The 53,956-nt window shown below is 61.0% G+C and carries 51 protein-coding genes; 21 read left to right on the plus strand and 30 right to left on the minus strand.

All coding sequences use genetic code 11. From position 1 onward, the window contains the following. Window positions 1-339 precede the first annotated feature (339 nt). A complete protein-coding gene (gene coaA, locus G5358_RS04125) occupies window positions 340-1,278 on the plus strand; it encodes a type I pantothenate kinase (RefSeq protein WP_005339877.1) in 939 nt (312 codons plus the stop codon). An 81-nt stretch (window positions 1,279-1,359) separates the two neighbouring features. On the opposite strand, the gene birA is transcribed toward coaA, so the two are convergent. Together birA and murB are read right to left on the minus strand one after the other, a co-directional pair. Beyond that, on the minus strand, window positions 1,360-2,325 hold the full coding sequence (gene birA, locus G5358_RS04130) for a bifunctional biotin--[acetyl-CoA-carboxylase] ligase/biotin operon repressor BirA (RefSeq protein WP_227341803.1): 966 nt from the start codon (window positions 2,323-2,325) through the stop codon (window positions 1,360-1,362). Then, window positions 2,322-3,359: a UDP-N-acetylmuramate dehydrogenase gene (gene murB, locus G5358_RS04135; protein WP_421323667.1), complete on the minus strand. Its 1,038-nt coding sequence runs from the start codon at window positions 3,357-3,359 to the stop codon at window positions 2,322-2,324. The genes birA and murB overlap by 4 nt, the downstream gene beginning before the upstream one ends. Before the next feature lie 127 nt (window positions 3,360-3,486). On the opposite strand from murB, the gene G5358_RS04140 reads away from it, so the two are divergent. After that, complete coding sequence (locus tag G5358_RS04140) at window positions 3,487-4,140, plus strand: potassium channel family protein (protein ID WP_005339863.1); 654 nt, start codon at window positions 3,487-3,489, stop codon at window positions 4,138-4,140. Beyond that, on the plus strand, window positions 4,137-5,492 hold the full coding sequence (locus G5358_RS04145) for a TrkH family potassium uptake protein (RefSeq protein WP_005356363.1): 1,356 nt from the start codon (window positions 4,137-4,139) through the stop codon (window positions 5,490-5,492). Before G5358_RS04140 ends, G5358_RS04145 begins: the two co-directional genes overlap by 4 nt. A 41-nt stretch (window positions 5,493-5,533) precedes the next feature. Here G5358_RS04145 and G5358_RS04150 read toward each other — a convergent pair whose 3' ends face one another. Continuing rightward, entirely contained in the window at window positions 5,534-6,364 is an 831-nt protein-coding gene (locus G5358_RS04150; RefSeq protein WP_337073308.1) for an AraC family transcriptional regulator, read from the minus strand. Between the two features lie 101 nt (window positions 6,365-6,465). Here G5358_RS04150 and G5358_RS04155 point away from each other — a divergent pair, with 101 nt between their 5' ends. Together G5358_RS04155 and G5358_RS04160 are read left to right on the plus strand one after the other, a co-directional pair. Beyond that, the gene (locus tag G5358_RS04155) at window positions 6,466-6,999 is read left to right on the plus strand and encodes a carboxymuconolactone decarboxylase family protein (RefSeq protein WP_421304139.1); all 534 of its coding nucleotides are present in this window, start codon (window positions 6,466-6,468) and stop codon (window positions 6,997-6,999) included. A 13-nt stretch (window positions 7,000-7,012) separates the two neighbouring features. Next, window positions 7,013-7,453 carry a DUF417 family protein gene (locus tag G5358_RS04160; RefSeq protein ID WP_421323668.1) on the plus strand — a complete coding sequence of 147 codons (441 nt, stop codon included), beginning with the start codon at window positions 7,013-7,015 and terminating at the stop codon, window positions 7,451-7,453. Between the two features lie 40 nt (window positions 7,454-7,493). Here G5358_RS04160 and G5358_RS04165 read toward each other — a convergent pair whose 3' ends face one another. From G5358_RS04165 to G5358_RS04175, 3 genes are all read right to left on the minus strand, one after another. Next, the gene (locus tag G5358_RS04165) at window positions 7,494-9,467 is read right to left on the minus strand and encodes a DNA topoisomerase III (RefSeq protein ID WP_421323669.1); all 1,974 of its coding nucleotides are present in this window, start codon (window positions 9,465-9,467) and stop codon (window positions 7,494-7,496) included. 67 nt (window positions 9,468-9,534) lie between these two features. Next, window positions 9,535-10,032, minus strand: a complete 498-nt coding sequence (locus G5358_RS04170) for a response regulator (RefSeq protein ID WP_005341867.1) — start codon at window positions 10,030-10,032, stop codon at window positions 9,535-9,537. A 55-nt stretch (window positions 10,033-10,087) separates the two neighbouring features. Next, entirely contained in the window at window positions 10,088-12,055 is a 1,968-nt protein-coding gene (locus G5358_RS04175; protein WP_421323671.1) for an ATP-binding protein, read from the minus strand. Window positions 12,056-12,331: 276 nt separating this feature from the next. Here G5358_RS04175 and G5358_RS04180 point away from each other — a divergent pair, with 276 nt between their 5' ends. Both G5358_RS04180 and torA read left to right on the plus strand, forming a co-directional pair. Next, window positions 12,332-13,462, plus strand: coding sequence for a NapC/NirT family cytochrome c (locus G5358_RS04180; RefSeq protein ID WP_421323672.1), 1,131 nt, complete (start codon window positions 12,332-12,334; stop codon window positions 13,460-13,462). Window positions 13,463-13,485: 23 nt separating this feature from the next. After that, a complete protein-coding gene (torA, locus tag G5358_RS04185; RefSeq protein ID WP_421323674.1) occupies window positions 13,486-15,966 on the plus strand; it encodes a trimethylamine-N-oxide reductase TorA in 2,481 nt (826 codons plus the stop codon). Between the two features lie 85 nt (window positions 15,967-16,051). Here the strand turns inward: torA and G5358_RS04190 are convergent, their stop codons facing one another. The 4 genes from G5358_RS04190 to G5358_RS04205 are packed head-to-tail and all read right to left on the minus strand — an operon-like array spanning window position 16,052 to window position 18,917. Continuing rightward, window positions 16,052-16,513: a hypothetical protein gene (locus G5358_RS04190; protein ID WP_005339830.1), complete on the minus strand. Its 462-nt coding sequence runs from the start codon at window positions 16,511-16,513 to the stop codon at window positions 16,052-16,054. Between the two features lie 41 nt (window positions 16,514-16,554). Next, window positions 16,555-17,904: a sensor histidine kinase gene (locus G5358_RS04195; protein WP_005339828.1), complete on the minus strand. Its 1,350-nt coding sequence runs from the start codon at window positions 17,902-17,904 to the stop codon at window positions 16,555-16,557. Continuing rightward, entirely contained in the window at window positions 17,901-18,557 is a 657-nt protein-coding gene (locus G5358_RS04200) for a response regulator transcription factor (protein ID WP_371178556.1), read from the minus strand. Before G5358_RS04200 ends, G5358_RS04195 begins: the two co-directional genes overlap by 4 nt. A 21-nt stretch (window positions 18,558-18,578) precedes the next feature. Then, window positions 18,579-18,917 carry a PepSY domain-containing protein gene (locus G5358_RS04205; protein WP_005339825.1) on the minus strand — a complete coding sequence of 113 codons (339 nt, stop codon included), beginning with the start codon at window positions 18,915-18,917 and terminating at the stop codon, window positions 18,579-18,581. A gap of 63 nt (window positions 18,918-18,980) precedes the next feature. On the opposite strand from G5358_RS04205, the gene G5358_RS04210 reads away from it, so the two are divergent. Beyond that, window positions 18,981-19,229 (plus strand): PepSY domain-containing protein, encoded by a 249-nt coding sequence (locus tag G5358_RS04210; RefSeq protein ID WP_013724184.1) that lies wholly within the window; start codon window positions 18,981-18,983, stop codon window positions 19,227-19,229. Here the strand turns inward: G5358_RS04210 and msrQ are convergent. After that, window positions 19,226-19,852, minus strand: a complete 627-nt coding sequence (gene msrQ / locus G5358_RS04215) for a protein-methionine-sulfoxide reductase heme-binding subunit MsrQ (RefSeq protein WP_421209075.1) — start codon at window positions 19,850-19,852, stop codon at window positions 19,226-19,228. The two genes, G5358_RS04210 and msrQ, sit on opposite strands and share 4 nt — an antisense overlap. Continuing rightward, entirely contained in the window at window positions 19,843-20,844 is a 1,002-nt protein-coding gene (msrP, locus tag G5358_RS04220; RefSeq protein ID WP_421323675.1) for a protein-methionine-sulfoxide reductase catalytic subunit MsrP, read from the minus strand. The genes msrQ and msrP overlap by 10 nt, the downstream gene beginning before the upstream one ends. 369 nt (window positions 20,845-21,213) lie before the next feature. Between msrP and G5358_RS04225 the strand changes: the two genes are divergently transcribed. Beyond that, on the plus strand, window positions 21,214-21,696 hold the full coding sequence (locus tag G5358_RS04225) for a DUF1097 domain-containing protein (protein ID WP_005339809.1): 483 nt from the start codon (window positions 21,214-21,216) through the stop codon (window positions 21,694-21,696). A 1-nt stretch (window position 21,697) separates the two neighbouring features. Here G5358_RS04225 and G5358_RS04230 read toward each other — a convergent pair whose 3' ends face one another. From G5358_RS04230 to G5358_RS04245, 4 genes are all read right to left on the minus strand, one after another. After that, window positions 21,698-22,978 carry a sigma 54-interacting transcriptional regulator gene (locus tag G5358_RS04230; RefSeq protein WP_421223022.1) on the minus strand — a complete coding sequence of 427 codons (1,281 nt, stop codon included), beginning with the start codon at window positions 22,976-22,978 and terminating at the stop codon, window positions 21,698-21,700. Further along, window positions 22,975-23,493 (minus strand): hypothetical protein, encoded by a 519-nt coding sequence (locus G5358_RS04235; RefSeq protein WP_227341794.1) that lies wholly within the window; start codon window positions 23,491-23,493, stop codon window positions 22,975-22,977. Before G5358_RS04235 ends, G5358_RS04230 begins: the two co-directional genes overlap by 4 nt. Further along, on the minus strand, window positions 23,490-24,899 hold the full coding sequence (locus tag G5358_RS04240; RefSeq protein ID WP_216954464.1) for a sensor histidine kinase: 1,410 nt from the start codon (window positions 24,897-24,899) through the stop codon (window positions 23,490-23,492). The genes G5358_RS04235 and G5358_RS04240 overlap by 4 nt, the downstream gene beginning before the upstream one ends. A 103-nt stretch (window positions 24,900-25,002) precedes the next feature. After that, entirely contained in the window at window positions 25,003-25,095 is a 93-nt protein-coding gene (locus tag G5358_RS04245) for a YnhF family membrane protein (protein ID WP_216952243.1), read from the minus strand. A 124-nt stretch (window positions 25,096-25,219) separates the two neighbouring features. Between G5358_RS04245 and G5358_RS04250 the strand changes: the two genes are divergently transcribed. Further along, a complete protein-coding gene (locus G5358_RS04250) occupies window positions 25,220-25,795 on the plus strand; it encodes a 2-amino-4-hydroxy-6-hydroxymethyldihydropteridine diphosphokinase (RefSeq protein WP_421323676.1) in 576 nt (191 codons plus the stop codon). On the opposite strand, the gene G5358_RS04255 is transcribed toward G5358_RS04250, so the two are convergent. Next, a complete protein-coding gene (locus G5358_RS04255; RefSeq protein ID WP_216952245.1) occupies window positions 25,721-26,425 on the minus strand; it encodes an SDR family oxidoreductase in 705 nt (234 codons plus the stop codon). The genes G5358_RS04250 and G5358_RS04255 overlap by 75 nt on opposite strands. Window positions 26,426-26,587: 162 nt before the next feature. On the opposite strand from G5358_RS04255, the gene G5358_RS04260 reads away from it, so the two are divergent. After that, on the plus strand, window positions 26,588-26,992 hold the full coding sequence (locus G5358_RS04260; RefSeq protein WP_216952246.1) for a CBS domain-containing protein: 405 nt from the start codon (window positions 26,588-26,590) through the stop codon (window positions 26,990-26,992). Here the strand turns inward: G5358_RS04260 and G5358_RS04265 are convergent. Beyond that, a complete protein-coding gene (locus G5358_RS04265; RefSeq protein ID WP_421323677.1) occupies window positions 26,989-27,492 on the minus strand; it encodes a DUF2301 domain-containing membrane protein in 504 nt (167 codons plus the stop codon). The two genes, G5358_RS04260 and G5358_RS04265, sit on opposite strands and share 4 nt — an antisense overlap. Window positions 27,493-27,579: 87 nt before the next feature. On the opposite strand from G5358_RS04265, the gene G5358_RS04270 reads away from it, so the two are divergent. After that, window positions 27,580-28,344 carry a substrate-binding periplasmic protein gene (locus G5358_RS04270; RefSeq protein ID WP_216952248.1) on the plus strand — a complete coding sequence of 255 codons (765 nt, stop codon included), beginning with the start codon at window positions 27,580-27,582 and terminating at the stop codon, window positions 28,342-28,344. A 62-nt stretch (window positions 28,345-28,406) separates the two neighbouring features. On the opposite strand, the gene asnC is transcribed toward G5358_RS04270, so the two are convergent. Next, window positions 28,407-28,868 (minus strand): transcriptional regulator AsnC, encoded by a 462-nt coding sequence (gene asnC, locus G5358_RS04275; RefSeq protein WP_005339783.1) that lies wholly within the window; start codon window positions 28,866-28,868, stop codon window positions 28,407-28,409. Between the two features lie 154 nt (window positions 28,869-29,022). Between asnC and asnA the strand changes: the two genes are divergently transcribed. After that, on the plus strand, window positions 29,023-30,015 hold the full coding sequence (gene asnA / locus G5358_RS04280; protein ID WP_421263259.1) for an aspartate--ammonia ligase: 993 nt from the start codon (window positions 29,023-29,025) through the stop codon (window positions 30,013-30,015). 210 nt (window positions 30,016-30,225) lie between these two features. Here asnA and G5358_RS04285 read toward each other — a convergent pair whose 3' ends face one another. The 4 genes from G5358_RS04285 to rluD all read right to left on the minus strand — a co-directional run bounded on the left by G5358_RS04285 (window position 30,226) and on the right by rluD (window position 35,818). Beyond that, complete coding sequence (locus G5358_RS04285; RefSeq protein WP_421323678.1) at window positions 30,226-31,050, minus strand: MBL fold metallo-hydrolase; 825 nt, start codon at window positions 31,048-31,050, stop codon at window positions 30,226-30,228. 60 nt (window positions 31,051-31,110) lie between these two features. Then, entirely contained in the window at window positions 31,111-33,684 is a 2,574-nt protein-coding gene (clpB, locus tag G5358_RS04290; protein WP_371154380.1) for an ATP-dependent chaperone ClpB, read from the minus strand. A gap of 202 nt (window positions 33,685-33,886) precedes the next feature. Continuing rightward, window positions 33,887-34,624, minus strand: coding sequence for a peptidoglycan editing factor PgeF (gene pgeF, locus G5358_RS04295; protein WP_421323679.1), 738 nt, complete (start codon window positions 34,622-34,624; stop codon window positions 33,887-33,889). Window positions 34,625-34,837: 213 nt separating this feature from the next. After that, window positions 34,838-35,818 (minus strand): 23S rRNA pseudouridine(1911/1915/1917) synthase RluD, encoded by a 981-nt coding sequence (rluD, locus tag G5358_RS04300; RefSeq protein ID WP_227341786.1) that lies wholly within the window; start codon window positions 35,816-35,818, stop codon window positions 34,838-34,840. A 117-nt stretch (window positions 35,819-35,935) separates the two neighbouring features. On the opposite strand from rluD, the gene G5358_RS04305 reads away from it, so the two are divergent. Beyond that, entirely contained in the window at window positions 35,936-36,691 is a 756-nt protein-coding gene (locus G5358_RS04305) for an outer membrane protein assembly factor BamD (protein ID WP_005339769.1), read from the plus strand. Window positions 36,692-36,981: 290 nt separating this feature from the next. On the opposite strand, the gene G5358_RS04310 is transcribed toward G5358_RS04305, so the two are convergent. Beyond that, window positions 36,982-38,664 (minus strand): ArnT family glycosyltransferase, encoded by a 1,683-nt coding sequence (locus G5358_RS04310; RefSeq protein WP_421323680.1) that lies wholly within the window; start codon window positions 38,662-38,664, stop codon window positions 36,982-36,984. Further along, window positions 38,651-40,018, minus strand: a complete 1,368-nt coding sequence (locus G5358_RS04315) for a UDP-glucose dehydrogenase family protein (protein ID WP_421323681.1) — start codon at window positions 40,016-40,018, stop codon at window positions 38,651-38,653. Before G5358_RS04315 ends, G5358_RS04310 begins: the two co-directional genes overlap by 14 nt. A 402-nt stretch (window positions 40,019-40,420) precedes the next feature. On the opposite strand from G5358_RS04315, the gene arnB reads away from it, so the two are divergent. The 7 genes from arnB to arnF are packed head-to-tail and all read left to right on the plus strand — an operon-like array spanning window position 40,421 to window position 47,847. Further along, a complete protein-coding gene (arnB, locus tag G5358_RS04320; RefSeq protein ID WP_421323682.1) occupies window positions 40,421-41,557 on the plus strand; it encodes a UDP-4-amino-4-deoxy-L-arabinose aminotransferase in 1,137 nt (378 codons plus the stop codon). A 6-nt stretch (window positions 41,558-41,563) separates the two neighbouring features. Beyond that, entirely contained in the window at window positions 41,564-42,544 is a 981-nt protein-coding gene (gene arnC / locus G5358_RS04325) for an undecaprenyl-phosphate 4-deoxy-4-formamido-L-arabinose transferase (protein ID WP_421250901.1), read from the plus strand. Then, window positions 42,541-44,532, plus strand: coding sequence for a bifunctional UDP-4-amino-4-deoxy-L-arabinose formyltransferase/UDP-glucuronic acid oxidase ArnA (arnA, locus tag G5358_RS04330; protein ID WP_421250902.1), 1,992 nt, complete (start codon window positions 42,541-42,543; stop codon window positions 44,530-44,532). The genes arnC and arnA overlap by 4 nt, the downstream gene beginning before the upstream one ends. Further along, on the plus strand, window positions 44,525-45,424 hold the full coding sequence (arnD, locus tag G5358_RS04335) for a 4-deoxy-4-formamido-L-arabinose-phosphoundecaprenol deformylase (RefSeq protein ID WP_421323684.1): 900 nt from the start codon (window positions 44,525-44,527) through the stop codon (window positions 45,422-45,424). Before arnA ends, arnD begins: the two co-directional genes overlap by 8 nt. A gap of 31 nt (window positions 45,425-45,455) precedes the next feature. Further along, window positions 45,456-47,099 (plus strand): lipid IV(A) 4-amino-4-deoxy-L-arabinosyltransferase, encoded by a 1,644-nt coding sequence (arnT, locus tag G5358_RS04340; RefSeq protein WP_288728582.1) that lies wholly within the window; start codon window positions 45,456-45,458, stop codon window positions 47,097-47,099. Then, window positions 47,099-47,443 (plus strand): EamA family transporter, encoded by a 345-nt coding sequence (locus tag G5358_RS04345; RefSeq protein WP_216979916.1) that lies wholly within the window; start codon window positions 47,099-47,101, stop codon window positions 47,441-47,443. The genes arnT and G5358_RS04345 overlap by 1 nt, the downstream gene beginning before the upstream one ends. Beyond that, a complete protein-coding gene (gene arnF / locus G5358_RS04350; RefSeq protein WP_421250904.1) occupies window positions 47,440-47,847 on the plus strand; it encodes a 4-amino-4-deoxy-L-arabinose-phosphoundecaprenol flippase subunit ArnF in 408 nt (135 codons plus the stop codon). Before G5358_RS04345 ends, arnF begins: the two co-directional genes overlap by 4 nt. 78 nt (window positions 47,848-47,925) lie before the next feature. On the opposite strand, the gene G5358_RS04355 is transcribed toward arnF, so the two are convergent. The 5 genes from G5358_RS04355 to G5358_RS04375 form a co-directional block, all read right to left on the minus strand. Further along, window positions 47,926-49,254 (minus strand): CoA-disulfide reductase, encoded by a 1,329-nt coding sequence (locus G5358_RS04355; protein ID WP_421250905.1) that lies wholly within the window; start codon window positions 49,252-49,254, stop codon window positions 47,926-47,928. A gap of 98 nt (window positions 49,255-49,352) precedes the next feature. Further along, window positions 49,353-50,753, minus strand: a complete 1,401-nt coding sequence (locus G5358_RS04360; RefSeq protein ID WP_005339766.1) for an L-cystine transporter — start codon at window positions 50,751-50,753, stop codon at window positions 49,353-49,355. Window positions 50,754-50,886: 133 nt separating this feature from the next. Beyond that, on the minus strand, window positions 50,887-52,173 hold the full coding sequence (locus G5358_RS04365; RefSeq protein WP_421323686.1) for a serine dehydratase subunit alpha family protein: 1,287 nt from the start codon (window positions 52,171-52,173) through the stop codon (window positions 50,887-50,889). A 278-nt stretch (window positions 52,174-52,451) separates the two neighbouring features. Then, window positions 52,452-53,231: a substrate-binding periplasmic protein gene (locus G5358_RS04370; protein WP_421250907.1), complete on the minus strand. Its 780-nt coding sequence runs from the start codon at window positions 53,229-53,231 to the stop codon at window positions 52,452-52,454. 98 nt (window positions 53,232-53,329) lie between these two features. Continuing rightward, on the minus strand, window positions 53,330-53,956 hold a 627-nt coding region (locus G5358_RS04375; RefSeq protein ID WP_421323687.1), incomplete at its 5' end, for an NAD(P)(+) transhydrogenase (Re/Si-specific) subunit beta.

The following is a 53,956-nucleotide window of genomic DNA, read 5'->3' on the forward strand; positions in this document are numbered from 1 at the left end:
GAGAAGGATTCGAACCTTCGAAGGCAGAGCCGTCAGATTTACAGTCTGATCCCTTTGGCCGCTCGGGAACCCCTCCAGACGCCAGATTGTCACAACGGTAATTCTGCTTGCACCCGTTGTGTTTATCGCTTTTGCACCGCAAATAGACGACAGACAGTCAAGCGTCGCGCATTTTATTGTAAGGTTTTGGGGGATGCAACCATTGAACCCGGCAAAATATGCTTTATTGCTGGGAAGTTTGCAAAAAAGCGGGGGCAAACAAGCCAATCCTGCTGCGTCCCTTGTCGCTCCCCCACCCTTGGTGTATGGTCGCCGTGCCCAAGAAACAGTGATGACACCATGACGACAGAGCATAACCCCTATCTGCAATTCACCCGCGAACAATGGGCGTTATTGCGCGATTCGGTCCCCCTGACCCTGACCGAACACGATCTGCAGACCCTGCGCGGGATCAACGAGAAGGTGTCATTGCGGGAAGTGGAAGAGATCTATCTGCCTCTCTCCCGCCTGCTCAATCTCTATGTCAAAGCCAAACAGCGTCGCAGCCGGGTGCTGGAGCAGTTTCTCGGCCAGTCCCGCGGCAAGGGCACTTATATTATCAGCATTGCCGGCAGCGTGGCGGGGGGCAAAAGCACCACGGCCCGTATTCTGCAGGCCCTGTTGGAGCGCTGGCCGGAACATCCACGGGTGGAGCTGGTCACCACCGACGGCTTCCTCTATCCCAACAAGGTACTGGAAGAGCGCGGCCTGATGCGCCGCAAGGGGTTCCCGGAATCCTACGACATCCGCCATCTGGTGGAGTTTGTCGCCAACATCCGCGCTGGTCACGAGAAGGTCGAAGCGCCGGTTTACTCCCACCTTATCTACGACATCATTCCCGATGAGAAGAAGGTGGTGGAGCAGCCGGACATCCTGATCCTGGAAGGGCTCAATGTGCTGCAAAGCGGCATGGATTACCCTCAGGAGCCCCATCGGGTCTTCGTGTCGGACTTCGTCGACTTCTCCATCTATGTGGATGCCGATGCCGAACTGCTGCGCACCTGGTATATCGAACGCTTCCTGAAATTCCGCAGCGGCGCCTTCTCGGATCCCGACTCCTACTTCCATAACTACGCCAAGCTGGCGGAGAGTGAGGCGACCCAGATCGCCAGCAACATCTGGCAAGATATCAACTATCTGAATTTGCAAGAAAATATCTTGCCAACGCGTGAGCGAGCCAACCTGATCATGACCAAGGGCCATGAGCACGCCATCGAGCAGATCAAACTGCGCAAATGATGACGGCGGTTGCCGGATAACGAAGAGGGGGCCCGCGGGCCCCCTCTTCTTGTTTGGCATCATGAGCGGCCTTGCTGACCCTCAGTCGCCCCGGCGCAGGGAGAGCTCGCCCCCCAGATAGTATTTGATCCCTTCACCTGTCTCCAGTCGCAGGGCGCCGCGATCGTCGATGCCACGAGCGATGCCGCGGATCTCCTGATCCCCCATCAGCAGGCGCACAGGGCGACCGGCAAAGTGATCGAGCCGGTTCCACTCATCGACAAAGCTTGCCAGCCCCTGCTGCTCAAAGGTGTGCAGCGCCCGCTGCAGATGGACGATCATCCGGGCCGCCAACTGATTGCGATCCACCAGTTCCGGATTGATGTGACGCAGCTCAGCCCAGGCCTGATCAATCTTCTCACCTTCGCGGGCAGGCATCGCCAGATTGAGACCGATGCCAATCACCAGATGACAACTGGCGCCGGCGCTACCGCTCATCTCTACCAGAATGCCCGCCAGCTTGCGGCCCTGATAGTAGAGGTCGTTCGGCCACTTGAGCTCGACCCCCTGATAACCAAGGGACTCCAGCGCTTCAACCACTGCCACGCCGACCGCCAGACTCAGCCCCATGGCCGCCGCCATGCCTTGCTCGAGTCGCCAGTACATGCTGAGGATCAGCTGGCAACCAAACGGCGAAATCCAGGGTTTGCCACGACGACCGCGCCCGGCGGTCTGACACTCGGCCAGACAGCTCTCGCCAGAGCGCAGCTCATTGACCCGATCCAGCAGGTGTTGATTGGTCGAGCCAATGACCGGAAAACAGTGTACCGGTGCCATCGGGGCCAGTGCCTGCAAGGTAGCCTGATCATAGAGCGCCATCGGCACCGCCAGCCGGTAGCCCTTGCCGGTCAGGCTAAAGAGATCCAGCCCCAGCTCCTTGAGCGCCGCCATGTGTTTGCTCACCGCCGCCCGGCTGATGCCGAGCTGCTCACCCAGCTGTTCGCCGGAGTGAAACTGGCCGTCGCTAAGCAGAGTGATCAGGGTCTGTCTGATGGGAGTAAGGGTCATGAGAGCACCTCGTCGAGCCAGGTTTCACCATGCGTACCCATAAAACGCACCTCGTGCTCCAGCACCACGCCAAACGTCTGCTCCACGCTGTCACGGACATGAGCCGCCAGCGCGATCAGCTCCATGGCACTGGCGCCCCCCAGATTGACCAGCACCAGCGCCTGCTCCTGATGAACGGCGGCACGGCCAATGGCGAAACCTTTCAGACCGCATTGATCGATGAGCCAGCCCGCCGCCAGCTTGGCCTGCCCTTCTCCGGCCGGATAGCAGGGCATCTGCGGGTAGCGCGACTTGAGCGACTCCGCCAGCGCGGCAGGCACCACCGGATTCTTGAAGAAGCTGCCCGCATTGCCGAGCACCGCAGGATCCGGCAGCTTGGCCATGCGGGTGGCACAGACGGTATCGAAGATGGCCTGCGCCGAAGGCGCGTCACCGAGCGCAGCCAGTGGGCCATAGCCCTGCACCGGTTGCCACGCCTTGGGCAGTTTGAGCCCGACGGCGGTGATCAGGTGGGAATCCTGATACTCGTGTTTGAAGATGCTGTCGCGATAACCGAAGCGGCACTCTGCCGCCGCGATCCGTTCAATCTCGCCACTCTGCCAGTTGAACGCCTCGACATAGGCGCAGAAGTCGGCCAGCTCAACGCCATAGGCACCGATGTTCTGCACCGGCGCGGCACCGACCGTACCGGGAATGAGCGCCAGATTCTCTAGCCCGAACCAGCCCTGTTGCAAGGTATGGCGCACCAGCTGATGCCAATCTTCACCGGCCGCCACATGGAGCAACCAGTGATCGCCACCATCTTCAGCGGTAATCCCCTTGAGCCGGTTGAGCACCACCAGACCGAGAAAATCGGTGGTGAAGAGCATATTGCTGCCGCCGCCCAGATTGAGGCGAGGCAACTGGTTGAGTTGTGGATCAGCACGCAGGGTCGCCAGATCGGCAACCTGCTCCACCTCTGCCAGCCAGAGGCAGTACGCATCGAGGGCAAGGGTGTTGAGCTTCAACAAGGAAGCGTTGGCATTCAGTTTCATCGGTCTATCCCGGCTTGGTGCAAGGGCGCAGTCTACCCCAAGTTACCCCATGACGAAAAACCCGAGCCCTTTTCGGGGGAATAACAGTGGTTTAGAGTAGGCGACTTCAACTGCTGAGGAACAACTCATGAACAACCAGTTTGCCGTCATCGGCCTGGGCCTGTTTGGCAGCGCGCTGTGCGAAGAGCTGCAGCGGCAAGATGCCGAAGTACTGGCCATCGATATCGACGAGAGCAAGACCCGGCAAATCGCCGCCCTCTGCAATCACGTTATCGTGGCGGATGCCACCGATGAGGCCACCGTGGCCGAGCTGGGACTGGCCAATTTCGATATCGTCTTCGTTGCCATCGGTGACAACCTGGAGACCAGCATCCTCACAACCCTCGTCTTGAAAGAGGCAGGCGTGAAGAAGGTGTGGGTCAAGGCACGCGACAAGTTCCACGCCAAGATCCTGCAGAAAGTGGGCGCCGACAAGGTGATCAACCCGGAGTGGGACATGGGCCGCCGGGTCGCCCAGAGCATGCTGGACAACCGGCTGTTCGACTATCTGGAGCTGGGCCACGACATGGTGCTGACCGAGTTCGTGATCGGCCTGCAACAGAACGGCCGGGAACTGGGCGACTTCCACCTGCTGCAACAGAGCGATTTCCAGCTGCTCGCCATCAAGCGTGGTGATGTGCTGCACAACGTACTGACCGGCAAGATGGAGCTGCAACTGGGCGACATCCTGATCCTGGCGGGCAACAAGCACGCCATCGACCACTGGCTCGAAACCCTATGATCAACTGGCGCAGCAGCTACGCCTTCGCCCTCCATCGGGAGCAGGACTCTCGCTGGAGCGAAGCCCGGCTGATCCTCGGCAGCTTTCTGATCATTCTGCTGATTGGCACCATCTTTCTGGTGCAACCCTCCAGCCATAACGGCGAGGTTACCTTCGTCAACGCCCTGTTTACCGCCACCTCGGCCATCAGCGTGACAGGTCTTGGCGTGGTGGATACAGGCACCGCCTTCACCCTGCAGGGGCAGATTTTCCTGCTGATGCTGATGGAGATCGGCGGTCTGGGCCAGATGACCATGACCCTGCTGCTGATCGCCATCTTCAGCAAGCGGGTCGGTCTGCGCCAACAGGTACTGGCCAAGGAGGCGCTGGGACAGGAGGGCTCGGTCAACATCATTCAGCTGGTCAAACGGATCGTGCTGTTCGCCTTTATTGCCCAGCTGATCGGCACCGGCATCATGGCGATCCGCTGGGTGCCCGAGATGGGGTGGGTGCACGGCCTCTATGTCAGCTTTTTCCACGCGGTCTCGGCCTTCAACAACGCCGGTTTTTCGCTGTTTGCCAACAACCTCATGGACTATAGAGACGACCCCATCATCAGCCTGACCATCGCCGGCCTGCTGATCCTGGGGGGGATCGGCTTTACCGTCATCGTCGATCTGGTGCGCAACCGCCGCTGGCGCAAGCTGAAGCTGCACAGCAAGCTGATGCTGCTGATGACCCCGGCCCTGCTGCTGGCCGGTACCCTGATGTTCTGGCTGCTGGAACACAACAACCCCGGCACCCTCGGCAAGGCCGGTATCGGTGGCCAGCTGCTGGCTGCCTTCTTCCAGTCTGCCAGCGCCCGTACCGCCGGTTTCAATACCATAGATATCGGGCTGATGACCCCGGCGGCGCTGCTGTTCCTGATGATGCTGATGTTTATCGGTGCCGGTGCCACCTCGACCGGTGGTGGTATCAAAGTCACCACCTTCGCAGTCGTGCTGCTGGCGACCAAGGCATTTCTGACCAAACGGCCCCATGTCACCGCTTTTGGCCGCACCCTGTCGCCCCAGATCGTGACCCGATCGCTGGCAATCATCATCGTCAGCACCATGGTGCTGATGCTGGCGATGTTCCTGCTGATGGTGACCGAGGATCTGCCGTTCGACAAAATCATGTTCGAGACCATCTCGGCATTTGCCACCGTCGGCCTCTCCACCGGCATCACCGCCTCCCTGAGCGAGCCGGGCAAGCTGATCCTGGTGCTGGTGATGATTTGCGGCCGTCTCGGCCCCCTGACCCTGGCCTTTATGCTGGCCCGCCCGGTCGAGACCCGCATCCGTTATCCGGAAGAGAACGTCTATACTGGCTGACCAGCCATGAACACGGGGCAGCCACTGGCTGCCCCGTTTTTTTATTCGGCTTGTTGCTGCGCCTTGAGCCAGCGCCCCGGGCTCACCCCCAGCTCCCGCTCGAATGCCCGACCAAAGGCGACACTGCTGCTGTACCCCGCCCCCAGCGCCACCTGTACCACGGGCTCCCCCGCCAGCAGTTGCTGGCAGGCTAGCGCCATACGCCAGTGGGTCAGATAACCAAGCGGCGCTTGACCAACCCGCTCCTGAAACCTCGCGGCAAAGCGGGCCCGCGACATGCCGGCCTCCCGCGCCAGCGTGGCCACCGTCCAGGGTTCATCCCCACGCTGATGCATCACCGAGATCGCCTTGGCCAACCGGGGATCGGAAATACCTGCCAGCATCCCCTGCTGACACACTCCTTGCTCGACCAGATGACGCAGCAGCAGGATCAACAGTACCTCCAGCAAGCGGGAGATCAGCGGATCCTGCCCGTAGCGGGGGTGAAACGCCTCGTCAAACAGCTGGTTCAGCACCGGCGTCAGGGCCGGCAACTCCCTTAGCGGCAGCACCAGCGAGCCCGGTAATGCCAGTTGCAACGGCGATGCTACCCCCTTGCCGAATGCGACATTGGCGCACACCAAATCACAACCCCCCAGCGTTCTGGGTTCAAGCTTGTGGGGACGTCCCCGAGGGAACAGGATCAGGGTCGGCTCCTCGAGCAGCAAGCTGGCGCCCCCCTCTTCACGCAACATGACGGCGCCACTGCGCAGCAGATGAAGATGTCCGCCACTCGGATAATCATCACTGGAGGAGTGCTGGCACAGGTTGCCGGCGAAGAAGATCTTGGCTTCGGGGGAGGCATGAACCAACAGGGCAGAGAGCGGATCCATATTTGAGACGAATAGTATTTATTTGCAGACGATGAGTGATAAACCGTATCACGAATGACGGCACACTGTCTCCCGTACCTTCACTACCACAGGAGAAGATCATGAGCCGTATCCAACCCGTATCCCAACCGCAACCCGCAGCCGCCCAGACCCTGACCACCCTGCACCGCAATCTGGGCATGGTGCCCAACCTCTACGCTACCCTGGCCCACTCGCCAGCCCTGCTCAATGGCTTCCTGGGCTTTGCCGAGGCGCTTGGCAAGGGGCGCCTCACTGCCCCACAACGGGAGTTGCTGGCACTGGCCATAGGTCAAGCCAACGCCTGCCAATACTGTTTGTCTGCCCACACTCTGCTCGCGGGCAAGGCCGGATTCTCGGCCCAGGAGATCCGGGCAGCCCGACTCGGCCAGGCCTCGGCTCCCCTTGATCACGCCCTGCTGCAACTGGCAACGGCGCTGGTCAACCAGCGCGGGGTGATCAGTGACGAGCAGCTTGCTAGCGCCCGTGCCGCAGGCGTAGATGACGAGCTGCTGCTGGAGGTGCTCGGCCAGGTGGTGGTCAATACCCTGACCAACTATGGCAACCACCTGGCAGCGACCGAGATCGACTTCCCGCCCGTCACTCTGACCCCTTAAACAAGGAGCCCCCATGCAGCAACATGACAAAGGCTTTCTGGTCGCTCTGGCGGGAGTGGTATTGACCCTGCTCTGGATCGGCGTCTTCAAGTTTACCCCGACAGAGGCAGCCGCCATCAAACCACTGGTAGCCAGCCACCCCTTGATGAGCTGGCTCTATGGCCCCTTATCGGAACAGAGCGTATCGAACCTGATCGGGGTGGTCGAGATAGTGATCGCCATCGGACTGGTCGTGGGTCTGTGGCAACCTCGCATCGGTTACTGGTGCAGCATGGGAGCTATCGTCACCTTCCTGGCGACGCTGAGCTTCCTGCTGACCCTGACAGGTGTCTGGAAAGTGGTTGATGGCGTGCCAATCACCGAGTTCTTCCTGTTCAAGGATCTGGTGTTTCTCGGTGTGGTTCTGCACTACCAGCACAGGATCCGTGCCAGCTTGTCCACTCAGGCAGCCTGACAACAATGCCTTTGGCGCCCGGGATGGGCGCCTTTTTTCGTTATGCAGCCCTGGTCTGGCGCTTGCTGGCCGTCTTGCGCGGTCGGGGCCCGCCAGTCGTGCTGGCTGCCGGACTCTTGCGTTTGGTAAAACGCCGCTTACCGGCACCCGGCGCCTCCTTGGGCAGGGCGCTGAAGCTGGCGCCGGAGTCCTGCCGCGCCCCCTCGATCAGGCCGTTGAGCTGCTCGGTGAGCGGCCCCATAAACTGCTGGTAGCTGCCGTGGCGCTCGGCGATCTGGCCAAGGCTCTGCTCCCACAGCGCCGTCATATCCGGCGTGGTGGCAGTAGCAGGCAGCGCCTGCACCAGCGCCCGCCCGGTCGGGGTCGCCTTGATGCTCTTGCCCTGACGCACCAGAAAGCGACGCTTGAACAGCAGGTCGATGATGCCGGCCCGGGTCGCTTCTGTGCCGAGACCGTCGGTGTCGCGCAGGGTCTTGCGGATCTCGGGATTCTGCACATAGCGGGCGATGCCGGTCATGGCCGCCAGCAGGGTGGCATCGGTGAACGACTTGGGCGGCTGGGTCATCTTCTCCTGCAGTTCGCCCCGCTCGCACAGCAGTTGCTCGCCTTCCTTCAGCGCGGGTAGCGTGCCCGCCTTCTCTTCGTCGTCTTCCTCCTCCACCCCGAGCAGCGCCTTCCAGCCCGCTTTCAGAATGCGCCGCGCCTTGGCCTGAAACAGACCACCGGCGATGCGCAGCAGCACCTTGCTGTCGTTGTATTCGAACGGAGGGTAGAACTGCAGCAGGTACTGGCGGGCAATCAGGCCGTAAAGCTTCGCCTCGTCGGCCCCCAGCGTGGCGGGGTTGCCCTGCTTCTCGGTGGGGATGATGGCGTGGTGGGCATCCACCTTGCTATCGTTCCACGCCTTGCTGCGGATCTTGCCGTCTGCCTCGCTCACCGCCTTGGCCAGTGCAGGCGCTGTAGCGGCGATGGCACCGCGCACCTGTTCGGCCCGCTTGAAGTGGTCGGTCGGCAGATAGCGGCTATCGGAGCGCGGATAGGTGATGAGCTTGTGACGCTCGTAGAGGCTTTGGCAGATGTCGAGCACCCGCTTGGCATCCATGCCGAAGCGCTTGGCGGCATCGATCTGCAGACTGGAGAGGTTATAGGGCAGCGGCGCCGCCTGCTTGCGGGCCTGCTCCTCCACCGATTCGACCTGTGCGGGTTGGCCGTTGATCCGGCTCACCACCTTGTCGGCCAGCGCCCGGTTGAGCACCCGCCCCTCCTCATCCTGCCACGGCAGGCAGGCTTCCGATGGCAGCCACTTGGCGGTGAAGCGCTCGTTGCCGTCGGTCAGCAGATGGGCCAGCACCTCGTAGAAGGGTTTGGGGACGAAGGCCTCGATCTCGAGATCCCGCCGCACCACCAGCCCCAGCAGCGGGGTCTGCACCCGGCCAACCGAGAGCAGCTCACTGCAACCGGCCTTGCGCCCGAGCAGAGTGTAGGCGCGGGTCATGTTGATGCCGTAGAGCCAGTCGGCCCGACTGCGGGCCAGCGCCGAGACCGCCAGCGGCACGAACTCCTTGTTGTCTCTGAGCTTGTCGAGGGCGCGGCGCACCGCGGGCGGGTTGAGATCGCTGATGAGGCAGCGCTGCACCGGCTTGGTTTTCGGGTAGCCGAGAAAGTCGATCACCTCGTCCACCAGCAGTTGCCCTTCCCTATCCGGGTCACCGGCGTTGACCACACAGTCCGCCTGCTTGATCAGTCGCTTGATGACGGTGAGCTGGGTTTTGGTCTTGGGTTTGGCCACCAGCTGCCACTGGGCGGGGACGATGGGGAGATGCTCCATCCGCCACTGCTTGAAGGCGGCGTCATAGGCATCGGGCTCGGCCTGTTCCAGCAGATGGCCGATGCACCAGGTGACCACATCCCCCTGGGCTGTTTCGATAAAACCGTCGCCCTTCTTGTGGGGCTTGGGCAGGGCATCGGCAATGGCGCGGCCCAGCGTGGGCTTCTCGGCGATAAAGAGTCGCATCGGTGGCTACCTGCAATACTGTATATGCAGACAGTATACAACCGCCACCGCGAAAGCCCAACTGCCCCTATTCGTCGAACGGGTGATCGTGGATGGCGGCAAACAGCCGCGCCTGATTGAGCAGCGGCGCATAGTGGAAGGCATTTTCGCCATCTTCCGCCAGCAGGTAGTCGGTCAGCTGTTCGCGCACCGCCTCTTGCAGGGTCTCCAGCTTCCACGGCTTGGCGAGGTAGTAGTGCAACCCGCCGCGATTGACCGCTTCGACGGTGGCCTCCAGCCCCGCTTGTCCGGTCAGCAGCAATTTGCGGCTGGCACGGGTGGAGGCTCGCCGGTTCAGCTCCACCAGAAAATCGACCCCCAGGGTTCCCGGCATGATGTGGTCACAGAGGATCAGCGCCAGCTTGTTGCCGTCGCGCTCCCACTCCTCCACCACCGCACGCGCCTCATCGACGCTCTCGGCGGCTTCCAGTTCGAAGTGGGAACGGAACGGGGCGAGATCGTGGATCACCGCATCCAGCACCTCCCGCTCATCGTCCACACACAGGATCAGATAGTGTTTGTTCATTGCTCCTCCTTGGCGACATGGTTTGGCACGCCGCGCGATTGATGCTGGCGACGGCTCAGGCCGCATGCTCCTTGTTGTGATGAGGTTCGCCCCCGTAACCTGCCTGCCCCATGCCGTCCAGCGGCAGACAGACCCGCATCCGGGTGTAACGGCCAGGCTCCGAGGCCACCTCAATCCGGCCGTGGTGCTGCTGCACTATCTGCAGCGAGACGCTCAGGCCAATGCCGAGACCGAAGTGCCCCTCCCGCTTGGTGGTGAAGTTGAGATCGAAGATCCGCTGCCACAGCTCGGGCTCGATGCCGCAACCGCTATCCTCAATCTCTACCATGACCCACTCGGGATCCAGCAATCCGGTACGGATGGTGAGTCGCCCCGGGCCGCTCATGGCATCCAGACTGTTGGCGATCAGGTTGGTCCACACCTGCTGCAGGGCGATGGGGTGACAGCGCACCAGCGGCAACGGCTGGTACTCCTTGCAGAGCTCATGATGCTTGAGGCGGTTTTCGAAAATCATCAGGGTATCTTCCAGCCCCTCGTGCAGGTCCACCAGCGAGGGTTCGGCCCGATCCTGCCGGGCATACTGCTTGAGGCTCTTGACCAGATCGCCAATGCGACGGGCACACACCTCGATGTTGCGCAGGAAGCTGCCGGTCTGCTGGAACAGCTCCAGCCGGGAGAGCAGCGCCTCCCGCTCGGCGGCGGTGCGGCTGGCAAACCAGCGCTGCCAGTTCAGCTCGTCATCCAGATTCATCTGCACCGCCAGCCGCGCCTGCTGACGATCGCCAAAGCGCCCCTCCGCCAGCCGGGTCTTGTCACGGATCTCGCTGGTCGAGACCGGCTGTGAGGAGAGCGCCTGACAGAGGGTCTGGTTGCCCAGCCCCTTGATGGTTGCTGGCAACTCGAGATTGACCAGATCGGGGATGGCGGCCCGCAAGGTCTCGCTGCCACGGATAATGGCCGCCACCGGGTTGTTCAGCTCGTGGGCGACACCGGCCACCAGCTGGCCCAGCATCGCCATCTTCTCGCTCTCCATCAGCTGGGCATGAGCCGCTTCGAGGGAGTCGAGGGTCTGCTGCAACCGCATCTCGGTGCGGATGCTGTTTTGCAGACGGCGGTTGAAGTGGCGCAACAGCAGGTTGGTAAAGGAGGGGAGCAGTTCGCTGCGCGCCTGCATCACCCGGGAGAATTGCAGCTTGTCGAGCTTGATCACCTCGGCACCGGTCAGGGTCACGCCGGTGGTGAAGGCGGGTTCGCCGGTCACGAAGGACATGCCCCCCACCAGCGAGCCGGTGCGGTAGTGCACCACCTCCTGATCGATCCCCTGCTCGTCCCGCTTGCGCAGCACTACCTCCCCCTTGGCGATAAACCAGAGAAAGCTGTTGGGCTCCCCCTCGCGGGTCAGCACATGGCCCGGGCTGTAGTGGCGACAGACCCGCTCCTCGTCATTGCCCTCGAAAAACTGATAGAGGCCGTCGATCACCACCCGGGAGAGTTCTTCATCGCTGCAGTGGGTGTAATCCATAAAGCCCTGCCGATAGGCAGCCAACTGGCGATCGACATGGGCTCGCAGCAGCTTCTGGTTGTCGAGCACGGCGGCATAGCTCAGCAGGTCCGCCTCAGGACGCTGCAATACAAAGTGGCTCGCCTGCTCGATCACCGCCCGGCGCAGGCTGCCATCGCGCCAGGGGCGTTGCAGGTAGTAGTCGAGACGACCGAGGTTCACCGCCTCGATGATCGATTTCATCTCCGGCTGGCTGCCGAGCAGGATCTTGCGGCACGCCTCGTGACGGCTGCCGAGGCGGATCAGAAAATCGGCCCCTCGCCCATCCCCCAGCTCGCTGTCACACACCACCACGGCGGGTGGCTGCCCCTTGCGATCCAGCTCATCCAAGGCCAGCTCCGCCGACCCCTGACCGACTACCACCACCAGCGCGAAATGGCCGAGCAGCGGAGCCAACTCCTGTTCGAATTCGGCCAGCAGTTGCACGTTGGCGGCGACACACAGCAGTGAGAAAGGGCTCATCAGCGACACTCCGTTGAGGCTCACTGCTCACTATATCAGCGAATCTTGTGGGGTTTTGCGAGGGGGCTAACAGCTGTCGCGGAAAGTGCACAAATAAATAAAACAGAAAACAACTGAATTTAATTCGATAAATATGTCAAAAACAAAACAAAAGACAAGATGTGACAACAATCAAAAATATAAACCATGATGGAGGTCAACGCCTTATCCCTATCATTACTACTACTATTGGACTAGTACTATGTAGGTAATTATTGACCGTAGGAAAACGCCGCCATGATTGGAAAACTGATAAGAAAAACCTGGTTCTGGCTCCTGCTGCTCGGGGCCCTGCTGGGTGTCGCGGCACTGGGTGTCACCGTGACCGTGCTGCACAAGACCAGCTCCACCGAATTCTGCGTCTCCTGCCACTCCATGCAGACTCCGCTCGCCGAGTATCAGAGCAGTGTCCACTTCCAGAACACCAAGGGAATCCGCGCCGAGTGCGCCGACTGCCACATCCCGGGCGACCCCACCTCCTACCTGTGGACCAAGATCCGCGCCGTGAAGGATATCTATCACGAGGCGATCGGCACGCTGGATACCCCGGAAAAGTATGAAGCCCACAAGCTGCGGATGGCCCAGTCCGTCTGGGACGAGCTGAAAGCCAACGACTCCGCCACCTGCCGCAGCTGCCACAGCTACGAGGCGATGGACATTCTGGCCCAGCGCCCCAATGCCCGTGCCGAGCACCCGGTCGCCATCAAGGAAGGCCAGACCTGTATCGACTGCCACCGCGGTGTCGCTCACATCATGCCTGACATGAGCGGCCTGGCTGCCGCCGGTGCCAGCGAGCTGGCGCAGGCTGCGGCCCAGACCCCGGCCAACGTCACCACCCGTTACGCCATCGCCACCACCCCGCTGTTCCTCGATGCTGCCGCCAAGACCGACGAAGGCACCCTGATGCCCTCCACCAAGGTGGAAGTGCTGGCCAACGAAAACGGCCGCGCCAAGGTGCAGATCGAAGGCTGGCAACAGGATGGTGTGAGCGAAGTGTTCTACGCCGCACCGGGCAAACGGATCCTCAGCGTACTGGTCGGCGATGCCGCCAAGAAAGCACTGGTCACCGGCCAGAGCGAAACCGACAGCGCCACCAACCTCACCTGGCATCAGGTCAAGCTGACCGCCTGGGTCGACCAAAGCCAGCTCATCGGCGATCAGGGCAAGCTGTGGCAATACGCCTCCACCCTGATGTCCAACAACTGTACCGGCTGCCACGGCCTCACCGCGCTGGATCACTTCAATGCCAACCAGTGGATCGGCGTCATCAAGGGGATGGAATCTCGTACCTCCCTGACCCCGGAACAGGCTCGCATGTTGACCCAGTATGTCCAGAAACACGCCAGTGACATGAGCGCGGCCCACTAAGGCTGGCACAGAGGAAAACCGTTATGACTTTTTTCAATGACAAGAAGACCAATCTGTCCCGCCGCAACCTGCTCAAGGGGCTCGGCGCCTGCGCAGCCCTGCCCCTGCTCGGCGGCATTTTTCCCAAGAGTGCGCTGGCGCAAGCCATCAGCACCGCATTGAGTCAGTTCCCGACCCTGGTGCCCGCCCAGAAGGGCATTCTGACTGGCGCCCACTGGGGTGCTTTCGAGGCGATCGTCGAAGATGGCCGCATGGTGCGCGTCCAGCCGGTGGCCGATGATCCGGCGCCAAACGATCTCATCGACATGGCGCCGTTCCAAGTCCACGCCAAGAACCGCATCAAATACCCCATGGTACGCAAGAGTTGGCTGGAGCACGGCCCGGGCGCCAAGCCGGAGCTGCGCGGCGCCGACGAGTGGGTGCGGGTGAGCTGGGAGAAAGCCATTGAACTGGTGGCCGGCGAGATCCAGCGCGTCCAGTCTGACTTCGGCCCGCAGGCGATCCACGCCGGTTCCTACGGCTGGAAGAGTGTCGGCATGTTCCACAACAGCCGCACCCTGCTGCACCGCCTGATGAACCTCTCCGGCGGCTTCACCGGTTATGCCGGTGACTACTCCACCGGTGCGGCTCAGGTGATCATGTCCCACGTGATGGGCTCCATCGAGGTGTACGAGCAGCAGACCGCCTGGCCCAACGTGGTGGAAAACGCCGAACTGGTGGTGCTGTGGGGGGTCAATGCTCAGGTCACCCTGAAGAACAGCTGGAACATGCCGGATCACGAAGGTCAGGCTGGCTTCAAGGCGCTAAAAGAAAAAGGCACCCGCGTCATCAGCATCGATCCGGTCTACAACGAGACCGCCAAGCTGGTCGGCGCCGAGTGGATTGCCCCGAACGCCTACACCGACGTGGCCATGATGCTGGGTGTGGCCCACACCCTCTACAGCGAGAAGAAGCACGATCAGGCCTTCCTCGATCGCTACACCGTCGGCTTCGACAAGTTCCTCGCCTATCTGCTCGGCAAGGATGACGGTCAGCCGAAGAGCGCCGAGTGGGCGAGCACTGTATGCGGCGTCGATGCCAAGGTGATCCGCCAGCTGGCCCTCGACATGGCCGCCAAGCGCACCATGATCATGGCCGGTTGGGGCATGCAGCGTCAGCAGCACGGCGAACAGCCCAACTGGATGCTGGTCACTCTGGCCTCCATGCTGGGCCAGATCGGCCTGCCGGGCGGCGGCTACGGCTTCAGCTACCACTACTCCTCCGGTGGCAGCCCCACCGCCAAAGGCGGCATTCTGGCGGGCATCTCCGCCGGCAACGCACCGAAGAACAGCCCGGCCCCGATCCCGGTGGCCCGCATTGCCGACTGTCTCGCCAACCCGGGCAAGACCATCGACTTCAACGGCCGCAAGGTGACCTATCCGGACATCAAGCTGGTCTACGTGGCGGGCGGCAACCCCTTCCACCACCATCAGGACACCAACAACCTGCTGCAGGCGTGGCGCAAGCCGCAGACCGTGATCGTCCACGAGCCTTACTGGACTGCCACCGCCAAGCACGCCGATATCGTGCTGCCGGTCACCACCAGCTACGAGCGCAATGATCTGGAGATGGGTGGCGACTACTCCCAGCGCTATGTGTTCCCGATGCACCAGTGCGTACCGCCCCAGTTTGAAGCCCGCAACGACTTCGACATCTTCAGCGCCATCGCCGCCAAGCTGGGCGTGCAGGAGCAGTACACCGAAGGGAAGGACGAGATGCTGTGGCTCAAGCAGATGTACGACGGCATGGCGGCACAGGCCCGCGGCGCCCGCGTGGCGCTGCCGCCGTTCAATATGTTCTGGGAATCCAACAACTACATCCGCTTCCCGATCCCGGAGGCCAACCGCCAGTGGATCCGTCACGCCGATTTTCGCGAGAACCCGCTGCTCAACCCGCTCGGTACCCCGTCCGGCAAGATCGAGATCTTCTCCAACACGGTGGCGGGGATGGGTTACGCCGACTGCGCCGGCCATCCCAAGTGGTATGAGCCCAGGGAGTGGGTGAAGAGTGAAGTGGCGGCGCGCTATCCGCTGTCGCTCAACACCTCCCACCCGACCCAGCGGCTGCACTCCCAGCTCGACAACACCCCGCTGCGGGACAAGTTCGCCATCGCCGACCGCGAGGCGATCATGATCCATCCCGCCGACGCCAAGGCTCGCGGCATCGCCCAGGGGGATCTGGTGCGAGCCTTCAACGAGCGCGGCCAGATCCTGGTGGGCGCCCTGCTCTCCGAGGATGTGCGCCAAGGGGTGGTGCGGATCTGCGAAGGGGCCTGGTACGACCCGGCCAAGCCGGGCGAAGCGGGCAGCATCTGCAAAAACGGCAACGTCAACTGCCTCACCTTCGACGAAGGCTCGTCCAGTCTGGCACAGGGCAACTGCGGCCACATGGCTCAGCTGCAAATCGAGAAGTACACAGGCCCTGTGCTAGCCAACACCGCCCACGCGGTACCGGCCAACGGCTAAGGCGATTGCCACCCAATAAAAACGGCGCCATCAAGGCGCCGTTTCTTTATCTGTCTGCCAAAGCGCAGGCATGGTCGGGACGGGTTTAGAACTCCCCTTCCTCCATATACTCCTGCGCGCACTCCACCAGTTGTGGCCACAGCTCTTCCGGCACCCAGGCGTCCGGGTCATCTTCGTCCCCGTCGTACTGGCTCCAGAAATAGCGGCGCAGGCCGGAGGCAAACTCGTCACTGATCTCGGCCAGCTCCGAGAGCGGCCCCAACCAGGCGATGCGGCGCAGCCCGGAGGCGAGATCGTTGATGGCATCCATCAGGGTGCGATCGTCGAAGCTCTGCTCCACCAGCAGGGTGAAGCGCTCGCGCGCCTGCTCGGTCTGCTCCTCGTCCAGCTCGCCCACATCGGCCAGCAAGTCGACAAAATCTTCCAGAAGGAACGCGATCAGGCCATCCCTGTCTTCAAACCACTGGATCTGGGCGCCCTTGACCCCCAGCACAGAGGCATCAAACGAATCGTCAAGGTGACACAGTGCCCACGGATCGTCGGTCATGCTTCTCTTCCTCAGGCTAAAACAAATGCCATATGTTATGCCTAGCTCTCGACTCTTGCCACCTTGGGCAACGAGAGGGAGGCGGCCAGACCGCCCAGTTCGGCGCGGCCCATGATGAAACTGCCCCGATAGGCTTCCGCCAGATCGGAGACGATGTTGAGACCCAAGCCCGAGCCCGGCACCTTCTCGTCGAGCCGCACCCCGCGCAGCACCGCCTTGGCGATCTGATCTTCGCTCATACCGGGGCCGTCATCCTCGATACGCAAGGTGATCCAGCCCCCCAGCTCGGCGCTGGAGATGCGCAGCTCGCTGGCAGACCACTTGAAGGCGTTCTCCAGCAAGTTGCCTACCATCTCATCGAAATCCTGCTCCTCCACCCCGACCGCCAGATTGGCGGGCACTTGCAGATCCACCGTCTTGCCCGGATAGAGGCGGGAGAAGGCGCGGCAGATATACTCCACCCGCGCCCGCACCGGGGTCGACACCCCGAGGATCTTGGCGGCGCCGGTCACCCGCGCCTTGCCGAGGTGGTAATCGATATGGCGCTGGATCTGGTCGAGCTGCTCGCCGATGGCGGCCTGATCCTCCGGTGGCAACTGGGCCACCTGATTGCGCATGATGCTGAGCGGCGTCTTGAGGGCGTGGGCCAGATTGCCGGTGTGGGATCGCGCCCGCTGCAGCAGCTCGCCGTAGTGGTGCAGCAGCCGGTTGATATCCTCCACCAGCGGCTGGATCTCCAGCGGATAGCGCAGCCGGAAGCCCTCCTGATGACCCTCGTGAACCCGCCCCAGTTCGCGGCGCAGCAGGTGCAGCGGCCGCAAGCCGTAGACGATCTGGAACATGAAGCCGAGCACCAGACCGGCGGCGGCAAAGCCGAGACCGAGGAACAGGCTGATGCGGGTCTTGTTGAGGGTTTGGGTCAGGGCGCTGCTGTCCTTGGCCATCACCAGAGTGAACACCCGATCCGAACCGGGTAGCAGCACGGTGCGGGTCATGATCAGCAGCGGCTCCTTGTTGGGCCCCTTGCCGACGAAGAGGTCGGGATCGCCAAACGCCGACTTGAGGCCGTCGCTCTTCAGGTTGGTATCCCACAGGGAACGGGAGCGCCCCACCACATCGCGGCCCAGCTCCAGCTGCCAGTAGTAGCCGGAGTAGGGTTGATTGAAACGGGGATCGGAGAGGGAGCCGGTGACCACCGGCAGACCGGTTTTGGCCACTTCCAGCCGGGAGAGCAGATCATAGAGCTGCAGGCGAAGGCCGTCGGCCTCCGCCTCCTGCCAATAGTTGCGCATCATGGTCTGCAGACTGAAACCGGTGGCGAACAGAAACAGCCCGCACCAGACCAGCGCGATGGCGACCAGTCGCCCCCGCAGGGTTCTCACCAGCCTCATTCGTTGATCCGGTACCCGAGGCCGCGCACTGTCTCAATCAGATCGGGGTTGGTTTTCTTGCGGATCCGGCCGATGAACACCTCCACGGTATTGGAGTCGCGGTCAAAATCCTGAGCGTAGATGTGGTCGATCAGCTCGCTGCGCGACACCACCTTGCCCCGATGCTGCATCAGGTAACCCAGCACCCGGAACTCGTGAGCGGTCAGCTTGATAGGGGTCCCTTCGTACCACACCTGCGACGCTGCCATATCGAGCCGTACCCCGCCAATCTCCAGCACGGAGCTGGCGTTGCCTGCTGCCCGGCGCACCAGCGCATGGACCCGCGCCACCAACTCGGCCACCTGGAACGGCTTGGTGAGGTAGTCATCGGCACCGGCGTTTAGCCCCTCAATCTTCTCGTGCAGTTGGCCACGGGCGGTCAGCACCAGCACCGGCGTATCGATCCCCTTGCTGCGCCACTCCTTCAACACGCTCAGGCCATCGCGCCCAGGCAGGCCGAGGTCGAGAATGATGGCGTCATAGGGTTCGGTCTCACCGAGGAAACCGGCCTCGTTGCCGTCGTGGCAGAGGTCGGTGACAAAGCCGGAGAGGCGCAGCTGTTCGGCCAGCTGACCAGCCAGAATTTTTTCGTCTTCAACAATCAGAATTCGCATGAACAGGCTTCCACACAGGGGTTATTCATCATCCTCGACCGGGGGCTTTGGTGGTTCGAACAACCGCTCCAGATGGTGGCCCTTGGCCCACACCAGCTCAAGGTTGTCGGCCCGATAGGCTACCTTGATCACGCTGTTTTCCCGATCGATGACTCGCAGTTCATAGAGCCAGATACCATCCTCTTCTCCCAGATCCACCCGCAACACCCGCACCGGCAATCTGGCCGCCACCTCCATCATTTCATGGAAGGGCCGAACCCGTCCCTCATGGACAGCTTGCTGCAGCATGGCTTCATCAGGCGTGACCGCCTGTGCCAGCAACGGCAGCAATAACCCAAGCAGAGGGAGCGCTCTATTCATGGATGATTCATCTCCAAAAACCTAACATAATGGCGTTTATAGTCTGCCAGCCATGAATCCGGAATGAATATGATCCCGCGCAGTTTCCTGCTGATCCTTTGCCTGTTGAGTGCCACAAGCTGGGCGGCCCAGAGCCGTCTCGACATGGCCGGGCTGGTCAAACTCCTGCTGGCGCAAGGGTATCACGACATTCGGGAAGTGGAGCTGGAAGGGGACAAATTCGAGGTCAAAACCCTCAATCGCCAGGATCAGAAGGTGCATCTCATCGTCGATGCCTACACTGGCGAGATCAAACAACAAGAGGCCGATTAGGCCTCTTTTGCATTCCAGCGTCCCCGCATGGGGCGCAGCAGCTTCTCCCGCCTCGGCCAGAGCAGGGCGCAGGCCAGCAGCAGGTAGATGAGGGGCTCCCCCCAACCGCTCTTGAGCGACCACCAGTAGTGCACCGGCACCAGCAGGGCGATGGCATAGACCCAGTTGTGCAGCTTCTGCCATGCAGCGCCCATGCTGCGCTGCAATGCGGGCAGCGAAGTGATGCTGAGGGCGGCCAGCAGCAGCAGGGCCACCATCCCCACCACTATGTAGCTGCGCTTGACCAGCTCGCCGCCAATCAGCCCCCAGTCAAACTGCAGATCCAGCCCCAGCCACGCCATGAAGTGGAGCAGCGCCCAGGCAAAACACCAGAGCCCGAGGGGGCGGCGCAGCTTGATGAGCTGCCCCTGCCGCCAGCGCTTGGCCAGCGGCGAGACCAACAGGGTGAGCAGCAGCAGATTGAGCGCTCCCTTGCCGAGGTAGTGGATGAGCTCGGGCACCGGATCGCCCCCCAGCAGGCCTGCCGGGATGGCAAAAACCAGCCAGAGCAGGAAGCCGAGGGAGCACAGATGCACCAGCGCCCGCAAGCCGCTGATATGGGCCGGTTTCAATCTCAGTACCATTGGCGCAGATCCATCCCCTGATAGAGCGAGGCGACTTCGTCACCATAGCCGTTGAACATCAGGGTCGGCTGACGCTTGGCGCCAAACACTCCTCCCTCGCCGATGAAACGCTCGCTTGCCTGGCTCCAGCGCGGGTGATCCACCTGCGGGTTGACGTTGGCGTAGAAGCCATATTCGTTGGGAGCCAGCAGGTTCCAGGTGGTGGGCGGCATCTCCTCTACCAGCCGGATCGAGACGATGCTCTTGATGCTCTTGAAGCCATACTTCCACGGCACTACCAGCCGGATCGGCGCGCCATTCTGGGCGGGCAGGGTCTTGCCGTAGAGCCCCATCGCAAGGAATGAGAGAGGGTGTATCGCCTCGTCGATACGCAGCCCCTCCACATAGGGATACTCGATGCCGCCCCCCAAACTGGAGGCCTGCCCCGGCAGCTGTTTCGGATCAAACAGGGTTTCGAAGGCGACAAACTTGGCGCGACTGGTGGGCTCGGCACGGCGGATAATCTCCGCCAGCGAGATGCCGTTCCAGGGCAGTACCATGGACCAGGCTTCAACGCAGCGCAGCCGGTAGATCCGCTCCTCCAGCTCGCTTTTGTTGATGAGGTCCCACACATCGAGGGTAAAGGGCTTGGCCACCTCCCCCTCCACCTTGAGGGTCCAGGGTTCGGGCTTGAGGTAATGTGCGTTGCGAGCCGGGTCGGACTTGTCGGTGCCGAGCTCATAGAAGTTGTTGTAACTGGTGGCCTTCTCTTCCGGTGTCAGCACCAGATTGGCCGGGCGCTCCGCAGGCTTGCTGTTGAGCGGTTTGGTAGCTAATTGGGGGGCATCCTCTTTACCGCGCAGCAGGTCGAGCACTCCGGCCTGAGTGGGGAACGCCAGGGTGGCTGCGCCCAGACCCAGCCCCTTGAGAATAAGGCGGCGGTCCTGATAGACGGCTTCCGGGGTAACATCCTGTTCGGTGAGGGGGTGGGCGGTACGACGCTTGATCAACATTAAAAACTCCCGGGGCTGAGTGAGGCAGTATGGATAAGACCCGCCCCGGCAGATTTTTATTTCACACAAATTTACATCATGTGGTGCAGGGGCAGTGCCTTGGCCATGGTGCCGACCAGAAACAGGACTACGAACACCAGCAGGGGAACGATCACATTTGGCGCCATCAGACTCACTCCATGAGCAGGACAGGGCCTCTAACTATGGCCGACTGTCAGGCCGGTCACCAATGAATTTTTTTCGCGAGCGCAAGCGTATTCCTGAGTTGAAAAGGGTGATGAAGATCACACACAATTCGGCCCCCGCTTGCCGCCCCAATTGCCGGGGGTAGGCTGCCCATTTTGCGAAGCCAACTGAAGAGTCGCCCCCATGAGCCCACTGATCGCCATCGCCATCACTACTGGAATTCTCTCCGCCGTCTGGGGCTGGATTGCCGTCGCGTTCGGCCTTATCTCCTGGGTCGGCTTTCTCGGCTGCACCAGCTATTTCGCGTCAAGCGGCGGCTACAAGGCGCTGCTGCAGACCATCTTCTGCAACACCAGCGGCATGCTGTGGGCACTGCTGCTGATCCATGGCGACAGTCTGTGGGGAGCGGGTGTGGCGGGTTACGTGATGACGGGGGTGGTCGCAACCCTGATGTGCGTACAGGCCAAGCAGCAGTGGCTCGGCTACATTCCCGGCACCTTTGCCGGTTGCTGTGCCACCTTCGGGGCGGCTGGCGAGTGGCGGCTGATCCTGCCCTCCCTCATCATTGGCGCCTTGTTCGGTTACCTGATGAAGGCGAGCGGCCTCTGGCTCTCCCATAAAACCCAAAAAGCCGATGCCGCTCCGGCTGTGGTTGATCCCGCCTGATTTATCCCTTCGATTTGAAGTTTGCTGCTTCGATACCGTGCCGATTCAATAACTTGTAAAAATCGGTGCGGTTTCTACCCGCCAGGTTGGCCGCCAGAGTCACGTTGCCCTCGGTAGTGCGCAGCAAACGGATCAGATATTCCTTCTCGAATTCGGCACGAGCCTCATTGAAGGAAGGGATGCCACCACCGCCGCCGCTCAGGGCGGACTCCACCATGGAGACCCCGATCACCGGGCTGCAACAGAGGCTGGCGAGTTGCTCCACCAGATTGCAGAGCTGACGCACGTTACCGGGCCAGGCAGCTGCGGCCAACATCGCCAGCGCCTCCGGCGAGAAGCCCATCGCGGCGCAGTCGCTGTGGCGGCAGCGATAATCATCCAGCGCCTGTCTGGCCAGCAGCGGAATGTCTTCACTGCGGGCACTGAGAGACGGTAAGGTGATATTGGCGACGTTGAGACGATAGAAGAGATCTTCCCGAAAGCGTCCCTCCTCCATCGCCTTGACCAGATCCTGATGGCTGGAGCTGAGCACACGCACCTCCGGCGTGCCCTGGCCATACTCCTCCATCACCTGCAGCAGCTTGGCCTGCAAGGATTCCGACAGGCTGCCAATTTCGTCGAGAAACAGGGTCGCCCCCTTGGCCTGCTCGAACAGCCCGGACTGACCATCTTCACCAAACAGCTGCAAGTCGAGTGACGCCCACGGAATGGCGGCGCAGTTGATGGTATGGAGCGGCTTGTCGCGGCGCTGGCTGGCCTGGTGCAGCGCCTGCGCCATCGCCCCCTTGCCGGAGCCTGACGGCCCCATGATCAGTACTGGCACCTCCATGGTGGCGATGCTGTGAGCCTGGATCAGTAACTGTTCCAACTGGGGATTGCGGGTCAGGATCAGTGACTGCCACTCCTGCTGCTGTTTCGGCCGGGTCAGGCTGAGAGCATGCTCTATGGTGGCCAGCAGCTCATCCTTGTCAATGGGCTTGGTCAAAAAGCTGAAGACGCCGGAGCGGGTCGCCTGAATGGCATCCGGGATGGTGCCGTGGGCGGTCATGATGATCACCGGCAGCCCCAGCCACTGGGCCTGGATCCGCTCGAACAGCGCCAGACCGTCCATGCCCCCCATCCGCAGATCGCTCAGCACCAGATCGGCCCGCTGCTGGCGCAGCAGGTCGAGGGCCCCTTCCGCACTGTCGGCAGTATCCACCTCATAACCCTGACTGCGCAGCCGCATGCTCATCAGCTTGAGCAGACTGACGTCATCATCCACCAGCAAGATCCGGCTCATGGTATTACCTCACGATGCTCGTTGAGCTTGCGCTGGTTGAGCTGGTCATCGATGGCGGTCAGCTGTTCGATCTGGCGACGCAACCGCTGGATCTCCTGACTTTGATCATCGCGTCGGCTGTCGCGAGCCAGCAGCTGTTCGCCGAGGGCGATCCAGCTGCGCAAAAATGCCTGCGCATCGAGACCCAGCTCGGGCAGCATCTGCTTCAGGCGCGCCAGCCCGGCGGTACGATTGGCCACCGATTCGGCCGGGTGGGAATCCACCATCGCCAGACTGACCCGGCTCTCCAGATCATCCGCCCCTTTCAGGCGTTGACGCTCCTGCATCCGCTGCTGGGGGTGACTGGCCAGCAACCAGTCGGAGTATTGCAGACGTACCTGCATCTCCTTGTTGGCAAACTCCATCCGCTTGGCAAAAGCGATATCGGTGGAGTTCTGCTGTTCGTGCTGTGGCAGCAGGGCGCAACCCGCGAGCAACCCCATCATCAGGGCTGGAAATACGCGCTGTATCTTCATAGTTCTCTTTTCAACGTCAACCTGAAGCAGACATCCGCCTGTTCATCTTTCACCAGAACCAACTCACCTCCGAGACTATGGGCAGACTCCCGTGCGATAGAGAGGCCCATACCAGAGCCTTTCAATACACCTTGTCGCACTGTACTGCCTTGTTCGAAGGGTTCAAAAATACGTTGCTGATCGGCAGCGGGGATCTCTGGCCCCTCGTTGGCTACCTCCAGCCAGCTTGTCTGTTCATCCTGCCCTGCCCTGATCCAGATATTGCCCCCGCTGGCGCCGTAACTGACAGCGTTGGAGAAGAGGTTATCGAGGATCAGTCTCAACCGGTAGGGCTCCGCCCACAGGGTAACCGGCCCGGTCGGCAAGTGTACACGGATCTGCTTGGACTCCAATGCCAACCGGTACTCGATGGTGAGTTCTGACAGCATGGGCAGCAGGGGGACAGATTCCAGCTCAAATGCCTCCTGCTGGGTGAGTCGATTGAAGTCGAGCAACCGCTCGATCAGGGTTTGCAAACGGCGACTGCTCTCGTCCAGCATCTGGCAGATCTCCAGCTGATCCGGCGTCAACGGCCCGACCAGCTGCTCGCAGAGCAGATCCGACCCCTCCCGCAGCACCGCTAGCGGGGTCTTGAGCTCGTGGGAAACATGACGCAGAAACTGGTACTTTTGCTGCTCCAGCTCCTTGAGCTTGTCGTAAAGCCAGAGGATCCGCTCCCCCAGCAACACCAGCTCGGCGGGGCCATCTACCGGCCTTGGATCCGGCTCGACCCCCGCCCCCAGGCTCAAGATGCGCGACTCAATCTGTCGTACCGGGTGGATGATCAGGTAGGTGAAGATAAAGACCATCAGCAGGCTGAGCGCCGCTACAGCGCCGCTCACCCACCAGAGCTCCCTGGTCAGTCCGGCGATGGTGAGTCGCACCCGATCCATGTGTTCGTCAACCCGGCTGCGGGTGACCATCTCAAGCTGCTTGTTGGCATCGTTAAACAGCTCTAGCTTGTCCCCCGCCACCGCAGCCTGGGCCAGCGCGGCATCCTGCAAGCTGTCGAGCCAAGCCAGCCCCTGATCGAGCCCCCTGTAGAGCTGACCGTCGGAGATAGAGCTGCGATGTTCTGCCAGCAACACCCGATACCCGTCGAGTTGCTGCTGGTAGCTGGTGAGGCTGCGGCGATCCCCCAGCACCGCGAAGCGGCGCAAGGTGCGTTCGATATCGATGGCCTGCGCCGTCAGTAGGGTGGCGCGGCGGGTATCCTTGACCGCCCGCTCCATCTCGTCGCTAGTGAGTTGGCTGAGGTGGGCAAGGGAGGTGCTGTTGTGCCAGATCATGCCGCCCAGCGGCATCAATACCAGCACGAATCCCATCAATACCACCTGCAGCAGGGAGCGTGGGCGAACCTTGGTCATCATCTCTTCTCTTGCGTTCTCACCGGTGCGCCAGCATAGCTGCACCGCCCAGAAAAACAAAACCGGCCAACAGGCCGGTTTGGATTATCTGGATTGTGGTGATTCACGCCAACGCGACAGAGGCCAGACAGATAATCATGATCAGCGCCAGCGCACCCGAAGCGGTCAACAGCGCCCATTTCAGCTCCACACTCATGCAAACCTCCTTTCTGCCAATCAGTGCCGGATCACAATAGATAAGACAATGTTAAGCCATAGTTAATCCGATAACCGTGAGCTGCGTATACATTTCAGATGAGCCCAACCCCGGGAAGGTCAGCATGTTCTATCTGTGTAGCATTGGTTCCAATATTGACCCGCATATCCATGTCAGCCGCGCGCTGGCCGAGCTGTTTGAGAACGTCGGTCCCCTTCGGCTGAGTTCGGTGATCCGCACCAAGCCGGTGGGAATGCACTCCAGCCACGACTTTCTCAACTGCCTGCTGGTGGTGGAGAGCCCGCTCGATGCCGCCCGCCTCAAGCAGCACTTTGTCGCCCTCGAGGTGGCTCACGGCCGTGATCGCAGCGATCCGCTCTGCAAGGTGCACGACCGGCCACTCGACATCGATATTCTGGCCAGCAACAGGAGCGGTGACTTTGCCTCGGCAGAGGTCGATTCCTATCTGGCGGAGCTGCTGGCAGAGCTCTACGGCCATGGCGAGGTGCATGACCCCAAGGTGGCGCTGCAAGTGACGCTCCCCGCCCAGTCGGGCAAGCTCAAACCCGGCAAGGGCTTGCTGACCCGGCAGGTCGGGCTGGGGCCGCTGGTGCTCGGCAACCCCTCAGAGGTTGGCCAGAGCGCGTCCGCCATCTACCTTGATGCTGGCACCCGTCATATAACTGTTCCCCATCAGTAACTGCACCGCCTGCCAGATGGGCTCAAGTCCCCCCTCCCGCGCCAGCGGTGTTTTCGCCAACACCTGCTGGCGCCATGCCTCGTCATGCTCGTCGAGAAACAGGATCGGCCCCGGCTCTATGGTGTTGACCCGCACCGCAGGCGCCAGCTCGCGGGCAAAGCTCATGGCCAGCGAATGGGCTCCCGCCTTGGTCGCCACATAGCTGGCAAAACGGGGGGCCGGGGCATGGATATAGATATCGGTGATGTGAATGATGCTGGCGTTGGGATTGCTGGCCAGCTGGGGGGCCAACGCCCGGTTTAGCTGGAAGGGGGCCGCCATGTGTACCCGGTAAAACTGCTCGAATTGGGCCAGTTGCGCCGCCGGATCAGTTGCCTGCGGCTCGAAGGCCGAGGCGTTGTGGATCACCAGCGCCAGATCCTGATGGGCAGCCAGCACATCGATCAGCTTGCCAACGTCCTCTTCCCGACCAAAATCCGCCAGCACCAGTTCGACCCCCAGTGCTGCCAGCGTGGCCAGCTCCGGCCGCTCGCTGCGATAGCTGCCCGTCACCTGCCAACCCGCTGCCACCAGCTGTTCACAGAGATAAAATCCGAGTCGACGGCCGCAGCCCGTAACCAATGCACGCATACGATCTCCTTTCCCTTTCATGGTCTTGCATGAACGAAGCCCGCCTGCCAGCGGATCACCGCCGATGGCTTGTGCCTATCAATCCCTGCGGCACAAGCCATTGGTCGCGAGCTACCCGCCCGCGTCATAGTGGCGGCATCCCCCTCTTGCGGAGTTACCACCATGCTGAAAGTACACCACCACATGGGTCGCCTGACCCACTCCCTCACTGCCGGACTCGGCCTGGCCGAGGCGCTGGATCGCCTGCATCAATCGGGTCTTGGCGGCCTGCCGGTGCTGGATGAGCAGAAACGGCTGATCGGCTTTCTTTCCGAACAAGATTGCATTCCCAGCCTGCTCACCGGCAGCTACCACTGCGATACCCGCACCCGGGTGGAGGATCTGATGAACCGTTCGCCCCTCTCGGTCGGGCCGGATGAGAGCATTCTGGAGCTGGCCCGCCAGATGGCTGACGCCAAGCCCAAGATCTACCCGGTGCAGCAACAGGGCAAGGTGGTCGGCATCATCAGCCGCCGTCAGGTGATGCAGGCCCTCAACCAGCAGATGAAGGTGTGCCAGCAGACCTAGATCTGGTAACGCCCCTTGTCACCGATATCGAAGTGCAGGGGCATCCGCCACTTGGCCAGCGCCACCAGTGCGGCGGCCCACTCCACCCGCAACCACTCCAGCAGCCATAACGCCGGCAGCAATACGGGCACCAGCTTGATGCCGGGAATGGCGAAGCAAAACTGCTCCTTAAACGCCAGCCCGGAGAGCGTTGCCAACACAGCTCCCAGCACCAGCGCATCCGGCGCCCCCACCGCAGCCAGGGCCAACGCGCACCAACCAAACCCCTGCAGAATCAGGCGAATCCGCTTGTCGTAGATATGCAGCGAGAAGCCGCATATTGCGCTTGCCACTGCCAGCGACACCAACCATTGTGCCGACGGGAGCAGTGCCATCCCGCTCAGCAGCGCCGCACCGCGGCAAAGCAGCAACAGGGCAGCCGCACTCAAGCCAAGGCGGTAGAGCGAGACGGTCAACTTGTCGATCCCGTCCAGCGGGCTCTCGATTTCAGGATTTGCCATAAACAGTCGCTTCTAACGGATCAGGTGCCATCCAATATACTGGAATCAGGTCTTGGAATATCTTCAAACGGGCTCAGGAGACGTAGTTTGCGTGTGATCCCCCTGTTTTGGTTGCTGTTTCCACTCGGATTGCCCGCCAAGGAGCTGGTGATCTGCGGCACCATGGAGCCCCCGCTCAAGTATCTCGATGCCGATCAGAAACCCCGCGGACTCGATATAGACATAGTCACCACCATCTTCGACAAGCTGGAGACGCCCTTTCGGATCGAGCTGGCCGACTCCGGTGCCCGCCTCACCCGCAATGCCGAAACCGGCGCCTGCGACCTGGTGATGACCCACTCCTACAAGGCAGAGCGGGAGAGTTATCTCATCTATCCCCAACAGGCCCATCTTCGCCACAGCTGGCACTTCTTCGTGCGCAAGGCGGACCTGATGAAGATCCGCTACGAAACGCTGGCCGATCTCAAACCCTGGCGCATCGGCGTGACCAAGGATTTCTCCTATACCCCTGAACTGGCAGCAGCCATGACCGACCCGGCCTATCAGTTTCAGGAGATCACCATGAACCAGCTGCAACTGCGCAAACTGCTGGCCGGACGGATCGATACCGTGCCCATGCCGCTGGTCACCGCCTTCACCCAAATCAAGGAGGAGGGGCTGACGGGCAAGGTCGATTACCTGCCCAAACCGCTCAAGAGCAGCCCCTACTTCAACACCTGGGCCCGCGCACGGGCGGATGCACAGACTCCCGCCCTGATGGCGGCCTACGATGCCGAACTGCTGCGCATGAAGCGAAACGGCAGCCTCAAGGTCCTCTACGACAAGTACGCCATCCCCTATATCGAACCCTGATCAAGGGGTCAGGGTTTCGCACGGGAGATGGATCTCTACGCCCCCCCCTTATGCACTCCGACTCAAGGTTTCACGTCCCGCAGGATCGGATTCTGCAGCGAAATCAGGGTTTCAGTGGACTGGATCTCGTCGATGGTCTGGATCTTGTTGATCAGCACTATCTGCAGCTCGTCGATGGAGCGGGTCATCACCTTCATGAAGATGCTGTAGTGGCCCGTGGTGTAGTAGGCCTCCACCACCTCGTCCAGCGCCTGCAGCTTGGCCAGTGCCGAGGGGTAATCCTTGGCACTCTTCAGATTGATCCCGATAAAGCAGCAGACGTCGTAACCCAGCTTCTTGGGGTTAACCTGCACCCGTGTCCCCTCGATGATCCCCGCCTGTTTCATCTTCTCCACCCGCACATGGATGGTGCCCGGGCTGACCGCCAGTTGTTTCGCAAGTTCGGCGTAAGGGATCCGCGCATTCTCCATCAGAGCGGTGAGGATGGCCTGATCGAGATTATCGATCCGGTAATTTTCCGGCATTTTTTTGCACTCCCGTTGACGATACCTCATTAAAGAACGGCTTATTTTGAAGAAAAAAACACACAAAGCCTATTTCTATTATCGAATATTGAATTTGGTCGGCGATCTGTTGAAAAATCACCACATCCAACGGGGTTTGAAACAGGAATTCAGCATGAAACAGCACTACATTCGCAGCCAACAGCAGATCAGCTTCGTCAAAGAGATGTTCTCCCGCCAACTCGCCCAACAACTGGGTCTGATGGAGGTGCAAGCCCCCATTCTGAGCCGGGTCGGTGATGGCACTCAGGACAACCTCTCTGGCCATGAGAATGCAGTGCAGGTCAAAGTGAAAACCCTGCCGGAGCACCGCTACGAAGTGGTCCATTCACTGGCCAAATGGAAGCGCCAGACCCTGGGTCGCTTCGGTTTCGGCCCGGGCGAAGGGATCTACACCCACATGAAGGCACTGCGTCCGGATGAAGACAAGCTCACCCCCATCCACTCCGTCTACGTGGATCAGTGGGACTGGGAGAAGGTGATGCCGAGCGAGCGCCGCGATCTGGCCTATCTGCAGGAAACCGTGCGCGGCATCTGGGCCGCCATCAAGGCCACCGAGCGCGCAGTCTGCGCCGAACATGAGCTGACCCCCTTCCTGCCAGCCGAGATCCAGTTCCTGCACAGCGAAGAGCTGCTGGCCCGTTACCCGGACCTCGATGCCAAGGGGCGCGAGCGCGCCATCGCCAAAGAGCTGGGGGCCGTGTTCCTGATCGGCATCGGCGGTGCCCTCTCCCACGGTGAGCGCCACGATGTGCGCGCCCCGGACTACGACGACTGGAGCAGCCACAGCGAGCTGGGTCTGGCGGGTCTGAACGGTGACATCCTGGTGTGGAACCCGGTGCTGCAAGACAGCTTCGAGATCTCCTCCATGGGGATCCGGGTCGATGCCGAGGCGCTGCGCCGCCAGCTGGCCATCACAGGCGACGAGGATCGCCTGCAGTACGACTGGCATCAGGATCTGCTGGCCGCACGGATGCCGCAGACCATCGGCGGCGGCATCGGCCAATCCCGTCTGGCCATGCTGCTGCTGCAAAAAGAGCACATCGGCCAAGTCCAGGTCGGCGTCTGGCCGGCCGAGATGAAAGCCGCCGTGCAAGGCATGCTGTAACGAATGAAAGCCATGCCGGCGTCATCGCCGCCGGCATGGCAACAGGCAGGTGGCCGTCGGGGTTGAGCGAGCGCATCCCCGGCAGGCTGTAAGAGGCGAGGCCAGCAGTGGCCGCGCTTCGCAATCGGGGGCTTGCCCCTGCGACCCGCTCAACCCACGCAAGGTCGCGTCACTACATTCCTCCCGGCAATCTTCGGATTGCCGTTTTTTTTACGCCGAAAAACTGTGCTCAAAACCGGCCCCGATCTGGCACTGGTGCGGCAACTCCGCCTTTCTGCTGCCGGTGCAGTGACAGGCAAACAACCGCTCCACCGCCTCTTCCTGCAGATAGGCACCGAGCACCTCCGCCCGCTCTGGGCCGGAAAACTTCAGGTGCAGGCCGCCGATGACGGCGTGGATCCGCTCGTCGCCACACACCTCCTTGGCCCGCTCGATGATGTCCTCGACCCCGGCGTGGCCGCAGCCGATAAAGACGATGAGTCCCTGCTCACTCTTGTAGGCCAGCGCCGAGTCGTCGCTGATCGGATCTTTCTCTACCCGTCCGCCCCGCACTATGTAACCAAGCAAGGAAGGTGCAGCCCGGTCACGCCGCATGATGCTACCGAGAAACACCAGACGATCCGAAAGCCACACCGGCTCGGCCGAGCAATGGGGGAGCAAACCTCTGGCCGGCAGCGACTCCCGAGCCAGCGCCCCCGACAGGCGATAGAGGTTGCGTCGCCAGAAGGGCAGCGACAGGAAGTAGCCCCGCTCGCAAAACACGTCCGGACAGGCGATGAGCGGGATGGGTCTTGGATAGACGGGCAGCGAGCCGACCCCGCCCACATGGTCATAATGACCGTGGGAGAGCACCACATGGGTGAGCGAGGCGAGATCGATCCCCATCACGGCGGCGTTGTGGCACAGCGCCCGGCCACGGCCGCTATCAAACAGCACCCTGAGGCCGTCACACTCCAGCAGCAGCGCCAACCTTCGCTCGGGCAGACAGCCTGGCAGATGAACGTCGTCATCCACCAGCACGGAAAACTTCAGCATCTCGCTTCCCCTGAAAACAAAACGCAGGCACAAGGCCTGCGTTTTTCATCGACAATCCCGTTACTGGGTCATGGTGAGGCCGTTGCTGTCGGCCCCCAGCACCAGTTTTTTGCCCGGCACGATGCGGCCGGAGAGCAGGGCCTGCGCCAGCGGGTTCTCAACCTTCTGCTGGATCGCCCGTTTGAGAGGCCGCGCCCCGTAGACGGGGTCGAACCCGGCATGCACCAGCTTCTCGAGCAGCGCTTCGCTCACCTCCACCTCGTAACCCTGAGCCTCCAGTCGGCCCATCAGGCTCTTGAGCTGGATCCGGGCGATGGACTTGATGTGATCCTCGCCAAGCGGATGGAACACCACGGTCTCGTCGATCCGGTTGATAAATTCCGGCCGGAAACTGCGGGTCAGCACATCCATCAGCATGGCCTTCATCTCGTCGTAATCCTTCTCTGAGTGGTGCTCCTGAATCAGATCCGACCCGAGGTTGGAGGTCATGATCACCACCGAGTTACGGAAATCGACGGTCCGACCCTGACCATCTGTCAGACGGCCATCATCGAGCACCTGCAACAGGATGTTGAACACATCCGGATGCGCCTTCTCCACCTCGTCCAGCAGGATCACCGAGTAGGGACGACGGCGCACCGCCTCGGTCAGATAACCACCCTCTTCATAACCCACGTATCCGGGAGGCGCCCCCACCAGACGGGCCACGCTGTGTTTCTCCATAAACTCGGACATATCGATCCGCACCATGGCATCCTGGGTATCGAACAGGAACTCCGCCAGCGCCTTGCACAGCTCGGTCTTGCCCACCCCGGTGGGCCCCAGGAACAGGAAGGAGCCGATGGGGCGATTCGGATCGGAGAGACCGGCACGAGAGCGACGAATGGCGTTGGAGACCGCATCGACCGCCTCCTCCTGACCAATCACCCGGCTGTGCAGCTGATCTTCCATCCGCAGCAGCTTGTCGCGCTCCCCTTCCAACATGCGGGCGACCGGAATACCGGTCCAGCGGGCCAAGACGTCTGCGATCTCCACGTCGGTGACGCGGTTGCGCAGCAGACTGGTCTCCTGCATCTCGGCCTGAGTGGCGAGATCCAGCTGTTTCTCCAGCTCCGGAATGCGGCCATATTGCAGCTCGGACATCCGACCCAGGTCGCCTGCCCGGCGCGCCACATCGAGATCCTGACGGGCCTGCTCCAGCGCAGCCTTGATATGCTGGGTGCCGGCGAGGGCGGCCTTCTCGGCCTTCCATACCTCGTCCAGCTCGTTGTATTCCCGATCCTTCTCGCCAATCTCCTGATTGATCAGCTCCAGACGCTTGCGGCTGGCGTCATCGTCCTCCTTCATCAGCGCCTGCTGCTCCAGCTTGAGCTGGATGATGCGCCGCTCGAGACGATCGAGCGCCTCCGGCTTGGAATCGATCTGCAACCGGATGCTGGCTGCCGCCTCGTCGATAAGGTCGATGGCCTTGTCCGGCAACTGACGATCCGCAATGTAGCGGTGCGACAGCTGGGCCGCCGCCACAATCGCGGGGTCGGTGATCTGCACATGGTGGTGCAGCTCGTAACGCTCTTTCAGGCCGCGCAGGATGGCGATGGTGTCCTCCACGCTCGGCTCTTCCACCAGCACCTTCTGGAAACGGCGCTCCAGCGCGGCATCCTTCTCGATGTACTGACGGTACTCATCCAGGGTGGTGGCGCCGACGCAGTGCAGGTCGCCACGGGCCAGCGCAGGTTTGAGCATGTTGCCCGCGTCCATTGCCCCTTCGCCCTTGCCGGCGCCGACCATGGTGTGCAGCTCGTCGATAAAGAGGATGACGTTGCCCTCCTCCTTGGCGAGATCGGTCAGCACGGCCTTGAGCCGCTCTTCAAACTCACCGCGATACTTGGCCCCCGCTACTAGCGCCCCCATGTCCAGCGACAGCACCCGCTTGTTTTTGAGCCCTTCCGGCACTTCGCCGTTGATGATGCGCTGGGCCAACCCCTCGACGATGGCGGTTTTACCGACACCGGGAGCACCGATCAACACAGGGTTGTTCTTGGTGCGGCGTTGCAGCACCTGAATGGTACGGCGGATCTCATCATCACGGCCGATCACCGGGTCGAGCTTGCCGAGTTCGGCCCGCTCGGTCAGATCGATGGTGTACTTCTCCAGCGCCTGACGGTTCTCCTCGGCGTTGGCATCTTCCACCTTCTTGCCGCCACGCACCTTGTCGATGGCCGCTTCGAGTTTTTCCTTGGTCAGCCCCTGAGCGCGCAACAGCTCGCCCAGCGTTCCCTTGTCGTCGAGGGCAGCCAGCACGAACAGTTCGGAGGAGATGAACTGATCCTTGCGCTGCTGGGCCAGTTTGTCGCAGACGTTGAGCAGGCGGCCGAGGCCGTTGGAGAGCTGCACGTCCCCTTCCACGCCGCTGACGCGCGGCAGGCGATCCAGCTCCTCACCGAGACGGGAGCGCAGGGCGTTGATATCCATCCCGGTCAGGGTGAGCAACGGACGGATGGAGCCGCCATCCTGATTGACCAACGCGGTCATCAGGTGAACGGGTTCGATGAATTGGTGGTCACGACCCAGCGCAAGAGACTGGGCATCGGAAATAGCAATCTGGAATTTGCTGGTAAGGCGATCGAGGCGCATTGCACTCCCCCTTCAAACAGGCAGACGCCGCTTGCGCGGCAAACAACATAACTTTCTGAGATGAAAGATGAGGCCCGTACGGGCTATTTCAAGGGCATGGGCTGGTTATTTTTTCTGCAAAGCGGGGAGAGGGCAGGATCCCCGCCTCTCTCATACGGATCTGTTCTTGAGAGAGACGGGGTATTAGTTGGCGGGTGATTGCTTAGCGGGCCAACCAGATGAGGGAGGCCATACGGCCGGTCTGGCCGTCGCGACGATAAGAGTAGAACTGCTCGCTATCGCTGAAGGTGCAGTATTCGCCGCCATAGACGGCGGTGACACCGGCGCGGGCGAGGCGCAACCTCGCCAGCTGGTAGATATCCGCCAACCATTTGCCATCGTTGGACGAAGGGACGAACGCCGCTTCTGCTTCAGCCTGCTCAGCCATAAAGGCTTCGCGCACCTCGCCACCCACTTCAAACGCTGTGGGGCCGATGGCTGGGCCAAGCCAGGCCAGGATCTCACCCGGCTCGCAACCCATGGCAGCGATACTCGCCTCCAGCACGCCCTCTTTCAGTCCACGCCAGCCCGCGTGGGCGGCAGCCACTACGGTACCGGCCCGATCGCAGAACAACACCGGCAGACAGTCAGCAGTCATCACGATGCAGGCCTGATCCGCCTCATGGGCGCAGGCTGCATCGGCATCCGGCGCCTGCTCATAATGGCTGCTGACCGGATGAACGACGGTGCCGTGCACCTGATTGAGCCAGTTGAGGGTGCCAGGGATTTCGGCGGCCTGCTGCAAGCGGGCACGATTTGCCTCGACGCGAGCCGGTTCATCCCCCACGTGGGCCCCCAGATTGAGACCGGCAAAGACCCCTTCGCTGACACCACCGTCACGGGTGGTCGAAAGAGCCCGGACGCGTGCTGGCGCCGGCCAGTCGGGTTCAATCCATTTCATTGCTCACTCCTTCACGCTCTATCGTTCAAATGGAAACGGGGCGCTTGGCTGCAACCAGTCAAGACGCCCCGTTTCAAGGTTCTGTGTGCTACGCGCTGTATCGGCGGGTTACGGCAGAAGTTGTCGCAATACCGCCAGATTCATCACCCTTTCCAGACCAGCTCGTCCAGGTTGGCGAGGGCTATTCAGGAGTGCAGTGCCTCAATCAAGCCACTATTTCCAGACCAATTCATCCGGATTGGCGAGGGTGTCGGCACGCAGCACCTCCATCAGCGCCACCATGTCTTGCGGCGTGGGGGAGTGCCACTGCATCACTTCACCCGTGATGGGATGAGCCAGCTGCAGCATGGTGGCGTGCAGCGCCTGACGATGGAAGTTGCGCAGCGCCTCGGTCAGCTCGGGGGTCGCGTTGCGCAGCGGGCGCAGACGGCCACCGTAGGCGGGATCCCCCACCAGCGGGTGTTTGATGTGCGCCATGTGGACACGGATCTGGTGGGTACGGCCGGTTTCCAGACGCAGACGCAGACGGGTGTGGCCACGGAACTTCTCGTGCACCCGGTAGTGGGTCACAGAGGGGCGGCCATTGGGCACCACGGCCATATGGGTACGCTGGGTCGGGTGACGGCCTATGGGCGCATCAACCGTACCACCTGCGGTCATGTGACCGATGGCGATCGCTTCGTACTCACGGGTGATCTGGCGCGCCTGCAACGCTTCCACCAGATGGGTCTGGGCGGGTACGGTTTTGGCAACCACCATCAAACCTGTGGTGTCTTTATCCAGACGATGCACGATACCGGCGCGGGGTACCTCGGCAATGCCGGGGTAGCGGTGCAGCAGGGCGTTGAGGATGGTGCCATCCGGCGTGCCTGCGCCCGGGTGAACCACCAGACCGGCTGGTTTGTCGATCACCAGAATGTGTTCATCTTCATAAACGATGTTGAGCTCGATATCCTGGGCATCCCAGCGAGTATCATCTTCCAGCTCGACATTCACATGCACCTGCTGCCCGGCCAAAATCTTCTCGCGCGGGGTGTTGGCAACCTGACCGTCCAGGGTCACTCTGTCCTGTAAAATCCACTCCTTGATGCGGGTGCGGGAGTAGTCTGGAAACAATTCGGCCAGGGCCTGGTCGAGTCGCTGCCCGAATTGGTGATCCTGGAATTCGCCTGTCAGTTCAATATGCTGGCTCATGTATGGTCTCTTGAGCGGGGGGTATCAATTCGAAATAATCCGGGTATTCTAGCTTTTCTTTTAGCCAAGCATAACGGATACTTTGCCAATTTCGTGGAAATGGACCGGATGTTGTTGATGGGAAAGAAGTCTCACCTGCTGATGTCGCTCGCCTTGGTCGCTACCTTGATCACAGGCTGTTCCAGCACCAAACCCAAGGTACCCGACGAACCGCCGGAGACCCTGTACCAGAAAGCACGCCTCAAACTGGACGTTGGCAATTACGTGCAAGCCACTGAATTACTTGAGGCTTTGGACTCTCGCTACCCGTTCGGCGCCTACTCTAACCAGGTACAGCTTGACCTCATCTATGCCTACTACAAGCAGGATGATACCGCTCAGGCGATCGCCAATATCGACCGTTTTATCCGCCTCAATCCGGCGCATAAAAATATCGATTACGTATTCTATATGCGCGGCCTGACCAACATGGCGGCGGATTACAACTTCTTCCAGAGCCTGTTCGGTATCGGTCGTGACGACAAAGACCCGGCTTATGCCCGTCAGGCATTCCAGGATTTCAAGACCCTGCTGCAAAACTACCCCAACAGCGTCTATGCCGCCGATGCCCGCGCTCGCATGATTGGCCTGAAGAATCGTCTGGCCCGATATGACCTGAGCGTGGCCGAGTATTACGTGAAGCGTGATGCACTGGTCGCGGCCGCCAACCGGGCCAAGCTGATTGTCGAGACCTACCCCGACACAGCCGAAACCGAGAAGGCACTGGAGATCATGGTCGAGTCTTACGACGCCCTGAAGATGCCGCAGCTGGCCAAGCATGCCCGCGAAGTGCTGGCCAAGAACTACCCGGAGAACCGCCTCGGCCGTGGCTGAGTGATACGGATAAACCGGTAATAAAAAAACCGATGCCAAGGCATCGGTTTTTTTATCTTTGCAATCCACCAATCCGGCTGGGTGAAGTTCCTGCAACCCATAGCGGTCGCGGCCCCTCACACCCCATCTATCCCATTCATTAGCCACCTGCGAGATGGCCGCATCGTGAAGTTCGCTTATCACCAAGGGTTGCAAACCCGCTGTCAGCCCGACGCTAGGCCGGGAAGAGCGGAACCGTCACCACACGGCCATATTGCCTCATACAGTGCCCCTGAATGGGAATAGATGGCTTAATGGCACCGTAATCCTGTCACCAGAGTCAGTAGTTGCCCCTTGTCCGAGCGCAGAGCGGTCTGGGCCAGCAACTGATAGGGAATCCCCTCCAGCAGCTTGACCCTCTCCCCGGCCGTACCATTGACCAACACGGCATCAAACCGGGCATCACGACAGGCAACCACATCCCTCACTTTCTCCCTGTCCAGATTCATTACCTGCATCTGCTCATAGGCAGAGAGCAGACCAAGCTCCGTCTCCCCCAATTGCCAGCCGGCGATGCGATCCCGCTTCTCGAGCGGTATTCCCTCAAGCAACCGGGCCATCTTTCCCGATACTCCCTTGGCGGCATCGATCAAGGGGTAAACCAGTGTAAAGGTGAGCAGAAACATGATGGCCACCGAGCTGGCAACATGAGTAGCGCCATGCACCTCCTTGCGCCGCAACAACAGCGCCAGCGCAATCACGAAGAGCATACTGGCGGGGATATAACGCCACCCCAGCTTGCTGGCGACCTGTAGCACGTCTGCCGGAACATCACTGGCCACCGGTAGTGAAGGGCCCAGCAGAGGTAGCCCTATGACCACGACACAGAACAGCAGCATGAAACAGAGCCATCCCCGACCATAGCGAGCCGTCCATCCCGGCCAGTTCAGGCTGACCTGACCCAGCATGATGGCAAATACCGGCAACAACGGAAAAAGATAGAGGGTGCGCTTGGTGGATGAGAGGGTTAACAGCAAAAGGGTGCCCACTGCCCAGCACAACAGAAATAACCTCTCACGACTCCAGCGTCGCTGTTTGATGGTTTGCCAACCCCAATAGAAAATGAATGGCAACCAGGGGATGGTATATTCAGCCATCCCCCATAAATAATAAAGATATGCCCCTTTCTTGATGTGGCCGAGTTCGGTCGAGGTGCCTGTCAGGCGGCCTACCTGATTCTGCCAGAACCACTCATACCACAAGGCATCGCCATCGGAATGATTAATTAGCTCACGAACCCAGGCTGCGACTGGCAATATAAAAAACAACAGCACCAGCAAGTGTTGGAATATAAAAGCGGGAACACTTTTCTCGTTTACTGCTTTGCGGGCTGAAAAGAGAAAGAGGGGCAACCAGCCGAAAAACACCGTCAACGGCCCGATCGGTCCTTTTGCCATAAAACAGCCAGCCAGACCCAGTCCTGCAATAATTGCCATCAAGTTGCGATGCGCCAAATAATATTCGGCGAAGGCCCAGAGGGTAAATACGATAAAGAAGGCGAGCGCGCTGTCCGTCCTGATCCAGTGCGTATTGATAATAAATCCCTCCATGGTGCCCAGCGCGATGACCGACCAGAGTGCCGCTGACCGGTTGCCAAGCAGGCGATAGGCCAGCAGACCGGTGAAGAGCAGCATGCCTGCCGCCCAGACCACGCCCGTCAAACGCAGGGTGTTGGTTATCCCCAGCCAGGATGCAAACCCATCAAGAAACGGCAGAGCGGCCATGTAGAAGAGCGGCGGCTTCTCGATAAAGCTGCGCCCGCCCAGGGTCGGCACCACCCAATCACCACTGCGGTACATCTCGAGCGCAATGGCCGCTTCGCGGGGTTCATCAGGCGTCCAGAGCTGATGGTCAAACTGGCCAGACAGCAGCACCAGAGTCACCAGCAGCAACATCCAGCCGAGCTTGCGCCCCGAGATTTCAGGGCGTGGCATGGCTCATTCCTTCTGCAATGGTCTCCCCGCGTCCGATGGCGTAGTAGGAGAAGCCCTGGCTTTTCATCTTGTGCGGGTCATAGAGATTGCGGCCATCGATGATGAGCGGCATGGCCAGCATCTTCTTGAGCTGGGCAAAATCAGGTGCCTTGAACTCGTTCCACTCGGTGCAGATGACCAGTGCATCGGCCCCCGCCAGCGCCGCCTCCTTGGTGCCCATCAACGACAGCTCGGGCTGACAACCATAGATGCGCTGCGCCTCCTTCATTGCCACCGGATCAAAAGCCTGCACCCGCGCCCCCTCCTGCCACAGCGCCTCCATCAGCACCCTGCTCGGCGCTTCGCGCATGTCATCGGTATTGGGTTTGAAGGCGAGCCCCCAGATGGCGATGGTCTTGCCCGCCAGCGACTCGCCCCGCTCTTGAAAGTGAGTGGCCAGCGTATCGAAGAGCTTGAACTTCTGCCGCTCGTTGACCCGCTCCACCGCACGAATAAGCGGCGTGTCGTAGTCGAGGGCCGCTGCAGTCGCCAGAAATGCCCTCACATCCTTGGGAAAACAGGAGCCGCCATAGCCGCAACCGGGATAGATAAACTGGTAGCCGATGCGCTGATCGGCACCGATCCCCTGCCGCACCAGCTCGATATCGGCACCAACCCGCTCGGCCAGCCCGGCAATTTCGTTGATAAAGCTGATCTTGGTGGCCAGCATGCAGTTGGCGGCGTACTTGGTCAGCTCGGCACTGCGCACGTCCATGAATAGAATGCGGTCGTGATTGCGGTTGAAGGGTTCGTACAGCTCGCGCATCACGGCTCTGGAGCGCTCCTTGCCGGTGCCGATGACGATGCGATCCGGACGCTGGCAATCACGCACAGCCGCCCCCTCTTTGAGAAACTCGGGATTGGAGACTACATCGAACTCGAACTGCTTGCCTAGCTCTGCCTGCTGCTCCCTGACCCAGTGGAACACCTTGTCTGCCGTACCGACCGGCACGGTGGATTTGTTGACGATGATCACCTCGTCGGCACGATGCTGGGCAATCGATCTCGCCACCGCCCTGACGGCGCTCAGATCGGCCGAACCATCCTCATCGGGGGGGGTGCCGACGGCGATGAATTGCACGTCACCATGGGTAACCGCCATGGATATATCCGTGGTGAATTTCAGCGAGCCATTTTGTAGCGTCTGATGCAGCAATGAATCCAGCCCGGGTTCATAAATAGGTAATTCGCCACGGGACAACCGACTTATTTTTTCTGCATCGAGATCAATACAAATAACCTGATGGCCGACATCGGCCAATACAATTGCCTGTACCAGGCCGACATAGCCACTGCCAAAAACGGTGATATTCATAACGACTATTCCATAATGCGTGATGCTGGAAACTTTACATCCTTTCCTCAATTGCACTACGGGCAATTTGTAACAAGCAATTTCAATACTGAATGACATTGCAACTATTCAGCAATGGCCAATAACTCGAGTGACAACACTAAAAATAAGTGGCTAAACACCAATTCAAAATAAAACCAAGCAATATTTTGTTACGAGATATTTCCAGATTTGGTTATCTATAAAAACTCCAGCAATTGTTACCAAGTGTTGCTGTGCGCTTGAATAAAAACTCGCTATTCAGCTACTTTCGAAAATATATCGAGCGATATAGATATCTGTGCCGTGCATATTTCCAGTGAAAATCGGCAATACCGGTTTTCATCGCCATTTGATCTCTTGCGACATTAAGACTGGAGTCGTATGAAAAACTTTCTGCCATTCTCGAAACCCGCCATGAGCGAGGCCGAGATCAACGCCGTCAGCGAGGTTCTGCAATCAGGGTGGATCACCACAGGCCCGAAAAATCATGAGCTGGAGCAGCGCTTCTGCGAGACCTTTGGCTGCCAGCATGCGGTAGCGCTCTGCTCCGCAACGGCCGGTATGCATGTCACCCTGATGGCACTGGGGATTGGCCCGGGAGACGAGGTGATCACCCCCTCCCAGACCTGGGTCTCCACCATCAACATCATCACCCTGCTGGGGGCCACCCCCGTCTTTGTCGATGTGGACAGGGATACCCTGATGGTCAGCGCCGGGCAGATAGCGCCGCTCATCACCCCCAACACCCGGGCTATCATCCCGGTTCACTACGCCGGGGCGCCGGTCGACCTCGACCCCATCCTCGCCCTGGGCCGCCAGCACGATATTCCGGTCATCGAAGATGCCGCCCATGCGGTCGGCACCCGCTATCGCGCCCGCTGGATCGGCGAGACTGGCACAGCCATTTTCTCCTTCCATGCCATCAAGAACCTCACCTGTGCCGAGGGGGGCATGCTGGTGACCGATGACAAGGCGCTGGCCGACAAGGTGCGGATGCTGAAATTCCACGGTCTGGGGGTCGATGCCTTCGACCGGATGACGCTGGGCCGCAAGCCGCAGGCCGAGGTGATCATGCCGGGCTTCAAGTACAACCTGGCCGACATCAATGCCGCCATCGCGCTGGTGCAGCTGGCCCGCCTGCCCGAGCTCAACGCCCGGCGCGCCATCCTGGTTGCCCGCTATCGGGAGTTGCTGGAGGGGTTGCCGTTCGAGCCGCTCGCCATCCCCGATTATGCCCATCTGCATGCCTGGCACCTCTTCATGGTGCGGGTCAACCCCGAGCAGTGCGGCCTCAATCGCGATCAGCTGATGCAGGCGCTACAGGAGCGAGGCATCGGCAGTGGCCTGCATTTTCGCGCTGCACACACCCAGAAGTACTACCGGGAGCGCTATCCGGATCTTTCGCTACCCAACACAGAGTGGAACTCGTCACGGCTCTGCACCCTGCCCCTCTTCCCCGACATGACGCTCTCCGACGTGGATCGGGTCGTGGCAGCCCTGACCGACATACTGGAGTAACAATACGTGAACCATAACGACATCAAACGGGTCTCAGTCATCATCCCCATCTACAACGAGGAGGCGAGCCTGCCGGAACTGCTGCAACGGGTGACCGACACCTGCGAGCAGCTGAGCCAGGATTACGAAGTGATCCTGATCGACGACGGCAGCAATGACCGATCCGCCACCATCATCAGCGAAGCCGCCAATCGCGAAGGGAGCAAGCTGGTCGCCGTGCTGCTCAACCGCAACTATGGTCAGCATGCCGCCATCATGGCGGGCTTCGAGACGGCAACTGGGGATCTGGTGATCACTCTGGATGCGGATCTGCAGAACCCGCCGGAAGAGATCCCGCGGCTGGTCGCCACCGCCATGGAAGGGTATGACGTGGTCGGCACCATCCGCCGAAACCGGCAGGATTCATGGTTTCGCAAGACGGCCTCGCGCTTTATCAACAAGTCGGTACAAAAGGCGACCGGCGTCCAGATGAGCGACTACGGCTGCATGCTGCGCGCCTATCGCCGCCACATCATCGACGCCATGCTCTGCTGTCAGGAGCGCAGCACCTTCATCCCCATCCTGGCCAACAGCTTTGCCCGCCGTACCACAGAGCTGGAGGTGGGCCACGCCGAGCGGGCCCACGGCGAATCCAAATACGGCCTGATGCACCTTATCAACCTGATGTACGACCTGGTCACCTGCATGACCACGGCCCCGCTACGCCTGCTCAGCATCGTCGGCAGCGTGGTGGCGGGGATCGGCTTCATCTTCTCGATCCTGCTGCTGCTGCTGCGCCTGTTACTGGGTGCCGACTGGGCAGCAGATGGCGTCTTCACCCTGTTTGCCATTCTCTTCACCTTTGTCGGCGTACAGCTGATCGGGATGGGACTGCTGGGTGAGTACATAGGCCGAATGTATACCGATGTGCGCGCCCGTCCCCGCTACTTCATTCACCAAATCGTTCGCTCCACCCCGGATGCTTCGCAACAGGAAACTCAATCATGAACGTTGTCGTCTTTGCCTATCACGATATCGGCTGCACCGGTATCGAGTCCCTGCTTCAGGCCGGCTACCAGATCCAGGCGGTCTTTACCCATGCCGACGATCCGGGCGAGAACCGCTTCTTCGACTCGGTCGCCCAACTCTGTGCCGATCACGACCTGCCGGTCTTCTCTCCCGAAGATGTGAACCATCCGCTCTGGATTGAGCGCATTCGCGAGCTGGCACCGGAGGCCATCTTCTCCTTCTACTACCGCAACATGCTCAAGCAGGAGATCCTCGATATCCCAACCGTCGGGGCCTTCAACCTGCACGGCTCCCTGCTGCCAGCCTATCGCGGCCGCGCCCCCATCAACTGGTGTCTGGTCAACGGCGAGACCGAGACCGGCATGACCCTGCACCGGATGACGGCCCGTGCCGATGCCGGCGATATCCTTGCCCGGCAGGCAGTAACCATTGCCCACGATGACACCGCACTCACCCTGCATGGCAAGATGCGCCAGGCAGCCCGCGCCCTGCTCGAAGGGGAGCTGGTCAAACTCAAGCGCGGGGACGCCACCTTCACCCCGCAGGACGAGAGCAAGGCGAGCTACTATGGTCGCCGCACCCCGGCCGATGGCGAGCTGCGCTGGGATAAGCCCGCCAGCGATCTCTACAACCTGGTACGCGCCGTCACCCAACCCTACCCGGGCGCCTTCAGCTTCGCCGGTGATCGCAAGCTGACGGTCTGGCAGGCGAAGCCACTGGCGATCCAGAACGACCTGCAGCCAGGCACCATTCTCTCCCACGACCCGCTGCGCGTGGCTTGTGGTGAGGGGGTGCTGGAGATCCTGACCGGCCAGGCCGAAGGGGGGCTCTATGTACGCGGTGCCCAACTTGCCCGCGAACTGGGGCTGGTCGAAGGAATGAAGATCGGCGCCAAGGCGAGCAATGCCCTGCGCAAGGCGCGCCTGACCCGGGTGCTGATCCTCGGCGTCAACGGCTTTATCGGCAACCACCTGACCGAGCGTCTGCTCAAGGATGGCGGCTACGAAGTGTATGGCCTCGACATCGGCTCCAGCGCCGTGGATCGCTTCATCGGCCACCCCAACTTCCACTTCGTGGAGGGGGACATCAGCATTCATACAGAGTGGATCGAGTATCACATCAAGAAGTGCGACGTGATCCTGCCACTGGTGGCCATCGCCACCCCCATCGAGTACACCCGTAACCCGTTGCGGGTGTTCGAGCTCGATTTCGAGGAAAACCTCAAGATCGTCCGCTACTGCGTCAAGTACAACAAGCGCATCATCTTCCCCTCCACCTCCGAGGTGTACGGGATGTGTGACGATCACAGCTTCGACGAGGATGAATCCCGCCTCATCGTCGGCCCCATCAACAAGCAGCGCTGGATCTACTCCGTCTCCAAGCAGCTGCTGGATCGGGTCATCTGGGCCTACGGCAAGAAAGAGGGGCTCAACTTCACCCTGTTCCGCCCCTTCAACTGGATGGGGCCGCGCCTCGACAGTCTGGACTCCGCCCGCATCGGCAGCTCTCGCGCCATTACCCAGCTCATTCTCAATCTGGTGGACGGTACCCCGATCCAGCTGGTGGATGGCGGCGCCCAGAAGCGCTGCTTTACCGATATCGAGGATGGCATCGAAGCCCTGTTCCGCATCGTCGAGAACAAGGGCAATCGCTGCAACGGCCAGATCATCAACATCGGCAACCCGGATAACGAGGCGAGCATTCGCGAGATGGCAGAGGTACTGCTCGCCAAGTTCGATGCTCACCCGCTGCGCGACCACTTCCCGCCGTTCGCCGGCTTCAAGATGGTGGAGAGCAAGTCCTTCTACGGCGATGGCTATCAGGATGTCTCCCACCGTCGTCCGAGCATCCGCAATGCCCGCAAGCTGATCAATTGGGAACCGACCATCGAGATGGAGGAGACCATCGGCAAGACGCTGGACTTCTTTCTGCAAGGGGCTGTCACAACGGGAGTCGAACATGATTGAGGTGGGTCTGCGGATCGACGTCGATACCTTCAGGGGGACCCGTGACGGGGTGCCCCGCCTGCTGCAACTGCTCGACCGGCATCAGGTGAAGGGGAGTTTTTTCTTCTCGGTCGGTCCCGACAACATGGGGCGCCACCTGTGGCGCCTGCTCAAGCCCCGCTTCCTGCTCAAGATGCTGCGTTCCAACGCAGCATCTCTGTATGGGCTCGATATCCTGCTGGCTGGCACCGCCTGGCCAGGCAAATCCATCGGCAAGCAGCTCGGCTCCCTGATGCGCGACACCGACAGCGCCCGTCACGAGGTGGGGCTGCACGCCTGGGATCACCACGGCTGGCAGGCCAACACCGGTCGCTGGAACGAGGTCGAGCTGGTCCGCCAGACCAAGCTCGGGGTCGATGCCCTGAGCGACATTCTGGGGCGCGCGGTGGATTGCTCCGCCGCCGCTGGCTGGCGGGCCGATCCGCTCACCACCCAAGCCAAGGAGCAGTTCGGCTTTCGCTACAACAGTGACTGTCGCGGCTGCGGCTTGTTCCGCCCCATTCTGGAGGATGGGCGGCCCGGCACCCCGCAGATCCCGGTCAACCTGCCCACCTTTGACGAGGTGGTGGGGCATCAGGTGACGGTCGACGGTTTCAACCACTTCCTGCTGGAGCAGCTGACCGCGACACCGCAACCGGGCCCCCATGTCTACACCATCCACGCCGAGGTGGAGGGGATCGTCATGGCGGAGCAGTTCGATGCCCTGCTCGGCGAAGCCAAAGCGCGCGGTATCCGTTTCGTCCCCCTTGGCGAGCTGCTCCCGTCTGACCCGACTCAACTACCGACCGGTCACCTGCTGCGCGGCACCCTGCCGGGACGCGAAGGGTGGCTCGGCTGCAAGGCAGCCCCATGAACCAGCTCACCAGATTGCAACCGAGGATCTCATGAAGATGACCCGATGGGCCCTGCCCCTTTTCTTTCTGCTCTTTTACCTGCTGCCGCTCAACCAGCGGATGCTATGGAGCCCGGACGAAAACCGTTACGCCGAGATCAGCCGTGAGATGGTCACCACGGGTGACTGGGTAGTGCCCCACTTCCTTGGCCTGCGCTACTTCGAGAAACCCATCGCCGGTTACTGGTTCAACAGCCTCAGCCAGCTGATGTTCGGCGAGAGCAACTTTGCCGTCCGATTCGCCTCGGCCGCCTCGACCGGGCTGAGCGCGTTGCTGGTCTTCTGGTTTACCCTCCAGCTCTGGCAGTGCCGGCGCAAGGCGTGGTTCGCCAGCCTCATCTATCTCTCGACCCTGATTGTCTACGGCATCGGCACCTACAGTGTGCTGGATGCCATGGTGACCCTCTGGCTCAACGCCGCCATGGTGAGCTTCTACCTCATCCGGCAGGAGGGGCCACCCGGTCGCAGGATGGCGGGCTATCTGCTATTTGGTCTCGCCTGCGGCATGGGCTTTCTCACCAAGGGGTTCATCGCGCTGGCGGTACCGGTGATCGTGCTGGTCCCATATATGCTGACCCGGGGACGCCTGCTCGAGCTGGTGCGCTTCGGGCCGCTGGCCATCCTGAGCGCCGCCCTGCTGGCCGCCCCCTGGGCCATCGCCATTCATCAGCGGGAGCCGGACTACTGGCACTACTTCTTCTGGATTGAGCACATCCAGCGTTTCGCCTCGGAAGATGCCCAACACAAATCCCCCTTCTGGTACTACCTGCCGATGGGACTGCTCGGCACCCTGCCCTGGCTGGGACTACTGCCGGGAGCATTGCGACAAGGGTGGCAGGAGCGCAAGGTAGGTCCGCAGACTCTCTATTTGCTGGCCTGGCTGGTACTGCCCTTCATCTTCTTCAGCATCGCCAAGGGCAAGCTGCTCACCTATATTCTGCCCTGCTTCGCCCCGCTGGCCATCCTGCTCGCCAACAGCGCGGTCAATGCCCTGAAGGAGGGACGGGATCAGCCATTTCGCCTCAACGCCTGGATCAACGGCCTGTTTGGCCTGATCTGCGTGGGAGTGCTGGCGGTACTGGCCTTCTCGCCGCAACATGCGGTCTACGGCCGCCACGAGATGGGCAAGCTGGCCATCGCCATGGCCATCTTCGTCGGCTGGTCGCTGCTTGGCTTTATCCAGCTGGTAGCCCCCGCCCGTAGCTGGCAGCTGAGTGCATTCTGTCCCATGGTGCTGGCCATCGCCCTGCCGCTGGCGCTGCCGTTATCGCTGGTGGACTCCAAACTGCCGGAGCACTTCATCAAGGCCAACCGGGAGATCCTGATGGAGTCCCACACCCTGCTGGCCAACGAGGTGGGTACCGCCTCCTCCATCGCCTGGGAGACCAAACGCAGCGAGGTCAACCTGCTCGATAGCATGGGTGAGCTGAGATATGGCCTTGACTATCCCGATGGCAAGGGGCGCTACATCACGCAAGAGGAGTTCCCGAACTGGCTGGCACAGGCACGCAAGAAGGGGCAGGTAGCCCTGTTGCTGCGCACCAATGATGACGAGGAGATCGCTGCGCTGCCTCCGGCAGACCAGACTATCCGCAGTCACCGCTTCACTCTGCTCGTCTACCACGGGAGTCGCTGATGGATATCCTGCTCCTCCTGCTGGTCAGCCTCCTCACCAGTGCGGGACAGATGCTGCAAAAGCAGGCGGTCATCAGCTGGCAACGCACACCGCACGACCACTGGCAGAAGCTCGCTTCCCCCTGGTTGCTGGGGAGCGTTGCAGCCCTTGGCAGCGGTATGCTGCTCTGGATCTACCTGCTACAGCGGCTGCCACTGAGCATGGCCTACCCCATGCTCAGCCTCAATCTGGTGCTGGTGATGCTCGGCTCGCGCCTCTTTTTCCGCGAGCCGGTGAGCAGCCGCAACTGGCTGGGGGCTGCCGCCATCATCGTCGGCGCCCTGTTGTTGGGAGGTCTGCTATGAAGGGTTATCTCTACGTACTGGGCAGCATAGTGCTGGTGACGGTGGCGCAACTCTGCATGAAGTGGGGGGCAATCAGCCTCCCTGAGTGGCAGGCCGATCCCGCCGTGATGCTGGCTCACCCCCTGCCGCTCCTCACCATCGCCATCGGCATCCTCTGCTACGGGCTGTCGCTGCTCTGCTGGCTGGCGGCGCTGCACTCAACGCCGCTCAATATCGCCTACCCGCTGCTCAGCACCAGTTACGGGCTGGTCTATCTGCTGGCGGTGAGCATGCCGGCCTTTGCCGAACCGCTGGTGGCAAGCAAGGCGGTAGGCGTTGCGCTTATCTTCTTCGGCGCAGTGCTGGTCGGCAGCAAACCTGCGGCAGGAAAGCCGGAGCGGCAGATGCCCCCTGCCGGTTCCTGACAAAGGGCAAGGTTAAGCGAAAAATGAGGCGGCACCCTGTGCCGCCTCTTGCCACTGTCAGGTTGGCCTGCCCCCCCTTTATTTGGCGACGTTACCCGCCACGTTCAGGGCATCCCAGGTGCGGGAGAAGGGGGGCGCGTAGGCAAAGTCCAGCATGCCGAGCTGCTCGGTGGTCACCCCCATGGTGATGGCAACCGCCAGCGCGTCGATGCGGTGGACCGCCCCCTTGCGACCGAGGATCTGACCCCCCAGCAGCCGCTTGCTGCCCGCCTCGTAGACCAGCTTGACGTGAATGTCTGACTGGCCCGGGCAGTAGTTGGTGTGGCACTTGTCCTTGATCACCACGGTGCGATAGTCGATGCCCATCGCCTTGGCTTCCTGCTCGGAGAGGCCGGTACGGCCCGCCTCCAACCCCAGTACCTTGAGCGCGGCAGAACCCAGAGTGCCCGGGAACTCTTGCTCTGCACCGGCCAGGTTCTCACCAACCATGCGGCCCAGCTTATTGGCGATGGTGGCGAGCGGCACATAGACCTGCTGCTGCTTCACGGCGTGCCAGACGCTGGCACAGTCGCCGGCCGACCAGACGTTGGCCAACGAGCTGCGTCCCTGCCGATCCACCTTGATGGCACCGTTGCCGAGCCGCTCGATGCCGGTATCAGCCAGAAACTCGGTGTTGGGCTTGACCCCGGTGCAGACCACCACGATATCGGCCTCGTACTCGCCCTGGCTGGTGCGTACACCGGTCACCCGACCATCCCCCAGCAGTGCTTCAACTCGCTCATCCAGATGAAGAGAGACCCCCTGCTCGCGCAGTTCGGTTTCGATGTGCTGGGTGATCTCGCCATCAAACGCATCGGGGATGACCCGATCCGCCAGCTCGATGAGACGCACCTCCTTGCCCTGATGGACCAGCGCCTCGACCACTTCCAGCCCGATAAAGCCGGAGCCAATCACCACGGCGCGGCGATTATTCTTGTCTTGCACCGCAGCTTTGAGCGCCAGCCCGTCGGCCATCCGGCGCAGACCGAATACCCCTTGCTGCTGCAGACCGGGGATGGGGGGCATCACTTCGCTGGCACCGGTGGCGATCATCAGCCGATCGTAGCGGTCGGTGAAGGTGTCGCCGTTGTGCTCCACCACCAGAGTCTGGGCAGCCGCATCGACGCTCAGCACCCGATGGCCAATCTTGACCTCGATCCCCTTGGCGGCGAACTGCTCGGGGGTGAACTCGGCCATGTAACCGGGCTCCTGAAACTCGTCACCGACGAAGTAAGGCAGGCCGCAGGCACCGAAAGAGATCACCTCGGACGCCTCATACACCACGATATCGGCATCTTTGGCCAGACGGCGCGCCTTGGCCGCCGCACTCATACCGGCGGCTTCGCCACCGATGATCAGAATTCTCATAGTTTTTCCTCTCAATGGCGCAGGGAGGGCATGCCCTCCCTGCGGTCTATGACGGGAAAGAGTCGCCCCTTTCCACGGGCAGATCAACCGACAGCAAATCAGACGGTGGACTCTTCGCCGTCCAGACTCACTTCGTGATCGCTGTTGAAGACATGCATGTCAGTCTCGCCCATCAGGCGGCTGGTCACCGTCCCTGCGGTGATGGAGCCGGAGACGTTGAGCGCGGTACGACCCATGTCGATCAGCGGCTCGATGGAGATGAGCAGCCCGGCCAGCGCCACCGGGAAGTCCAGCGCAGAGAGCACGATCAGCGCGGCAAAAGTGGCGCCACCGCCAATCCCGGCCACCCCGAAGGAGCTGACGGTGATGATGGCGATCAGGGTCATGATAAAGCCGGGATCCATCGGGTTGACCCCGACAGTCGGTGCAATCATCACAGCCAGCATCGCCGGATAGATACCGGCACAGCCGTTCTGGCCGATGGTGGAACCGAAGGAGGCAGCGAAGTTGGCGATCCCCTCAGGAATACCCAGCGACTTGGTCTGGGTCTGCACGTTCATCGGAATGGAGCCCGCACTGGTACGAGAGGTGAATGCAAACGCCAGCACCGGAGTGATCTTCTTGAGGAAGCGCAGCGGGTTGATGCCAACCATGCTCACCAGCAGCAGGTGCACGACAAACATGATGGCTATGGCGCCGTAAGAGGCCATCACAAAGCTGAGCAGGTTGAGAATATCCGCGTAGTTGGAACCGGAGACCACCTTGGTCATCAGCGCCAGTACGCCGAACGGGGTCAGGCGCAGCACCAGAGTCACCATCCGCATCACAATGGCGTGGGCCACGGCCACGAAGTGGCTGAAGCTGGCGAAAATCTCCGGCTTCTTGCGGGCGATGCCGGTGGCAGAGAGGCCGATGAAGATGGAGAAGATCACCACGGCGATGGTGGAGGTCTTGCGCGCGCCAGTCATGTCGAGGAAGGGGTTGGCCGGAATAAACTCAAGCATCATCTTGGCGAAAGACATGCTCTCGACGCTGCCGAGGGTGGTCTGCAGCGCGGCGCCCCTGGCGCTCTCGGCGGCACCGGAGGTGAGCCCTTCAGCGGTCAGGCCAAACAGGTTGGACATCAGGATGCCCGCCCCGGCGGCGATAGCGGTGGTGAAGATCAGCACGCCTATGGTCATGGCACTGATCTTGCCCAGCGCAGTGCCGCCATTGAGCTTCAAGATAGCGCTGATGATGGAGACCATGATGAGCGGGATGATGATCATCTGCAGCAGCTTCACATAGCCGCTACCCACAATATCCAGATAGTCGATGGTCTGAACAATGACGGACGAACCAGCACCGTAAAGCAGTTGCAACGCGGCGCCGAACAGAATACCGAGCCCCAGACCGGCAAATACCCGGCGGGTGAAGCTCACATGTTTTTCCTGTAACCGGTAGAGAAAGAACAGCAAGATGGCGGCGATGGCCAGATTGCCGATAACGCTAAATGTCATGGTATGACTCCCCAAAAAGCGGGCTTGCGCCCGAGAAACAAGAGCAAGCGCCATGCTTGCCCTGGCAACCGTGTCAGACGGTCTGCGCCGTCGTGACAAGAACAAGGGGGTCTATCGCCCCCTTGTCACAGATTCACTGCTTCTGCTGTTTCGCTCGCATGATGTTGATGATTTCGATGTCGGTATCCAGCATCCCCTCTTTGGAGAGGCGGCCCAGATTGGCGATGGTCTGGTCCACATCATCGGAAACGATCCCCTCGCTCTGGGGGACATGCAGGTTGTTGATGGCCATCAGCGAAGACTTTACCGCCGCCGAGGTGGAGGTGGAGACCTTCATGGAGCAGGCGCTGCCCGCGCCGTCGCAGATGATGCCGGAGACATCGCCAATCATGTTGTTGATGCAGTGGCTGATCTGCTGATACTGGCCGCCCAGCAGCCAAGTAATGGCGGCACCGGCACCCATGGCGGCGGTACTGGCGGCGCAGAGGGCCGACAGCTTGTTCTGATAGGTCTTGATGTAGATGGCCACCAGATGGCTCATCACCAGTGCCCGGGTCAGCGGCTCGTCGCTCGCCTTGAGGAAGCGGGCGGCCGCGACCACCGGCATGGTGGCGGCAATGCCCTGATTGCCAGAACCGGAGTTGGACATGGCGGGCAGCATGGCACCATCCATCCGCGCATCGGAGGCGGCGGAGGAGAGGCGCATCGCCAGCGTCATCAGGTCATCGGAGAGCAGCTTGCGCTCCACCTGTTCGGTGAGGATCTTGCCAATCTTCAGGCCGTAACCCTGCAACCCTTCATCTGCCAGCGCCTGATTCATGGTGGCGGCCTCGCGGATAAAGTCGATCTCCGCCAGCTGCACTTCCAATGCAAAATCGACGATCTCCCGCAGGGTCATGGTCGGTTTGGCGGATTTGGCTGGCTGGATCTGCACGCCGGGGGCACTGGCCTGCTCCATCAGAACCTCGCCATCCTTCTCCATCAGGATGATACGGGTGTGGTCGGTGCAGATCACCACCCGGGCACTGTGCCCTTCAACTTCGGCCAGAACCTCGGCGTAGAGCACGTCCGGCACATCCTTCACATCCACCTTGATGACCGGCAGCAACGTCTTGGCCGCTTCCACCTGTTCTGGTGTAAGGGTCTTGAGCACCTCCAGCCCGGCATCCGGGTTGCCCCCTGTGATGCCGACCGCAGCGGCCACCGGTAGACCGATCATGCCGGTGCCCGGTACCCCGACCCCCATGCCGTTCTTGAACAGATTGCCACTGACCCAGACGCTGATGCGGGTCGGGGTCTCCCCCAGCAGCTTGCGGCAGTTGGCCGCCGCCAGCGCCACCGACATCGGCTCGGTACAGCCCAGGGCGGGCACCACTTCACGCTTGAGCAGGGTAACAAAGTCGGTCCATTGTGGTTTCATCTGTGCATTCTCATCTTGGTAGTGCAATACCTGTCATCGCCACAGGCAACAGCATGGTAAAAAAGGGTGACACTGGGTCAGCATCAAGCAGGAACGCGTCGCCGTGGCGTCGCGAGAGAGGTGGCCGTCTGATGACAGCCCATACCAATCAACTTAATTTGATTTTAATATCAATAAAATCAAATTAAGTTGCGCAACATCGCTTTTTCAGCGCCATTATGCCCATCTTTTAACAAAGCGCGACAAATTGTGATGTAACGCACAGACGGAGGGGCTGCCTAGAGATGGTAGCGGGCCAGCAGCTGCTTGTAGGCGGGGGTCTGTTTGAACGCCTTGAGGGCAGAGGAGAAGCGGATAGCCAGCTGGTCGTGGCCGGGCTTGTGGGTAAACGCGAGGAAGTTGCGGTTGTCGTCGGTCAGCAGGCGCGAGCCATGGCTCACCTGATCCTGCAGCCCCTGGGTATGCAGCAAGTAGCGACCGACCCGCTCGTTGAGCACCACCCCGTCCAGCCGACCGGCCATCATCAGATGCAGCTGTTTGATGGCATTCCCCTCCCCCGTCATCGGCATCCGGATCACCCCGGGATCGGTCAGAAAATCGGGGCTGTAGGCATAATCTTCCTGAATACCTATCCGCAGCCCCTTGAGGTCGGAGAGCTGCCTGAAATCCACCGGACGAGCCGATGGATAGAAGAGCACTTCACCGCTGTAAGAGAGCGGCTCTTCGGGGTAGTGGAGCCAGTGCTGGCGGGAAGGTTCAAAGAAGACGTCGACTACCGCATCCCCCTGCTTGAGACGGGCCTGCTGCAGAACCCGCTTCCAGGGCAGCACCCTGATTTCAGTGCGATAACCCATCTGGCGCAACACGGTACAGGCCAGATCGAGATCGGCGCCAGCCAGCTCGCCATTGTCACCACGCATCACATAAGGGGGCCACAGCTCGGTCAGCAGCGTCAGAGTCGGCGGCTCGTTCGTCGCCACGGCCGAACCAGTACCAAACAGGGAGGCCAGCAGCCAGCCGTACAACCCGATCCTTCGCCAACCCTGACACCACATCATGGAGATCCCTCATGGTCCGTATGGATTGAGGATATACAAGGGATGAGCAATAAAAAAGGAGGCCGAAGCCTCCTTGATATCCCATCTCTGAATGGCACTTACAGCGCTTTCAGGATTGCCTCGACGCTGGCCTTGGCATCGCCAAACAGCATCTGGGTATTTTCCTTGAAGAACAGCGGGTTCTGGACACCGGCGTAGCCAGTATTCATGGAACGCTTGAAGCCGATGACGTTCTGCGCTTTCCACACTTCCAGTACCGGCATACCGGCGATCGGGCTGCCCGGATCTTCCATCGCGGCCGGGTTGACGGTGTCGTTGGCACCGATTACCAGCACGGTGTCGGTATCGGCGAAGTCGTCGTTGATCTCGTCCATTTCCAGCACGATGTCATACGGAACTTTCGCTTCCGCCAGCAGCACGTTCATGTGGCCAGGCAGACGACCGGCAACCGGGTGGATACCGAAGCGCACCTTGACGCCGCGGTCACGCAGCTTCTGGGTGATTTCAGCCACCGGATACTGGGCCTGCGCCACCGCCATACCGTAGCCCGGGGTGATGATGACGGAGCTGGAGTTTTTCAGCAGGTCAGCCACTTCCTCGGCGCTGGTTTCGCGGTATTCGCCCATCTCCTGATCAGCCGTGGAGGCTACGCCGTCGGAGCCGAAGCCACCGGCGATCACGGAGATAAAGGAGCGGTTCATCGCCTTGCACATGATGTAAGAGAG

This window comes from Aeromonas sp. 604176 (genome assembly GCF_049170755.1).
Lineage (GTDB): Bacteria > Pseudomonadota > Gammaproteobacteria > Enterobacterales > Aeromonadaceae > Aeromonas > Aeromonas veronii_A.

Excerpts from the sequence above, each read along its gene's own strand:
- G5358_RS04180 (WP_421323672.1), top strand. The coding sequence starts at position 12,332 with ATGATTGGAAAACTGATAAGAAAAACCTGGTTCTGGCTCCTGCTGCTC.
- G5358_RS04175 (WP_421323671.1), bottom strand. The coding sequence starts at position 12,055 with ATGAGCCCTTTCTCACTGCTGTGTGTCGCCGCCAACGTGCAACTGCTG.
- G5358_RS04365 (WP_421323686.1), bottom strand. The coding sequence starts at position 52,173 with ATGAAACCACAATGGACCGACTTTGTTACCCTGCTCAAGCGTGAAGTG.
- G5358_RS04225 (WP_005339809.1), top strand. The coding sequence starts at position 21,214 with ATGAGCCCACTGATCGCCATCGCCATCACTACTGGAATTCTCTCCGCC.
- arnA (WP_421250902.1), top strand. The coding sequence starts at position 42,541 with ATGAACGTTGTCGTCTTTGCCTATCACGATATCGGCTGCACCGGTATC.
- G5358_RS04190 (WP_005339830.1), bottom strand. The coding sequence starts at position 16,513 with ATGACCGACGATCCGTGGGCACTGTGTCACCTTGACGATTCGTTTGAT.
- arnB (WP_421323682.1), top strand. The coding sequence starts at position 40,421 with ATGAAAAACTTTCTGCCATTCTCGAAACCCGCCATGAGCGAGGCCGAG.
- G5358_RS04200 (WP_371178556.1), bottom strand. The coding sequence starts at position 18,557 with ATGCGAATTCTGATTGTTGAAGACGAAAAAATTCTGGCTGGTCAGCTG.
- G5358_RS04265 (WP_421323677.1), bottom strand. The coding sequence starts at position 27,492 with ATGGCAAATCCTGAAATCGAGAGCCCGCTGGACGGGATCGACAAGTTG.
- G5358_RS04230 (WP_421223022.1), bottom strand. The coding sequence starts at position 22,978 with ATGAGCCGGATCTTGCTGGTGGATGATGACGTCAGTCTGCTCAAGCTG.
- G5358_RS04370 (WP_421250907.1), bottom strand. The coding sequence starts at position 53,231 with ATGATGTGGTGTCAGGGTTGGCGAAGGATCGGGTTGTACGGCTGGCTG.
- pgeF (WP_421323679.1), bottom strand. The coding sequence starts at position 34,624 with ATGAAATGGATTGAACCCGACTGGCCGGCGCCAGCACGCGTCCGGGCT.
- G5358_RS04260 (WP_216952246.1), top strand. The coding sequence starts at position 26,588 with ATGCTGAAAGTACACCACCACATGGGTCGCCTGACCCACTCCCTCACT.
- G5358_RS04345 (WP_216979916.1), top strand. The coding sequence starts at position 47,099 with ATGGATATCCTGCTCCTCCTGCTGGTCAGCCTCCTCACCAGTGCGGGA.
- G5358_RS04235 (WP_227341794.1), bottom strand. The coding sequence starts at position 23,493 with ATGAAGATACAGCGCGTATTTCCAGCCCTGATGATGGGGTTGCTCGCG.
- G5358_RS04245 (WP_216952243.1), bottom strand. The coding sequence starts at position 25,095 with ATGAGTGTGGAGCTGAAATGGGCGCTGTTGACCGCTTCGGGTGCGCTG.
- torA (WP_421323674.1), top strand. The coding sequence starts at position 13,486 with ATGACTTTTTTCAATGACAAGAAGACCAATCTGTCCCGCCGCAACCTG.
- G5358_RS04255 (WP_216952245.1), bottom strand. The coding sequence starts at position 26,425 with ATGCGTGCATTGGTTACGGGCTGCGGCCGTCGACTCGGATTTTATCTC.
- G5358_RS04170 (WP_005341867.1), bottom strand. The coding sequence starts at position 10,032 with ATGAACAAACACTATCTGATCCTGTGTGTGGACGATGAGCGGGAGGTG.
- asnA (WP_421263259.1), top strand. The coding sequence starts at position 29,023 with ATGAAACAGCACTACATTCGCAGCCAACAGCAGATCAGCTTCGTCAAA.
- msrQ (WP_421209075.1), bottom strand. The coding sequence starts at position 19,852 with ATGGTACTGAGATTGAAACCGGCCCATATCAGCGGCTTGCGGGCGCTG.
- G5358_RS04315 (WP_421323681.1), bottom strand. The coding sequence starts at position 40,018 with ATGAATATCACCGTTTTTGGCAGTGGCTATGTCGGCCTGGTACAGGCA.
- G5358_RS04240 (WP_216954464.1), bottom strand. The coding sequence starts at position 24,899 with ATGACCAAGGTTCGCCCACGCTCCCTGCTGCAGGTGGTATTGATGGGA.
- clpB (WP_371154380.1), bottom strand. The coding sequence starts at position 33,684 with ATGCGCCTCGATCGCCTTACCAGCAAATTCCAGATTGCTATTTCCGAT.
- G5358_RS04285 (WP_421323678.1), bottom strand. The coding sequence starts at position 31,050 with ATGCTGAAGTTTTCCGTGCTGGTGGATGACGACGTTCATCTGCCAGGC.
- G5358_RS04205 (WP_005339825.1), bottom strand. The coding sequence starts at position 18,917 with ATGAATAGAGCGCTCCCTCTGCTTGGGTTATTGCTGCCGTTGCTGGCA.
- G5358_RS04150 (WP_337073308.1), bottom strand. The coding sequence starts at position 6,364 with ATGGATCCGCTCTCTGCCCTGTTGGTTCATGCCTCCCCCGAAGCCAAG.
- G5358_RS04305 (WP_005339769.1), top strand. The coding sequence starts at position 35,936 with ATGGGAAAGAAGTCTCACCTGCTGATGTCGCTCGCCTTGGTCGCTACC.
- birA (WP_227341803.1), bottom strand. The coding sequence starts at position 2,325 with ATGACCCTTACTCCCATCAGACAGACCCTGATCACTCTGCTTAGCGAC.
- asnC (WP_005339783.1), bottom strand. The coding sequence starts at position 28,868 with ATGCCGGAAAATTACCGGATCGATAATCTCGATCAGGCCATCCTCACC.
- G5358_RS04310 (WP_421323680.1), bottom strand. The coding sequence starts at position 38,664 with ATGCCACGCCCTGAAATCTCGGGGCGCAAGCTCGGCTGGATGTTGCTG.
- coaA (WP_005339877.1), top strand. The coding sequence starts at position 340 with ATGACGACAGAGCATAACCCCTATCTGCAATTCACCCGCGAACAATGG.
- G5358_RS04250 (WP_421323676.1), top strand. The coding sequence starts at position 25,220 with ATGTTCTATCTGTGTAGCATTGGTTCCAATATTGACCCGCATATCCAT.
- G5358_RS04145 (WP_005356363.1), top strand. The coding sequence starts at position 4,137 with ATGATCAACTGGCGCAGCAGCTACGCCTTCGCCCTCCATCGGGAGCAG.
- rluD (WP_227341786.1), bottom strand. The coding sequence starts at position 35,818 with ATGAGCCAGCATATTGAACTGACAGGCGAATTCCAGGATCACCAATTC.
- arnF (WP_421250904.1), top strand. The coding sequence starts at position 47,440 with ATGAAGGGTTATCTCTACGTACTGGGCAGCATAGTGCTGGTGACGGTG.
- G5358_RS04165 (WP_421323669.1), bottom strand. The coding sequence starts at position 9,467 with ATGCGACTCTTTATCGCCGAGAAGCCCACGCTGGGCCGCGCCATTGCC.
- G5358_RS04140 (WP_005339863.1), top strand. The coding sequence starts at position 3,487 with ATGAACAACCAGTTTGCCGTCATCGGCCTGGGCCTGTTTGGCAGCGCG.
- arnD (WP_421323684.1), top strand. The coding sequence starts at position 44,525 with ATGATTGAGGTGGGTCTGCGGATCGACGTCGATACCTTCAGGGGGACC.
- murB (WP_421323667.1), bottom strand. The coding sequence starts at position 3,359 with ATGAAACTGAATGCCAACGCTTCCTTGTTGAAGCTCAACACCCTTGCC.
- G5358_RS04195 (WP_005339828.1), bottom strand. The coding sequence starts at position 17,904 with ATGAGGCTGGTGAGAACCCTGCGGGGGCGACTGGTCGCCATCGCGCTG.
- arnT (WP_288728582.1), top strand. The coding sequence starts at position 45,456 with ATGAAGATGACCCGATGGGCCCTGCCCCTTTTCTTTCTGCTCTTTTAC.
- G5358_RS04355 (WP_421250905.1), bottom strand. The coding sequence starts at position 49,254 with ATGAGAATTCTGATCATCGGTGGCGAAGCCGCCGGTATGAGTGCGGCG.
- G5358_RS04360 (WP_005339766.1), bottom strand. The coding sequence starts at position 50,753 with ATGACATTTAGCGTTATCGGCAATCTGGCCATCGCCGCCATCTTGCTG.
- G5358_RS04160 (WP_421323668.1), top strand. The coding sequence starts at position 7,013 with ATGCAGCAACATGACAAAGGCTTTCTGGTCGCTCTGGCGGGAGTGGTA.
- msrP (WP_421323675.1), bottom strand. The coding sequence starts at position 20,844 with ATGTTGATCAAGCGTCGTACCGCCCACCCCCTCACCGAACAGGATGTT.
- G5358_RS04210 (WP_013724184.1), top strand. The coding sequence starts at position 18,981 with ATGAATATGATCCCGCGCAGTTTCCTGCTGATCCTTTGCCTGTTGAGT.
- G5358_RS04155 (WP_421304139.1), top strand. The coding sequence starts at position 6,466 with ATGAGCCGTATCCAACCCGTATCCCAACCGCAACCCGCAGCCGCCCAG.